The organism is Ruminococcus sp. AM26-12LB, assembly GCF_003480785.1.
Taxonomy (GTDB): domain Bacteria; phylum Bacillota; class Clostridia; order Lachnospirales; family Lachnospiraceae; genus Blautia_A; species Blautia_A fusiformis.
Map to the genome: position 1 here is coordinate 173,015 of NZ_QUJX01000005.1, position 45,013 is coordinate 218,027.

General features: G+C 41.2%; 44 protein-coding genes (1 of these 44 only partly in view). 40 read left to right on the forward strand and 4 right to left on the reverse strand.

The features are described 5' to 3' along the window. The 5 genes from DW694_RS05330 to tuf all read left to right on the forward strand — a co-directional run. A protein-coding gene (locus DW694_RS05330) for a YfhO family protein (RefSeq protein WP_118752650.1) crosses the window boundary here: on the forward strand, positions 1–2,003 show its 3' portion. The gene continues 520 nt to the left of window position 1, outside the view; the window shows 2,003 of its 2,523 coding nt (coding positions 521–2,523); its start codon lies off the left edge, out of view; it ends in the stop codon at positions 2,001–2,003. Positions 2,004–2,206: 203 nt separating this feature from the next. Further along, entirely contained in the window at positions 2,207–2,626 is a 420-nt protein-coding gene (gene rpsL, locus DW694_RS05335) for a 30S ribosomal protein S12 (RefSeq protein ID WP_015526360.1), read from the forward strand. Between the two features lie 229 nt (positions 2,627–2,855). Next, positions 2,856–3,326: a 30S ribosomal protein S7 gene (gene rpsG, locus DW694_RS05340; protein WP_059086633.1), complete on the forward strand. Its 471-nt coding sequence runs from the start codon at positions 2,856–2,858 to the stop codon at positions 3,324–3,326. Between the two features lie 18 nt (positions 3,327–3,344). Further along, complete coding sequence (gene fusA / locus DW694_RS05345) at positions 3,345–5,468, forward strand: elongation factor G (protein ID WP_286186863.1); 2,124 nt, start codon at positions 3,345–3,347, stop codon at positions 5,466–5,468. Positions 5,469–5,594: 126 nt separating this feature from the next. Beyond that, complete coding sequence (gene tuf, locus DW694_RS05350; RefSeq protein ID WP_015526359.1) at positions 5,595–6,788, forward strand: elongation factor Tu; 1,194 nt, start codon at positions 5,595–5,597, stop codon at positions 6,786–6,788. 258 nt (positions 6,789–7,046) lie between these two features. On the opposite strand, the gene DW694_RS05355 is transcribed toward tuf, so the two are convergent. Then, positions 7,047–7,529: a helix-turn-helix transcriptional regulator gene (locus tag DW694_RS05355; protein WP_015541737.1), complete on the reverse strand. Its 483-nt coding sequence runs from the start codon at positions 7,527–7,529 to the stop codon at positions 7,047–7,049. A gap of 232 nt (positions 7,530–7,761) precedes the next feature. Between DW694_RS05355 and DW694_RS05360 the strand changes: the two genes are divergently transcribed. The 10 genes from DW694_RS05360 (at position 7,762) to DW694_RS05405 (ending at position 15,357) form a co-directional block, all read left to right on the forward strand. After that, positions 7,762–7,956 carry a hypothetical protein gene (locus DW694_RS05360; protein ID WP_055258613.1) on the forward strand — a complete coding sequence of 65 codons (195 nt, stop codon included), beginning with the start codon at positions 7,762–7,764 and terminating at the stop codon, positions 7,954–7,956. 11 nt (positions 7,957–7,967) lie between these two features. After that, complete coding sequence (locus DW694_RS05365; RefSeq protein WP_118752651.1) at positions 7,968–9,053, forward strand: site-specific integrase; 1,086 nt, start codon at positions 7,968–7,970, stop codon at positions 9,051–9,053. 175 nt (positions 9,054–9,228) lie between these two features. Continuing rightward, complete coding sequence (locus DW694_RS05370) at positions 9,229–10,299, forward strand: AAA family ATPase (RefSeq protein WP_081020991.1); 1,071 nt, start codon at positions 9,229–9,231, stop codon at positions 10,297–10,299. 67 nt (positions 10,300–10,366) lie between these two features. Further along, complete coding sequence (locus DW694_RS05375) at positions 10,367–10,606, forward strand: hypothetical protein (protein WP_055258607.1); 240 nt, start codon at positions 10,367–10,369, stop codon at positions 10,604–10,606. 174 nt (positions 10,607–10,780) lie between these two features. Further along, positions 10,781–11,008, forward strand: a complete 228-nt coding sequence (locus DW694_RS05380; RefSeq protein ID WP_118752652.1) for a DUF5348 domain-containing protein — start codon at positions 10,781–10,783, stop codon at positions 11,006–11,008. A 235-nt stretch (positions 11,009–11,243) separates the two neighbouring features. Continuing rightward, positions 11,244–12,662: a plasmid recombination protein gene (locus tag DW694_RS05385; RefSeq protein ID WP_117854834.1), complete on the forward strand. Its 1,419-nt coding sequence runs from the start codon at positions 11,244–11,246 to the stop codon at positions 12,660–12,662. A 4-nt stretch (positions 12,663–12,666) separates the two neighbouring features. Continuing rightward, on the forward strand, positions 12,667–13,041 hold the full coding sequence (locus tag DW694_RS05390) for a TnpV protein (RefSeq protein WP_055258600.1): 375 nt from the start codon (positions 12,667–12,669) through the stop codon (positions 13,039–13,041). Positions 13,042–13,173: 132 nt separating this feature from the next. Next, complete coding sequence (locus tag DW694_RS05395; protein ID WP_055056227.1) at positions 13,174–13,497, forward strand: PadR family transcriptional regulator; 324 nt, start codon at positions 13,174–13,176, stop codon at positions 13,495–13,497. After that, positions 13,494–14,081 (forward strand): DUF2812 domain-containing protein, encoded by a 588-nt coding sequence (locus tag DW694_RS05400; RefSeq protein WP_055056226.1) that lies wholly within the window; start codon positions 13,494–13,496, stop codon positions 14,079–14,081. The genes DW694_RS05395 and DW694_RS05400 overlap by 4 nt, the downstream gene beginning before the upstream one ends. A 220-nt stretch (positions 14,082–14,301) precedes the next feature. Then, positions 14,302–15,357, forward strand: a complete 1,056-nt coding sequence (locus tag DW694_RS05405; RefSeq protein ID WP_118752653.1) for a helix-turn-helix transcriptional regulator — start codon at positions 14,302–14,304, stop codon at positions 15,355–15,357. 1,161 nt (positions 15,358–16,518) lie between these two features. Here the strand turns inward: DW694_RS05405 and DW694_RS05410 are convergent. Further along, positions 16,519–17,052, reverse strand: a complete 534-nt coding sequence (locus tag DW694_RS05410) for a helix-turn-helix transcriptional regulator (RefSeq protein ID WP_118752654.1) — start codon at positions 17,050–17,052, stop codon at positions 16,519–16,521. A 212-nt stretch (positions 17,053–17,264) separates the two neighbouring features. Here DW694_RS05410 and DW694_RS05415 point away from each other — a divergent pair, with 212 nt between their 5' ends. The 11 genes from DW694_RS05415 to DW694_RS05460 all read left to right on the forward strand — a co-directional run bounded on the left by DW694_RS05415 (position 17,265) and on the right by DW694_RS05460 (position 27,258). Continuing rightward, positions 17,265–17,456 (forward strand): hypothetical protein, encoded by a 192-nt coding sequence (locus DW694_RS05415; RefSeq protein ID WP_016441025.1) that lies wholly within the window; start codon positions 17,265–17,267, stop codon positions 17,454–17,456. Between the two features lie 13 nt (positions 17,457–17,469). Further along, a complete protein-coding gene (locus tag DW694_RS05420; protein WP_118752655.1) occupies positions 17,470–18,522 on the forward strand; it encodes a site-specific integrase in 1,053 nt (350 codons plus the stop codon). Positions 18,523–18,540: 18 nt separating this feature from the next. Further along, positions 18,541–18,711 (forward strand): hypothetical protein, encoded by a 171-nt coding sequence (locus DW694_RS16865; protein WP_165854697.1) that lies wholly within the window; start codon positions 18,541–18,543, stop codon positions 18,709–18,711. A 186-nt stretch (positions 18,712–18,897) separates the two neighbouring features. Further along, positions 18,898–19,572: a CHC2 zinc finger domain-containing protein gene (locus DW694_RS05425; protein ID WP_055056240.1), complete on the forward strand. Its 675-nt coding sequence runs from the start codon at positions 18,898–18,900 to the stop codon at positions 19,570–19,572. Beyond that, complete coding sequence (locus tag DW694_RS05430) at positions 19,547–20,854, forward strand: virulence-associated E family protein (protein ID WP_353615800.1); 1,308 nt, start codon at positions 19,547–19,549, stop codon at positions 20,852–20,854. Before DW694_RS05425 ends, DW694_RS05430 begins: the two co-directional genes overlap by 26 nt. 117 nt (positions 20,855–20,971) lie before the next feature. After that, positions 20,972–21,199, forward strand: a complete 228-nt coding sequence (locus tag DW694_RS05435) for a DUF5348 domain-containing protein (protein WP_118236026.1) — start codon at positions 20,972–20,974, stop codon at positions 21,197–21,199. Between the two features lie 243 nt (positions 21,200–21,442). Further along, the gene (locus DW694_RS05440; protein WP_278278424.1) at positions 21,443–22,858 is read left to right on the forward strand and encodes a plasmid recombination protein; all 1,416 of its coding nucleotides are present in this window, start codon (positions 21,443–21,445) and stop codon (positions 22,856–22,858) included. A gap of 4 nt (positions 22,859–22,862) precedes the next feature. Further along, on the forward strand, positions 22,863–23,234 hold the full coding sequence (locus DW694_RS05445) for a TnpV protein (RefSeq protein ID WP_118752658.1): 372 nt from the start codon (positions 22,863–22,865) through the stop codon (positions 23,232–23,234). Between the two features lie 79 nt (positions 23,235–23,313). Further along, positions 23,314–24,249 carry a hypothetical protein gene (locus DW694_RS05450; RefSeq protein WP_182440000.1) on the forward strand — a complete coding sequence of 312 codons (936 nt, stop codon included), beginning with the start codon at positions 23,314–23,316 and terminating at the stop codon, positions 24,247–24,249. Positions 24,250–24,344: 95 nt separating this feature from the next. Beyond that, on the forward strand, positions 24,345–25,691 hold the full coding sequence (locus DW694_RS05455; RefSeq protein ID WP_118236022.1) for a DNA cytosine methyltransferase: 1,347 nt from the start codon (positions 24,345–24,347) through the stop codon (positions 25,689–25,691). 103 nt (positions 25,692–25,794) lie between these two features. Next, positions 25,795–27,258: a HEPN domain-containing protein gene (locus DW694_RS05460; RefSeq protein WP_118752659.1), complete on the forward strand. Its 1,464-nt coding sequence runs from the start codon at positions 25,795–25,797 to the stop codon at positions 27,256–27,258. 310 nt (positions 27,259–27,568) lie between these two features. Here the strand turns inward: DW694_RS05460 and DW694_RS05465 are convergent, their stop codons facing one another. Beyond that, positions 27,569–28,111 carry an SMI1/KNR4 family protein gene (locus tag DW694_RS05465; RefSeq protein ID WP_015526348.1) on the reverse strand — a complete coding sequence of 181 codons (543 nt, stop codon included), beginning with the start codon at positions 28,109–28,111 and terminating at the stop codon, positions 27,569–27,571. A 225-nt stretch (positions 28,112–28,336) separates the two neighbouring features. Here DW694_RS05465 and DW694_RS05470 point away from each other — a divergent pair, with 225 nt between their 5' ends. The 12 genes from DW694_RS05470 to DW694_RS05525 all read left to right on the forward strand — a co-directional run bounded on the left by DW694_RS05470 (position 28,337) and on the right by DW694_RS05525 (position 42,204). Continuing rightward, entirely contained in the window at positions 28,337–29,125 is a 789-nt protein-coding gene (locus DW694_RS05470) for an electron transfer flavoprotein subunit beta/FixA family protein (protein ID WP_021976223.1), read from the forward strand. A gap of 13 nt (positions 29,126–29,138) precedes the next feature. Beyond that, positions 29,139–30,329 (forward strand): electron transfer flavoprotein subunit alpha, encoded by a 1,191-nt coding sequence (locus DW694_RS05475; protein WP_092072303.1) that lies wholly within the window; start codon positions 29,139–29,141, stop codon positions 30,327–30,329. Positions 30,330–30,332: 3 nt separating this feature from the next. Beyond that, on the forward strand, positions 30,333–31,751 hold the full coding sequence (locus DW694_RS05480) for an FAD-linked oxidase C-terminal domain-containing protein (RefSeq protein WP_021976221.1): 1,419 nt from the start codon (positions 30,333–30,335) through the stop codon (positions 31,749–31,751). Positions 31,752–31,769: 18 nt separating this feature from the next. After that, positions 31,770–32,939: a membrane protein gene (locus DW694_RS05485; protein ID WP_044960932.1), complete on the forward strand. Its 1,170-nt coding sequence runs from the start codon at positions 31,770–31,772 to the stop codon at positions 32,937–32,939. A 290-nt stretch (positions 32,940–33,229) separates the two neighbouring features. Then, positions 33,230–34,081: a BglG family transcription antiterminator LicT gene (gene licT, locus DW694_RS05490; protein ID WP_059086637.1), complete on the forward strand. Its 852-nt coding sequence runs from the start codon at positions 33,230–33,232 to the stop codon at positions 34,079–34,081. A 123-nt stretch (positions 34,082–34,204) separates the two neighbouring features. Next, the gene (locus tag DW694_RS05495; protein WP_118752660.1) at positions 34,205–36,091 is read left to right on the forward strand and encodes a beta-glucoside-specific PTS transporter subunit IIABC; all 1,887 of its coding nucleotides are present in this window, start codon (positions 34,205–34,207) and stop codon (positions 36,089–36,091) included. A 70-nt stretch (positions 36,092–36,161) separates the two neighbouring features. Continuing rightward, complete coding sequence (locus tag DW694_RS05500) at positions 36,162–37,589, forward strand: glycoside hydrolase family 1 protein (protein ID WP_059086639.1); 1,428 nt, start codon at positions 36,162–36,164, stop codon at positions 37,587–37,589. 181 nt (positions 37,590–37,770) lie between these two features. Beyond that, complete coding sequence (locus DW694_RS05505) at positions 37,771–39,441, forward strand: diguanylate cyclase (RefSeq protein WP_118752661.1); 1,671 nt, start codon at positions 37,771–37,773, stop codon at positions 39,439–39,441. Positions 39,442–39,638: 197 nt separating this feature from the next. Next, positions 39,639–40,124, forward strand: coding sequence for an RNA polymerase sigma factor (locus DW694_RS05510; RefSeq protein WP_118752662.1), 486 nt, complete (start codon positions 39,639–39,641; stop codon positions 40,122–40,124). After that, positions 40,121–40,891: a zf-HC2 domain-containing protein gene (locus DW694_RS05515; protein WP_118752663.1), complete on the forward strand. Its 771-nt coding sequence runs from the start codon at positions 40,121–40,123 to the stop codon at positions 40,889–40,891. The genes DW694_RS05510 and DW694_RS05515 overlap by 4 nt, the downstream gene beginning before the upstream one ends. A 108-nt stretch (positions 40,892–40,999) precedes the next feature. Continuing rightward, positions 41,000–41,353, forward strand: coding sequence for an arsenate reductase family protein (locus DW694_RS05520; RefSeq protein WP_015526336.1), 354 nt, complete (start codon positions 41,000–41,002; stop codon positions 41,351–41,353). Next, the gene (locus tag DW694_RS05525; RefSeq protein WP_015526335.1) at positions 41,350–42,204 is read left to right on the forward strand and encodes a YitT family protein; all 855 of its coding nucleotides are present in this window, start codon (positions 41,350–41,352) and stop codon (positions 42,202–42,204) included. The genes DW694_RS05520 and DW694_RS05525 overlap by 4 nt, the downstream gene beginning before the upstream one ends. A 63-nt stretch (positions 42,205–42,267) precedes the next feature. Here DW694_RS05525 and DW694_RS05530 read toward each other — a convergent pair whose 3' ends face one another. After that, positions 42,268–43,650, reverse strand: a complete 1,383-nt coding sequence (locus tag DW694_RS05530) for an NCS2 family permease (RefSeq protein ID WP_118752664.1) — start codon at positions 43,648–43,650, stop codon at positions 42,268–42,270. 213 nt (positions 43,651–43,863) lie between these two features. Between DW694_RS05530 and DW694_RS05535 the strand changes: the two genes are divergently transcribed. Beyond that, positions 43,864–44,352, forward strand: coding sequence for a DUF1648 domain-containing protein (locus DW694_RS05535; protein WP_173740140.1), 489 nt, complete (start codon positions 43,864–43,866; stop codon positions 44,350–44,352). A 142-nt stretch (positions 44,353–44,494) separates the two neighbouring features. Further along, positions 44,495–44,767: a hypothetical protein gene (locus DW694_RS05540; RefSeq protein WP_059086966.1), complete on the forward strand. Its 273-nt coding sequence runs from the start codon at positions 44,495–44,497 to the stop codon at positions 44,765–44,767. The last annotated feature ends 246 nt before the right edge of the window (positions 44,768–45,013 follow it).

The following is a 45,013-nucleotide window of genomic DNA, read 5'->3' on the forward strand; positions in this document are numbered from 1 at the left end:
TTCTTCCGGTGCTTGCATATCTTATTGAACAGCTGGTGCATACCGGAAAATGGCGAGGGTATTGTCTGGTGCTGGGGTACTGTATTTTAACCAGCTATTATATGGGATTTATGTTATGCACATTTGCTGCTTTTTATTATCTGGCAGAGCTGGCTGCGGCAGAATCCGGTCGGCGGCCGGAGAAAATCCGTTTTTCATTATTGAAATTTGCCGGGGCGTCTGTTGCCGGAGCCGGACTTGCAGGAATCACGCTGATCCCCGGAATTGCTGCGGTATCCAGAACAGCAGCGGCGGAAGAGGCAGGCACCGGACTTTCGGGAGTGTACGGAGATATCTGGAAACAGCTGGGCGCATTATTCGAGGATTCCCTGTCCTTTGTAAAATCCGGCGACCAGGGAGATGTGAACCTTTACTGTGGCTGTGCAGTGCTGCTTTTTGCCGGGATTTATTTTCTGAATAAAGAAATCCGCACAGCAGAAAAAATCGTAACAGGTATATTGATCGTTTTGTATTTTGCGGGGATCCATATCACAGCGCTGAATCTGCTTTTTCACGGATTGCATAAACCTGTGGGAATCCCCAATCGTTTTGTGTTCATCCTGATATTTCTGCTGTTGAAAATGTCCTGTGATGCATGGGGAAATGTGGAAAATGAAAGCACAGGAAGAATTTTTGCCGGACTGATCGCTGCAGAGGGCTTCTGTATCGTTGTGGGGATCAAAAGCGGAAATATCTGGGGACTTCTGCTTACAGCAGGGGTTCTTGCAGTATTCTTTCTGGTTATGTGGACGGAACGGTGTATCTGTGGAAAACTGTCCGGTCATGCCTTCTGCTGTGTGGAGATCCGAAAGCTGGGATGTCTGGTGCTGGCAGTGCTGATCCTTGCAGAGACAGGAATTCACGGAATCGTCAGTATTACAGATAATGGAACCGCAAACCGTGATATTTATGTGGAAAGTGAGCAGGAGGTTTGTGGATTACTGGAATCTGCCGGTGTGGATCAGGTGGATTACCGTGCCGCCATCGTAAATCCTCTTGTGAGGAATGAAGAGATGCTGTATCAGCTGAACGGGATATCTATGTATTCCTCTACTAATACAGAGGAAATGTGGGATTTTGTAAAAAACATGGGCTTTGAAAATCTGGAAAATCGTTTTCAGTATGCAGGATCCACGGAAGTGACGGATATGCTTCTGGGAATACGATATCTGTTTTGCAGGAATACAAGAAAGCTTCATATTGTTTATAAAAAAATCGGAGAAAGCCAGTCCTTTGATCTCTATGAGAATCCGAGAGCACTGAAAGCAGGATATATGGTCAGTGATTCTGTACTGGACTATGTAATGGAAGGAACAGATCCACTTGAAGTTCAGAACCGGCTGCTCAGCGGTATTGCGGGAAAAAGACTGTACAAAATGCAGACGGTGTCTTCAGAAGCAGTATGGGCCGGGACTGTGGATTTTGATATTTCGCTGAAAAAAGGGGAGCATGGGTATCTCTATATTCCGGGGACAGAGCCGGAAACTGTAACGATCAACGGCCAGGAGCAGAAATCCGATTACTGGAATAATAATTTCCTGGATCTTGGCACTTATGATACGGATACGGTTGTGCATGTAACTGCGGAAACCGGAATGCAGGAAGCGGTTCTGGGAACTTACCGGGAATCGGACCTGGATGAGATCTATGAAATGCTTTCTTCCCAGCAGATGGATCTGAAGAATGGAAAGGGTACCATAGCTGCAGCAAAGGATGGAATGCTCCTTCTCAGCATATTTTATGATCCTGATATGCAGATTTATGTAGATGGGAAAAAGGTCGATGGGAAAAGCATCCAGGGGCTTACCGGTGTAAAGCTTTCGGCCGGGACACATACGGTTACTATGAAATATCGGACTCCGGGGCTGCAGGCGGGAGCAGTTCTTTCTATATTAATAGCAGGAATACTGGGAATACTCTGGTATATCAGCAGAAGAAAAATGGGTATTTCCGGCAGGTTGTGACATCTATGGAGAAAACCGTGTAAAACCCCTGTAAAATCAGCAAAAATTCTTTATAAAACACCTTGACAAGCCCTGTATTTACGGTCTATAATGAGCAAGCGTGCGAATGAAACGTTATATTTTCGCATGCCGTAATTTGTAAATAGCAACCGCAAGGCCCCATGGGAAAGCCCATGGAGAAATAAATCGGGAGGTGAAATGGAATGCCAACATTCAACCAGTTAGTAAGAAAGGGCCGTCAGACAGCTGTTAAAAAATCTACAGCACCGGCTCTGCAGAAAACATACAACTCTTTAAGAAAGAAAGCAGTTGATCAGGCTGCTCCACAGAAACGTGGTGTTTGTACTGCTGTTAAAACAGCTACTCCTAAAAAGCCTAACTCAGCTCTTAGAAAGATCGCCAGAGTTCGTCTTTCCAACGGTATCGAGGTAACAAGTTATATTCCAGGAGAGGGTCACAACCTTCAGGAGCATAGCGTTGTTCTTATCCGTGGAGGAAGAGTTAAGGACTTACCTGGTACAAGATACCACATCATCAGAGGTACTCTTGATACCGCAGGTGTCGCTAACAGAAAACAGGCTCGTTCCAAATACGGAGCTAAGAGACCTAAAGTTAAAAAATAATTTTTGTAGATCAGAAATCTACGCCGCTTCCTGATTGCAGATAATCAGGAGGATTACAAAGATATTATTCATCTAATGTATTACAGCGGAAGACTATAAGGATTTGTACGGTATTCCATATACCCTGTCGGTTGCGGGTTAAATATAGGACCTTACCAGTGCGAACATGCAATAGTTTTACTGCGTGAGTACCGATGATATAATCAATATGATTAAGGAGGGAAGTAACGTGCCACGTAAAGGACATACTCAGAAAAGAGACGTTCTGGCTGACCCGATGTACAATAACAAAGTGGTTACCAAGCTTATCAATAACATCATGTTAGACGGTAAGAAAGGTGTTGCTCAGAAAATTGTATACGGTGCATTCACCAGAGTAGAGGAAAAAGCTGGTAAACCAGCAATTGAAGTATTTGAAGAGGCTATGAACAACATCATGCCAGTTCTCGAGGTAAAAGCAAGACGTATCGGTGGTGCTACTTATCAGGTTCCGATCGAGGTAAGAGCAGACAGACGTCAGGCACTTGCTCTTCGTTGGCTTACAATGTTCTCACGTAAGAGAGGCGAGAAGACAATGGAAGAAAGACTGGCTAATGAGCTTCTGGACGCAATGAACAACACAGGTGCATCCGTTAAGAGAAAAGAAGACATGCACAAGATGGCTGAGGCAAATAAAGCATTTGCTCACTATCGCTTCTAATTCGAGGAGGAAAATTCATTGGCTGGAAAAGAAGGAAGAGAATATCCATTAGAGAGAACCAGAAATATCGGTATCATGGCGCATATCGATGCTGGTAAAACAACTCTTACAGAGCGTATTCTTTATTACACAGGTGTTAACTACAAGATCGGTGATACTCATGAAGGTACAGCGACAATGGACTGGATGGAGCAGGAGCAGGAGCGTGGTATCACAATCACATCCGCTGCTACAACATGTCACTGGACTCTTGAGGAGAACTGCAAACCAAAGCCAGGTGCTCTTGAGCATCGTATCAACATCATTGATACACCAGGACACGTAGACTTCACTGTTGAGGTTGAGCGTTCCCTTCGTGTACTTGATGGTGCTGTCGGCGTTTTCTGTGCTAAGGGTGGTGTTGAGCCGCAGTCAGAGAACGTATGGCGTCAGGCTGATACCTACAATGTACCTCGTATGGCATTCATCAACAAGATGGATATCCTTGGTGCAAACTTCTACGGTGCAGTAGAGCAGATCAAGACTCGTCTTGGTAAAAACGCTATCTGCCTTCAGCTTCCGATCGGAAAAGAGGATGACTTCAAAGGAATCATCGATCTTTTCGAGATGAAAGCATACATCTACAATGATGAGAAGGGTGATGACATCTCTATTACTGATATCCCGGAGGATATGCAGGAAGATGCAGAACTTTATCATACAGAGCTGATCGAGAAGATCTGCGAGCTGGATGATGACCTCATGATGGAGTATCTTGAGGGAGATGAGCCTTCTGTAGACAGACTGAAAGCTGTCCTCAGAAAAGCTACATGTGAGTGTACAGCAGTACCGGTTTGCTGCGGTTCCGCTTACAGAAACAAAGGTGTTCAGAAACTTCTGGATGCAATCCTTGAGTATATGCCGGCTCCTACAGATATCCCGGCTATCAAGGGTGTTGACCTTGACGGCAACGAAGTTGAGAGACATTCATCTGATGATGAGCCGTTCTCCGCTCTTGCATTCAAGATCATGACTGACCCATTTGTAGGAAAACTTGCTTATTTCCGTGTTTATTCAGGAACAATGAACTCCGGTTCTTATGTACTGAATGCCACAAAAGATAAAAAAGAGCGTGTTGGACGTATCCTTCAGATGCACGCTAACAAACGTATGGAGCTGGATAAGGTTTACTCCGGTGATATCGCTGCAGCGATCGGATTCAAATTCACTACAACAGGTGATACAATCTGTGATGAGCAGCATCCGGTAATCCTTGAGTCCATGGAGTTCCCGGAGCCAGTTATCGAGCTTGCGATCGAGCCTAAGACAAAAGCTGGACAGGGCAAACTTGGCGAGGCACTTGCTAAGCTTGCTGAGGAGGACCCGACATTCCGTGCTCATACAGATCAGGAAACTGGACAGACCATTATCGCTGGTATGGGTGAGCTTCACCTGGATATCATCGTTGACCGTCTTCTTCGTGAGTTCAAGGTTGAGGCTAACGTTGGTGCACCTCAGGTTGCTTACAAAGAGACAATCACCAAGCCTGTTGATGTAGACAGCAAGTATGCTAAACAGTCTGGTGGTCGTGGACAGTATGGTCACTGTAAAGTTAAATTCGAGCCTATGGATGCCAACGGAGAAGAGCTGTACAAGTTCGAGTCCACAGTTGTTGGTGGTGCTATTCCGAAGGAATACATCCCGGCAGTTGGCGAAGGTATCGAGGAAGCTATGAAAGCTGGTATCCTCGGAGGATTCCCGGTAGTTGGTGTACATGCAAATGTATACGATGGTTCTTACCATGAAGTCGATTCTTCTGAGATGGCATTCCACATTGCAGGTTCTCTTGCATTCAAGGATGCTATGCAGAAAGCAGCTCCGATTCTTCTTGAGCCAATCATGAAGGTCGAAGTTACTACACCAGAGGATTACATGGGTGACGTTATCGGTGATATCAACTCCCGTCGTGGACGTATCGAGGGTATGGAAGATATCGGCGGCGGTAAGATGATCCGTGGATATGTTCCGCTTTCCGAGATGTTCGGATACGCTACAGACCTTCGTTCCAGAACACAGGGACGTGGTAACTACTCTATGTTCTTTGAGAAATATGAGCAGGTTCCGAAGTCTGTACAGGAGAAGATCCTTTCTAAGAAGGACTGATCCACTATAAATAAATAAAATGCTTGCAAATAACCTTGGTTTGCAATATAATCAAGGTTAGCAAGTTTAAATCTGAAAAAATGCTCTAATTTTGATAGAGCCAAGTTTTAAGGAGGACATTTTAAAATGGCAAAGGCTAAGTTTGAGAGAACAAAACCGCATTGTAACATTGGTACCATCGGACACGTTGACCATGGTAAAACAACATTAACAGCAGCTATCACTAAAGTTCTTGCAGAGAGAGTTCCAGGAAACGTAGTAGAGAACTTTGAGGATATCGATAAAGCTCCAGAGGAAAGAGAGCGTGGTATCACAATTTCTACAGCTCACGTTGAGTATCAGACAGAGCGTAGACATTACGCACACGTTGACTGCCCAGGACATGCTGACTACGTTAAGAACATGATCACAGGTGCAGCTCAGATGGATGGTGCTATCCTTGTTGTTGCTGCTACAGACGGTGTTATGGCTCAGACTAAAGAGCATATCCTTCTTTCCCGTCAGGTAGGTGTTCCTTACATCGTTGTATTCATGAACAAATGTGATATGGTAGACGATGAGGAGCTTCTTGAGCTCGTTGAGATGGAGATCCGTGATCTTCTTTCCGAGTATGACTTCCCAGGAGATGACATTCCGGTTATCCAGGGTTCTGCTCTTAAAGCTCTTGAGGATCCGGCTGGCCCATGGGGAGACAAGATCATGGAGCTTATGGATGCTGTTGATGAGTACATTCCGGACCCACAGCGTGACACAGATAAACCGTTCGTAATGCCTGTAGAGGACGTATTCTCCATCACAGGACGTGGTACAGTTGCAACTGGTAGAGTTGAGGCTGGTGTTCTTCACGTATCTGAGGAAGTTGAGATCGTTGGTATCAAAGAGGAGACTCGTAAAGTTGTTGTAACTGGTATCGAGATGTTCCGTAAACTTCTTGATGAGGCTCAGGCTGGTGATAACATCGGAGCACTTCTTCGTGGTGTTCAGAGAAACGAGATCGAGCGTGGACAGGTTCTTGCTAAACCAGGAACACTTACATGCCATACAAAATTCACAGCTCAGGTTTACGTTCTGACTAAAGACGAGGGTGGCCGTCATACACCATTCTTCAACAACTATCGTCCGCAGTTCTATTTCAGAACAACAGACGTAACAGGTGTTTGCAACCTTCCAGAGGGAACAGAGATGTGCATGCCTGGAGATAACATCGAGATGACAATCGAGCTGATTCATCCGATCGCTATGAGCCAGGGTCTTACATTCGCTATCCGTGAAGGTGGACGTACTGTTGGATCAGGACGTGTTGCTACAATCATCGAGTAATACAATCTGAAAATAGATTTGTTATCGCAAGATAACTTGTGTCCAAACGTAAGATACCCCAGAAACCTTGTGTTTCTGGGGTTTTTCTGTACTCTAAGAAAAGAATTGTTTGTAAAATTATCAGATTAGAAACAGTGAAACGTTTATCAGAAAGATGAAATACGGATAAATTTAAAATTGAAAAATCAGTCTAGCGGTGCCAAAACGGTGCCAAAAAGAAACTCCTGCGAATATTTGCTATTCACAGGAGTAATTTTTTTACCAGCCTTTGATCTGTTTGATCTGTTCAGCACGTTCCGGATCACGATGATATTGCAGTTTCAGACGGATCGTTTCCACAACTTCCTGTCTGGCTTCATCATCAAGCTGATAGAACGATGTGAGCAGATTATCTACATCAGGCATACTGTTCTTACCGAAAAGATACATCAACGGGTACATAGAATTTTTTAAATAAGTCTTTACACGGCTTGCGTCTAATGCTCCGTTCAAACCGTCTGGAAGTGTAGGATAAATCTCTTCTTCCTTAATTGTGCCAGAAAATGGACTGGCAGAACATATCTCATTCACATCAATTTGTAATTCATTTGCAAGTCTTAAAGCAAAATCAAATCGAATATTGGAATCTTTTTGAATAATTGAATATAAGGTTGTGGCACTGATTCCGGTTGCCTTTGCAATTTTACGGACATTTGTGCCTTTTTCATCAAGATATTTCTTTAAATTTTTACCGTCACCCATAGAATCCTCCTTTTTCATATATTGCAAAATTACGAAAAACATAAATCTATAGAATATCATAGCACAGACCTGGAATAAAATAAAGAGAAAATAATATACGAAGATCGTAAAAATATGTTTACGAAATATTGACAATGAAATAAATACATGATATTATCAATTTACGAAAATCGTACAGATATAGAAATACAGTAAACGTATTCTGTATCTGGAGAGGAAAGGAGGATGCAGTATGGCAAGCTACAATTATATGATGAGTGCTGATGAAGTGGCACAGGAATTAAACTGCTCAAAATCTTATGCTTATAAACTGGTGAAAGCTATGAATAAGGAACTGGCTGCACAGGGATATATTACGATGGCTGGAAGAATACCAAAGGCGTTTTGGGCAAAAAAGATGTATGGCTATGAAATAGCAGGAAATTAAGGAGGATTAATATGGCTTACAGAGAAAAAGACACAAAAAAATGGACAGCCCAGTGGTTTGAGACAAATGTTATGGGTGAGAAGAAAAAACGCAGAAAGCGTGGATTTGAAACAAAGCGAGAAGCATTGGAGTTTGAACGAAGTAAAAAGTTGAGCACTGAGCGAAGTATGGATATGAAACTGAGCGATTTTATTGAGATTTATTTTTCAGACAAACAGAATGACCTAAAAGATCGAACAATCAAAAATAAAAGATATATGATGCAACAGCATATCGTTCCATACTTTGGAAATCAGATGATGAGTGAGATCAAGGCTTCACAGATTATTCAGTGGCAGAATGAAATTCAGAAAAAAGGATATTCAGATTCTTATCTGAGAATGATTCAGAATCAGTTGACCAGTCTGTTTACACATGCAGCTAAAATATATGATTTGCCAGTTAATCCATGCAAGAAAGTGAAACGAATGGGAAATTCGGATTCGAGAAGTTTGAACTTCTGGACACTGGACGAGTACAAACAGTTTATACAGACAATGGAGCCGGGAACAAGATATTATCTTATATTTGAGATGCTGTTCTGGACTGGGTGCAGGATTGGGGAGCTGCTTGCGATTACAAAAGCTGATATCAATTTTGAAAAGAATCAGCTTAGTATCAATAAGACTTATTACCGAACAGGAATGCAGGATATTATCACAGAACCAAAAACAAAACAGTCCTTTCGAACAATCGAAATTCCAGAATTTTTGAAAGAGGAAATTAAGGAATTTGTAGATGGTCACTACGGAATGCCGGATACAGAAAGATTGTTTTCAGTTGTTCAGGAAGCGGTACAGCATAAGATGAAACGGCAGATTGAACTGGCAGGAGTAAAGAAAATCCGAGTGCATGATCTCAGACACAGTCATGTGGCTTATCTCATTGAGAAAGGTGTAGAACCGTTACTGATCCGGGACAGATTGGGTCATAAAGATATTCGTATCACATTGAATACTTATGGACATCTTTATCCAAATCAGCAGAGGAAGATTGCAAATCTGCTGGATAATGAAAATGCAGTTACCGGATTGGGAGAAGAAAGAGATGAATGTTGAAAAGGCAAAAGAAAAAGCCCAGATAAATAATCTGAGCAAGTTCTCTGATAATCAGATTAACTGATATACCATCTTGGCAGATTCAGTATATCACGAATCGAGAAATACGACAATTCCCGAATATCTGTTCATCAGAGACTTGCCCGGAAGGGCAGGAGGAGATGATGGAATGAATATGAATGAAAAAAACAAAATTAAGAATTGCAGAATAGAACCAAAACTGAAACTGATCAATATGGATTCAGTAGAGGTGGAACAGGTAGAATGGCTGCTTTATCCGTTTATTCCTTATGGAAAAGTGACCATTATACAGGGAGATCCGGGAGAAGGAAAGACAACAATGGTACTTCAGATTATTGCAAAACTGACCAGAGGAGAGCCGATTCTTCCTGTTACTGATACAACAAAAGAAAAACGAAGTGATGAAGTCGGTAGTGAGAATGAAGATCTAGATGCCAAAGATAATATTCAGGAACAGTCTTCTATGTCACCTGTAAATGTGATTTATCAGACAGCGGAAGATGGTCTAGGAGATACTATCAAACCCAGATTACTTGCTGCAGGTGCAGATTGTTCGAGGGTGCTGGTGATTGATGACAGTGACCAGCCACTGACAATGGCAGATGCCAGATTAGAAGAAGCAATCGTGCAGACAAAAGCCAAAATGGTTGTTCTTGATCCGATTCAGGGATTCCTGGGAGCAGAGGTAGACATGCACAGGGCAAATGAGATCAGGCCATTGATGAAGCGTGTCGCAGTGCTGGCAGAAAAATATCACTGTGCAGTCATTTTAATCGGTCATATGAACAAAAACAGTAACGGCAAATCTTCTTATCGAGGACTTGGCTCCATTGATTTTCAGGCTGCTGCAAGAAGTGTCCTGATTGTCGGGCGAGTGAAAGATGAACCAGAAGTAAGAGTGGTATGTCATACGAAGAGTTCTCTTGCACCGGAAGGAACGTCCATTGCATTCAGACTGGATAAGAATAATGGCTTTGAATGGATTGGAGAATATGATATCAGTGCCGATGAACTTCTTAATGGAGACGGCAGAGGGCAGAAAAGTCGGAAAGCAAAAGAATTTCTCCTTGAAATACTGGCAAATGGAGGAATGACTCAAAAGAAAATTGCAGAAGAAGCCGAAACCAGAGGAATAAAAAGTAAAACGTTATGGAATGCCAAACGGGAACTTGAAATTGATTCTGTAAAACGTGGAAAGCAATGGTATTGGATGCTGCCAGAATAAAAATGGAAGATGGCAAGATTACCATTTCTTAAGAAGAGGGAATCTTGCCACCTTGAAAGGAGAACAGATGCAAAATAAAAATGTACAGATTCCATACGAGTTATTTTTTCAACTCCTGCAATATTTTTTGATGGATAACTACGATGGCGAAGAAATAATCCGGTTGGGATTGGAGAAAAAACTGGATGCAATGGTGAATCGTGAAGTGTATAGCAAATCCAAAACAGCACCAACGGAAGAAGAAAGGGAAAAGTTCCGGCAGGAATATCTGGACAGACGGGGAATACCGGAGAACTTTCGATGGTAAAGGTTCTTTCTGACTACTTTATTACAGGAGCGTGTCACGCACCTGTAGATAGCAGACAAGTAGAAAGCTGGTAAGATGTAGCCGGGAGTTTGTTGGTGGAGAAGAGAATTTTCAAAAGGGAGCCCTGATTCAGGGCGTCCCTGCGGAAACGCTAAATGAAAGGAGAATGGCATAATGCGAGAAGGAAGATTAGGATATAACAGTTATAACAAAAGATATGGATTATTATCATCAGATCTATGGATTGATACAGGATTTCACTGTGGAGAATGCCTGGAAGTGTTGCTTGATGATGAATGGGTTCAGACTAGAATGGAAATGAATCCTGCAAGAGAATGGCATCTTGTAGGAACACCGTATTGTGGTGATCTGGAATATATCCGGGCAAGGATACCGGGATAATTCAGCCATACAAGTAACGCAGGAGTGAACCGACCAACGGGAGGAATAGCCCCCGGCAGGGCGCAAGGGTACTTTTGATGGACGGTACGGCTGTCGAAAGTGCTTTTGCGTTACTTTTGACAAAAGTAACAAAACCGCCGTATCCGGCGAAAGTTTCTTAATATCGCTATTACTGGCGTGAATAAAAATTATGTGCCATATCTAGCACTTGATTAGAAAAGAGGTGAGAAACATTATGATAAAACGAACAATTAGCGGTATGATTGGGAAAGGTTCTCTGGCTCATAACAGGAGAGAGTTTTTCGCAGAGAATGTAGACCCAGACAGAGTACAATTAAATATTTGTTACCAGAATGAAAATCTGAAAGAAGTTTACAAAGAGTTATTTGATGATGCTGTGGAGAGATACAATACCGGGAAAAGAAAAGACCGGAAGATTACAAATTACTATGAAAAAATCCGGCAGGGAAAACAGGAAAAGTTGTTCCATGAAGTGATTTTCCAGATTGGAAACCGAGAAGATATGGCTGTTGGAACAGAAGCAGGAAATCTGGCTGTAAACGTACTGGATGAGTATGTAAAAGATTTCCAGAAACGGAATCCGACACTTCGGGTATTTAGTTGCTATTTGCATCAGGATGAGGCTACTCCACATCTTCATATTGACTTTATTCCTTATGTGACGGGCTGGAAAGGAAAAGGAATGGATACCAGAGTTTCGCTGAAACAGGCATTAAAAGGTCTTGGATTTCAAGGTGGAAATAAGCATGATACGGAGCTGAATCAGTGGATAAATCATGAAAAAGAAGTACTGGCAGAGATTGCAAGGCAGTATGGAATTGAATGGGAACAGAAAGGTACTCATGAGGAACATCTGGATGTCTATAACTTCAAGAAAAAAGAACGGAAAAAGGAAGTACAGGAATTGGAGCAGGAAAAAGAGCATCTAACTGCTGAAAAAGAAGAATTAACAGCACAAATTGCAGAATCCAGAGCAGATATCCAGAATTTAAAAGACGATAAGGAACAGGCAATCAAGGCGAAGCAAGAAGCAGAACAAAAGGCAGGGAGCGCAGAAAAAGAACTAAAAAGCCTGGAAGATCGCAGAGAACAGCTACAACCGATTATGGATAGTGTGAGCAAAGAAATCAAAGAATATGGAACAGTTAAAATGTTACTGCCGGAGGCGGGCACGCTAGAACGGGCAGTAACCTATCGAGACAAAAAAATTAAACCACTGTTTCTTCAAATAAAGAATAAGGTTGCTGTAATGGCGGCTCAGGTTAAAGAACTCACGAAAGAGGTGGAAGGGTGGAAGAAAAAATATCAAAAGGTGAAACAGAAATATAATGCTATTCAGAGAGAACTGGATGATATACGTAAAGACAATCAGAAATTGTCAGAAGAAAAAGATATATTACAAGGTGTTTCTGATAGGTATGATCGTGTTGTGCGTGTTCTTGGAATAGAAACTGTAGATACAGCAGTACAGCAGGATATTCAAAACGAGAAAGTCCTGGAAGAAAAGCGACGGATGGAGCAAATGCCGAAGGGAAATATTCATGAAAGATTGGCATGGGGAATGAAAAAAAGCGAGATGGAGAATCAGCAGCGTAAGAAAACTAAATCAAAAAACAGAGAAATGGAGAGATAAGATTATGGAAACACACATTTATGATGAAAAGAACGGATTAAGCTATACTTTGCATGGAGATTATTATTTGCCGAATTTGGTATTGAATGAAGAAAAACCGATATATGGGAAATATGGAATGCTGCGAAAACAGTTTCTGAAGGAACACAGATTAGCAAAATATCAATATTTGTTGTTGACTGGAAAGCTGACGGAACACCTGAATCAGATTGATCAGGAGAGCAGAGAACAGGTGGAAATGCTTATGGAACAGATGGCAGAAAAACAGGGTGTAACTGAAGAATTAAAGGTACAGAACCAGACGAAGTGGGTTAGGCTGATGAATAATATAAAAGCCAGTGCAGAAGAAATGGTGTTGAGAGAAATACTTTATATATAAGTATTGGTTGTAAAGGACTGAACAGGAAAAGTATAATACTATCCGGCTTATTAAGATTTATTTCACATCTCTTGATTTTTATTACGGTTACTGATATAGTTATTACAGTAACCGTAATAAGGAGGGGATGCTATGAGGGATAATGTGAAAAGTGGTGCACTCACAGAAGTGACATTCTATATTTTGCTTTCACTCTATTCACCTAAACACGGATATGCTGTCATGCAGTTCATTGAAGAAAAAACAGGTGGGCGGCTTTCATTGGGAGCAGGCACTTTATATGGTGCATTAAATTCAATGCAGGAAAAGGGATGGATTGAGCTTTTCGGAGATAGTGAAGGTAGAAAAAAAGAGTATCTTATCACTGTAAAAGGAAAGGAGATAGCTGAAAAAGAACTTATCAGACTTCGTGAACTTGTAGGTATTGCAAGCGGAATTGTAGGAGGTACATTATGAGCAAAAAGTGTTATCGTTTTTTTGGCGGGCTATTGACGGTACAGAAAAACTGGCTGAATAAGATGGCTGAAAAAGGTTATCGCCTTATTCGAACGGGAAAATTACTCTATGAATTTGAAAAATGTAAGCCAGGTCAAGTTCAATATTGCGTGGAGTTTATAGGACAAAAATCAAAAGCTAATGCTGAAGATTACCATGATTTCTTGGAAGAAATGGGATATTCCGTATTCTATAAAAATATCAATCTTAATTATTCTGTTGGTAAAGTTCGCTGGCGTCCGTGGGCTGAAATTGGCGGTCGTATTGCAACAAACACTACAACATTTAACAGGGAATTGCTGATTGTAGAAAAAGAAAATGATGGAAAACCTTTTGAACTTCATACGTCCTATGAAGATAGGGCAAATTATTACAGTAATTTGCGAAATCCCTGGCTTTTATTAATGCTTATGCTCGTGGCATTTGCTACCGTAAATCGGTCTGTTATTTTAGGCATAGTTGCTGTGATTTTTCTAATCCCTGTCATTATATACCAGTTGCAAATTATGAAAAATAGGCATGAAGCGAAGATGAAGGAGTGGTGATTCAGGATAACAAGGTTGGTTTAGCTGATGCAATGTAATGCACTGTCGTTTGAGGGTTAGTAGCCCGTTCTTAAATTTGTGGGCAGTTTGTTGCTGATGATATAAATATTAGAGAAAATTAATTGAAAGTTAAAAAAAGAAAGTAATAAGTAAACAAAGGCTCAATTGTAAACATGTATTGGGAACGCTATAATGGAAATAAGGACAGGAGGTGCGAACAATGCGTATTGGTGAGCAGATAAAAAACTATCGAAAAACTGAGGGATTAACACAAGAACAGGTGGCAAATTATCTGGGTGTTTCTACTCCTGCGGTAAATAAATGGGAAAAGGGAAATACATATCCGGATATCTCATTACTTCCAGCTTTGGCACGATTATTGAAAATTGATATGAATGAATTGTTTTCGTTTCGTGAAGAATTGACCGAAAAAGAGATTGGACAATTTGTGAATGAACTTTCGGAAGTTTCATTGGACAGCTTTACAGAGGCTTTCGAGATGGCATCTCGTAAAATACAGGAGTATCCTCATTGCGACTTATTAATATATACGATCGCAACCGTTCTGAACGGATCTTTGACTTTGTCAGATCTTAATGGCGAAGAACGAATGGAATATAATAAAGCTATTATTGAGTGGCTGGAACGAACAGCAGACAGTCAGGATGAAAGAGTGAGAAATTCAAGCGTTTTTATACTTGCAACAAAATATGTCCAAATGGAGAAATATGAAGAAGCAAATGCCCTTTTGAAAAAAATTCCTGATACTGTAATTGATGCAACGATTATGAAAACAAGTGTATTAGCACATCAGGAAGGAACAGACACTGCTGCGTTATTCCTGGAAGGGAAACTGCTACAGGCAGTTGTCAATATTCAAAGCTACTTGTATAAGTTAATTGAAATGGAAGAAGAAACAGGAAATCATGATAAAGCAGAGAGAATTGCTGAGATTACAGATCACATGATATCGTTGTTTGGACTATGGAATTACGGCAACACAGTGCCATATCTGCTGATTGCTGGATATCGAAAAGATGTAGAAAAATGTGTTCAGTTAATTAAGCAATTATTAAGTGAATCACAGAAGCCTTGGAATATGACACAATCCCCTTTGTATTACAGGTATGAAGATACTGCACAGGGAAAAGCCTTTTCGGGAGTTGGAAAAAATTTTGTTCGTGAATTGTATTCGGAAATTGAAAATAAGAAAGAGTATGAATTCTTGAGAGGGAATAAGGAACTCGAATTAATTTTTGAGGAACACTTGAAATAGGTTGTAAAAATGTATGGAAATAGATATAGTTGAGAAAGAAGAAAATTTTTGACATTTCCACAGATGCGTGCTAATATGATTATAGAAAAAGAGTGCTACCGATAGACGGTTAGTCCGTTTTACTATTTAGAATATCATCAAAGATAACCGCTTAGTTTACCAGACCAGGGCGGTTATTTTTGTGGTTTATGATTATCTTTGCCTAATGTATATCCGATACTAAAGCAGGTTAAGCCGAAGCTCACTACTGCTATGAAGTCAATAATACTCATTGGCTTAGCCCTCCTTTCCAATGGATTCCTTTACAGGTTTCTATGTAATCAGAGGGTCACAGTCCCTCTGGAGAAGGACTAACCGCCTACCGTTATGGTAGCACCCATGTTTCGATTATAACAGTTAAAAATTACCGGTGCAATATAAAGTTGGTAGAGAAGTATCTAGTATCTACAGAAGAAAATCGGTTTGAGTATTCTCCGGTGCCAAAACGGTGCCAAGAAATCAGGCAAATCAAAATAGGTGGTGCAATTCAGCCGTTTTTCACTGTATTTTGGAGAGAAAACCATAAAAAATATGAGGTAAAACGGGATTAAAGTATCGTGAAGGTGGACGTACTGTAGGATCAGGACGTGTTGCTACAATCATCGAGTAATACAATCTGAAAATAGATTTGTTATCGTAAGATAACGTTGTGTCCAAACGTAAGATACCCGTAGAACTTCGGTTCTACGGGTTTTTCTGTTGCCTGGAAATATATAAAAGAGCGGAAAAGAATAACGAACAGTATAGAAAAACGGTTGCCGGGAGAGTGTCCTGACAACCGCTTGTGATAACAGAATGATAACAAAATTCTGAAAGTTGATTGACAAATTTGAAATCAATGCTATACTACCACTATAATTAAGTTAGCAATAGGTTCTGGTTCGATTCCAGATATCGCCACCATATTAGGAATTCTTTTGAGTTCTATGATTTCGGGAATAGTATATGACATCGAAAAGTGCATTTACAAGAAAGGAATTGATATTATGAAAAAAGAAATCTTATTAGTAGGTCTGGGTATTTGCGGCGATATGGTGTAATGGTAGCATGGAATAATAAGCAATTCCCCCAGACCACCAAAAATAAAGGGCTCTTCGTGAGCTCTTTTTCTTATGCACAAAATTAAGTCAGATCATATGTCTTGATGTCATTGCCTTCAGTGCCCTTCTTAACGATAGTATGGCAACCTATCGTAGTTCCCATAGCACGCAGTTTCCATTCTTCCTGGGTAGCGTTGAGCTTATCCAGTTCTTCTTGTCTTTTATCTTCATCTTCAATAGCTAATATTTCAGCTTTTTCCTTTTCATAGACACTTTTAAATTGACACCATTTCCTGAAAAAGTCCTGCATTGTAGGATTATCAAAAGTCAGTGAAATCTTCTGATCAGGTGTCTCGGCAAGTGAGAGGTTCACTGAATCATCAATGGAAAACAACAGAGAGAGTACATCTCCGACTGTTTCAATATTAAAATCCAGAAAAACACTTACATTTAATCCCAGTGCAGTTGCTATCTTTTCTAACTGATCCGGTTTTGGATTTCGGATTCCAAGTTCATATTTTCTGATCGTACCTACGTTAATGCCGGACAGCTCGGCTAACTGTATCTGACTGTATCCTCTGAATTCCCGGTATGACCGGATTTTTTTACCTACCATAACATGCTGCCTCCTTAATAATATTTGTGCTTCTATTCTAGCACAAAAGTGAATGATACAAAAGAGTGAGATTTAACAAATTGCTGATACGCAAGCAATATGCATGGAATTGAAAAAATAAATTCGCAAATGTTTATTGACAAATTCACAAAAGTGAATTATTATAAGAGAACAACAAAAGAGTCACAAAAGTGACTGGAAAGGAGGACGCTATGAGAACTAATTATATGATGAATGTTGATGATGTCATGGAAGAATTAGGTGTGAAACGCAGTAAAGCATATTCTATTCTGAAGCAGCTCAATGATGAACTGGCAAAGGAGGGATATGTAGCAGTTCGTGGAAAGATTCCACGTCCCTACTGGGAAACAAAATTTTATGGATGCTCTCAGAGAGCAGTATGAAGGAGGATTTAAGATGTCAGCTTACAAGGACAAAACACAGGGAACCTGGTATGTGAGTTTCCGTTATATTGACTGGACAGGAAAGAAAACGCAGAAGCTGAAAAGAGGGTTCAAGACAAAGAAAGAAGCATTGAATTATGAAAAGGAATTCATAAGAAAGACTGCGGCGGATATGAAAATGGAGATGAACAGTTTTATTTCAGTCTATTTTGAAGATAAAAAGAATGAACTGAAAGAAAATTCAATCCGTAATAAGCAGCACATGATGAACAAGCACATTGTTCCATATTTTGGAACAAGAAAAATGAATGAGATTACACCAGCAGAGATTATCCAGTGGCAGAATACCATTCAGGAAAAAGGATACAGCAAGACTTATGAGCGTATGATCCAAAATCAGTTAAATGCACTGTTTAATCATGCACAGAAAATTTACAATCTGAAGGAAAATCCATGTAAGAAAGTAAAAAAGATGGGGAAATCGGATGCAAATAAGCTGGAATTCTGGACGAAAGCAGAATATGACAGATTTATTGCCGGGATTGAGCCGGGGAGTGAAGATTATCTGATATTTGAAATTCTGTTCTGGACAGGAATCAGGGAAGGAGAACTTCTGGCATTGAGTCTTTCAGACTTTGATATGAGTGGTAATCTTTTGCATATCAATAAGACTTATAACCGGATCAGGAAAAGAGATGTGATTGATACTCCAAAAACAGAAAATTCAGTCCGTACCATTGATATTCCTAATTTTCTTAAAGAAGAGGTGCAGGAGTATGCGAAGAAGCATTATGGATTTCCGGAAAATCAGCGGTTATTTCCGATTGTGGCGAGAACACTGCAGAAACGGCTCAAGAAATATGAAGCATTGACCGGTGTAAAACCAATCAGAGTGCATGATATCCGTCACAGCCATGTAGCATATCTGATTTATCAGGGTGTAGAGCCACTGATCATCAAGGAAAGACTGGGGCACAAAGATATTCAGATGACATTAAACACTTATGGTCACCTGTATCCGTCACAGCAAAAAAAGGTAGCTGAGATGTTGGACAACAAACGTTAAATAAGGAGGAAAAGACACATGAAAACAAAGAAAGTAGTCAGAAAAATATTTGATACGCTCAATTATAGTAAGAAGCTGAAGATAAGTTCCATTTTACCGGATCGAGATTCGGATTATGCGATTCTTCTTGAATTAGAGGATGGAAGCAAATTTGAAATTATCATTATCCCAACAAGGAGATTTGTGTAAGGAGTGGAGCTATGACTACTGACAGACAAAAAGAAAAAGCCCAGACAAAATATCTGAGCAAGTTCTCTGATAATCAGATTCACTGATATACCATCTTGGCAGATTTAGTATATCACGAATTGAAAGATACAACAATTCCCGAATATCTGTTCATCAGAGACTTGCCCGGAGGGGCAGGAGGTAGAAGTGACATTATTTGAACAGGTAAAAGAATGTGTGACAGCCAGACAGGCTGCGGAGCATTACGGGATTAAAGTAAAAAGAAATGGAATGGCGTGTTGTCCGTTTCATAAAGACCGACACCCAAGTATGAAGGCAGATAAAATATATCACTGCTTTGCATGTGGAGTGGGCGGTGATGCGATAGATTTTACAGCAAGGTTATTTGGAATATCACAGTATGAAGCTGCGAAAAAGCTGATAGAAGATTTTGGACTGGATATAAAAGTCGAAGACAGAAACAAATACAAAAGGACGCACCAAAGCAGGAATACTTTGATATCAAAGAAACCTAAAGTTCTGATGATCAGAGAAAAACTGGAGCAGTGGTTGAAACATGCAACTGACGTGCTGATCAGATATCTGAAATGGATTCAGTTCTGGAAAGAGTTTTACAGACCAGAACCGGAAGAAGAATGGCACGAATTATTTACGGAGGCATTGGCAAATGAAAGAAAGATAAATGACTATCTGGACGTGCTGATGTTTGGAACAGGAGAAGAGATTGTAGAGTTTTTCAAGACGAAGAGAAGGGAGGTTGAAAAAATTGAAGAAAGAATTAACGAATATCAGCGAGGAGTCCTTGATGGAATTAGAAGATATTGTGAACGAGGAGATGCTTACAACAGAAGATGTCAATGATATGTTGGAGCATACGGATAAAGGAAGAACAAAGCAGACAATCAGAAATTGTGTAACCGTATTACAAAAAGATCCAGTGCTGAAAAAAGCGATTAAACGAAATGAGCTTTCTGGAAGAATGGACATTGTGAAAGAGGTGCCTTGGGAACGGAGAAATAACAGTTCTACGGTTACAGATACTGATGAAAATAATCTGAAAATGTATCTGGAAGAAAATTATGAACTGACAAGTGAGCGTGTGATCAAAGCAGGAGTAGATATTGTTTCCAATGAAAATAAATATCATCCAATTAGAGATTATCTGGAAAGTCTGGTCTGGGACGGGATTCCAAGAATAGAAAATATGCTTCCGCATTTCCTGGGAGCAGAAAAGAGTAAATACACAATCGGAGTAATGAAAATGCATATGCTGGCAGCGATTTCAAGAATTTATGAACCGGGAATAAAGTATGATATTATGCTGTGTCTGGTTGGAAGTCAGGGAGCCGGAAAGTCCACATTTTTCAAATATCTAGCGATAAAAGAAGAATGGTTCAGCGACAATCTGGATCATTTGGATGATGAAAATATTTACAGAAAACTGCAAAATCACTGGATTATCGAAATGGGAGAAATGAAGGCAACTATCACAGCAAAGAATATTGAACAGATAAAATCGTTTCTGAGCAGACAGAAAGAAACTTATAAAGTACCTTATGAAGTTCACCCAGAAGACAGACCGAGACAGTGTGTATTTTGCGGTACTTCAAATGATCTGAATTTCCTTCCGCTGGACAGAACCGGAAACAGAAGATTTGCTCCGGTGATGACAGATATGTCGAAAGCAGAAGTTCATATTCTGGACAATGAGGCAGAGAGCAAAGCCTATATCGAACAGGCCTGGGCGGAGGCAATGGTACTGTATCGACAGGGAAATGTGTTCTTAGGATTTACAAAGGAAATTGAGGAAGAGGCAAAGCGTCTGCAGAAAGAATTTATGCCGGAAGATACCAATGCCGGAATCATACAGGCATTTCTTGATGACTACGATGACGATTATGTATGTACAAGAATTCTGTTCGATGAAGCGCTACATCGAACCGGAGAAATGAAACAGTGGGAAGGTAAAGAAATTGCCAATATTATGAACAATGCGATTGTAGGCTGGAAACCACATGGTACACATCGATTCGGAAAGGAATATGGAATACAGCGGTCATGGAAACGGATGGAAGATTCGGTGAAGAAAGATAAAGACGGCTTTATGGAAGTACCGGAACAGTTGGAAATACCGTTTGAGTAAAGATTATTGTAAACGATGTAAACGGAACTTGAAGAAAAAACTTAAAACGTTAACTTTTAAAATCTTTTGAACTCCGTTTACAAATTCCGTTTACAGACTGGAAAGGAGCAGAAAATGATGAAACAGGGAAGATTAGGATATAACAGTAGCAATGGTAGATATGGATTATTAGCATCGGATTTATGGATTGATACAGGATTTCACTGTGGAGAAGGACTGGAAGTGCTGGTAGATGATGAATGGGTACAGACCAGAATAGAGATGAATCTGGCAAGAGAATGGTATCTGGTGGGAACGCCTTATTGTGGAGATTTGGAATATGTGCAGGCGAGGATACCAGAATAAACAGATCTATGATCCACTTCGGTCGGTGCAGAACAGACGTCCATAAGGAAGTTATGCCCCCGGCAGGGCGCAAGGGGACTTTTGATGGACGGTACGGCTGTCGAAAGTGCTTTTGCGTTACTTTTGACAAAAGTAACAAAACCGCCGTATCCGGCGAAAGTTTCTTAAATATCGCCATGTCTGGCGTAAATAAAAATTATGTGCCATATCTGGCACTCAAACAGAAAAGAGGTGAGAAAATTTATGATGAAACGAACAATCAGTGGCATGATCGGAGCCGGTTCACTGGCTCATAACAGACGGGATTTTGTAGCAGAAAATGTAGATCCGGACAGAGTACAACTGAACATTTGTTATAAGAATGAGAATCTGAAGGAAGTTTATAAAGAGCTGTTTGACGATGCGGTTGAGAGATATAATGTCGGGAAAAGAAAGGACCGGAAAATTGCAAATTATTATGAAAAAATCCGACAGGGCAAACAGGAGAAGTTATTTCATGAAGTGATATTCCAGATTGGTAATTGTGAGGATATGGCAGTGGGAACGTCAGAAGGAAATCTGGCTGTAAGGGTACTGGGCGAATATGTGAAAGACTTCCAGAAACGGAATCCGACACTTCGGGTATTTAGCTGCTATCTGCATCAGGACGAAGCTACTCCGCATCTGCATATTGACTTTGTTCCTTATGTGACCAACTGGAAGGGAAAAGGAATGGATACCAGAGTTTCACTGAAGCAGGCATTGAAAAGTCTTGGATTTCAAGGTGGAAATAAGCATGATACAGAACTGAATCAGTGGATAAATCATGAAAAGGAAGTGCTGGCTGAAATCGCAAAACAGCATGGAATTGAATGGGAACAGAAAGGCACACATGAAGAACATCTGGATGTTTACAATTTCAAGAAAAAAGAACGCAAAAAGGAAGTGCAGGAACTGGAGCAGAAAAAAGAAAATCTGACAGTGGAGAATGAAGGATTGACTTCTCAGATTGCAGAAGCAAGGGTAGATATTAAGCTACTGGAAGAAGAAAAAATTCAGTTTCAGAAAGATAAAGAGATAGCGGAAAAACGTGCGGAGAAAGCAGAAACGGAATTGAAAAAACTTGAAGACAGAAGAGAATTCCTGCAACCAGTGATGGATAATGTCAGTAAGGAAATAAAAGAATATGGAATGATCAAAACATTTCTGCCGGAAGCTACAGCATTGGAACGTGCGGTAACTTACCGGGATAAGAAAATAAAACCATTATTCATTGAAATGAAAAACAAAATCGGTGCGATGGCTGCACAGGTGAAAGAACTCACAAGAGAAAGAGATAGTTGGAAAAGTAAGTTTCAGAAGAAAAAGCAAGAGCATGAAAAAACAAAAAAGGAACTGGCAGAAGTTCAGAAAGATTATCAGAAATTGTCTGGTGAGAAAGAAATACTGCAGGGAATTGCAGACAGATATAACCGACTTTTACGCATGTTGGGGAAAGATATGGTAGAAAGACTGGTACAGGACGATATACGAATCCAGGAGGAACTTGAAGCGAGAAAACAGAAAGAGCAGATGCCGAAAAAAATAGGTGACCGCATACAATGGGCAAGAGAACGAAGTGAAGAATACAATGCACAGATAAAGAAGAACAAAACAAAATACAGAGGAATGGAGTTGTAAGGATATGAAGAAACAGATTTATGATGAAAAGAATGGACTGAGCTACACATTGTATGGAGATTATTATTTTCCAGACCTGGAAATCAATGAGGAAGAACCTACATATGGGAAATATGGAATAATGCGAAAACAGTTTTTGAAGGAACACCGGAGTGCCAGGTATCAGTATCTGGTACTGACCGGGAAATTGACGGAGCATCTGAATCAAGTCGATAAAGAAACAAGAGAAAAAGTTGAGATGCTGGTGGAACAGATGGCTGAACGGTGGGGCGTGACGGAAGAACTGAAGTTGCAGGATCAGATGGAATGGGTGAGGATGATGAATAATATTAAGAATGTGGCAGAAGAAATAAGTAAGCAAATAATATTCAAGTAAATATAATAAAATATTGAGTTATTTTTTCTCTTTTGGTATGATAAAGATGAATATCTATGCAGAAAAGAAGGGAAAGAAAATGTCATATGATTTTGAAAATAAAAAGATAAATGCAAATGTACGCACTGGTGAGTTATTTCAAATTCATGGAATGCAAGATTATTATTTAGGAGTAACATTTAGATACCATGCAAAAACTTGGAATGGATGCGTGCCTATAAAATCAAAATATCAGGGGACAGATATACCACGTACATATGAAGATGTAAAAGAGTGGGTATTACAATGTTACACGGAATTGGATCCAGGAAGAAATGATGTATGGCAAAATGAACAACGGCATTATTGGGAAAATAGACAGGCTTTTGATACGCAAGCTGTTTTTGATGCACTAAATGGGAATGATGTTATGACTAAATGGCAGTGTAGAAAATGTGGTCCGGTACCACAAGCAAATCCACAACCTGCAGCAAGAATAAAAAAACTGCGCGAAAGTGGGTACTATATTGCGACTATGAAAAAAGATTGTCCGACGTGTGGGAAAAAGGAATTTTATGATTTATTAATTAGACTTCCTCGAAAAGCAGCGGATAATGAAAAAAGATTTTCTATTTCTACAAGCCTTCAGAATAAAATAAAAAACGTTTTACCATTAAAAGATGCTTGTTTTGATTCACCACAGACTGCTTCAGAATTGGTTATAGATCATAAATTCCCTTCTTCACGTTGGGTAAATGGAGAAACCGTGAATGAAACAAATATGTCAGAAGAAGAAATAAAGAAAAAGTTTCAATTATTGACAAACCAGACAAATCTTCAAAAAGAAAGATATTGTAAAAAATGTGTATCGGAAGGAATAAGAGGAGACTTTTTTGGGATAAAATGGTTTTATGAAGGCGATGAACAGTGGAGAGGATCATCAAAAGCTGATGAGAATGGTTGTATCGGTTGCTGTTGGTATGATTTAATAGAATGGAAAAATCAATTTAACAAATATTTGAAAGAAAAAGAATAAAATATATTGAAAAACGAACGTATGTTTGGTATGATGAAAGCGTGCTAGCATATGTAGGTTTTTGTATATTCAAATTTAGGAAAGGAGAGGGCGCAATGATAAAAACAGTTGGAAGTATATGTTCAGGAATAGAAGCAGCTTCCGTTGCTTGGAAGCCACTAGGGTTAGATTTTAAATGGTTTTCAGAAATTGCACCATTCCCATCAAGAGTATTAAATGAAAAATTTCCACAGATAATAAATCTGGGGGATATGAATAACATTCCGGAAGAATTGATAAACGAAAATATATGTGCACCAGACCTTATATGTGGAGGAACACCTTGCCAAGCATTTTCATTGGCAGGTGGAAAAAGAGGGTTGAATGATGAAAGAGGAAATCTGACATTAAAGTTTGTTGATATAATAGAAGCAAATGATAAAGTTAGAAAAGAGAGAAAGCAAAATCCAAGTATCGTATTTTGGGAAAATGTTGAAGGAGTTCTTACGGATAAAACAAATGCATTTGGATGTTTGATTTCATCATTAGCCGGTTTAGATAAAGCAGTTGAAATGAAGAAATGGCCTAATGCAGGAATATTAGAAGGGGAAAAAAGAAATGTTGCTTGGAGAGTTTTAGATGCTAAGTATTTTGGCTTGCCACAGCAAAGACGAAGACTATATGTTTTGGCTGGAGGAAAAGACTTTCACCCAGAGGAGATTTTATTTGAACTGCATAAGGGTGAGTTTGTAGAGTATCCAACAGGAGATTTAACATTTGAAAAAGAAGGACATTCTTTTGAAGTGTTTCGAGAATATTCAGATTGCCTATATTCAGCTTATGGAACAAAGTGGAATGGTAATGCAGCAGCATATAATGGATCATTGTTTGTTGTTCAGGACGAAAAAATAAGAAGACTTTCGCCACTTGAATGTGAGAGGTTAATGGGCTTCCCGGATGAGTATACTAATATTAAAGGCGCAAAACGAACGAATAGATATCAAGCTATAGGTAATTCGTGGGCCGTTCCAGTGGTGCAATGGATCGGAAAAAGATTAGTTTCATATGAATTAACAGAGAGCATCTATAAAGAAAAGAAAAAATATATTGATGAATCGATGATTAATGAGTATCAAAATGCTATTTTATATGATTTCAGTAAAGGAATTATTGATGTTGGAGCGATGAAGCTTAATTGTACTGAACAGCCAGAAAAATGTGAATTTAGATCATTAAAAGACATTATTTCTGGGGATGCACCTAAAGAAATTTTTATTTCACCAGTTGGGTGTTATGGAATTATCCGTAGAAAACAGGAAAGAAATTTGAGCATTAATAGTAGGTTGGAAAAAGCATTACTTAAAGGTGCTAGTGGAATGACAAAAGAAGAGATAGAAAAACGATCTCGGATACAAAAAAGAGGAAAGCATAGTCAAGATAATAAAAAATTAGCCTATGCTTAAAATTAAAATAAGGCATATATTGAATTGACAAAAGATGTTGTAAATTTGATGTATGTCTTATTTATTTATAAAGAGATTTTGAAGAATAAGTAGGAGGAAAAACATGAGTATAGAAGCCGGTGGAGCATTTTCTGGAAAACTTGAAAGCATAGATGGATTAAAATTAAATAATAGAGCGGAAATACATATTAATAAATATTATCAAGGGATAATTACGCTTTATAGAGTTTCAAGAAAAATTGTGAATATGGCGCAAGAAAAGATTGAGTATTTGGTAATTAAACTAGAAAATGAAGAGAAGATAACTGCAATTGGGTTAAATTTTAAATCGGCTTCTGGAGGAGTTAACAATTGTTTTAAACTTGAATTGCAGGCGGATATATTGTTAAAAGGAAAAATGGCTTATGCTAATACTTCTAAATTTCAAGAGATATATTTTGAAATAACGGAAGGAAATGAATTGATAGGTTTATGTCCGTACGATGTAAATAAAAATTATGAAGATATTATATTTTGCCGTAAAATTGATATACCAATCAATGTGGAAAATAGAAGTGTCCAATTGGAAAATGGAGAATTGATATTTGGCGTTTATCCGAAATATCAATATAGTAAAGAAGCGTTGTCCATTGGATTTGCACATCGTATTACATGGAAATTTAATTCAGCCATAGACATAGAAAATATAAGGGAAAATTTGTATATAATAACAAACTTTTTTTCGGTATTGGCAGGAGAAAGTGTTACAATTAATGCTTTGAATTGTGTGGATTGTGATAAGTTGGTAGAAGTTATGGGAATCTGTAATTTTCCAAAAGAAAAATTAAATATATTGAAAAATGATACAATAGATTATACATCTTTTAAAAGAAGCTCCTTATATAAAATAACTGATTTTCAAAATTTAGAACAAGCATTAAGATATTGGTTTTCTAATTACGAAAAGATATATAATGCACAACAAGCATACGGAAGAATTTTGTTGGATGAGGAGGTGAAAATTGTTACAACAAATAAATATTTAGCTGCAATGCAATTGATTGAAGGATACACTCAAGCATACGCAGATGAAGAAAAAGAAATCAAAGAATTTGAGGAAAAAAAGAATGAATTGATTAGTAAACTTGAAAGTAAAGAAGAAAAAGAGTTAGTTGAAAAAGGCTTGGGATATTCAGGTATATCTTTTAGAAAAGCAGTGAAGGATTATTTGCACAAAGGTTATAATCTTTTTGAAGAAATATCTAAAAAGAAATTTGTAGAGAAAAAAGAAAAACTTATAGATGATATAGTGCATGATCGAAATTATTACACGCATTCTTCGAATAGAATATCTGCAATAATGAAATTTGATGATCTGTTAAATGTTTCTAATTTTTGCAAGGAATTATATAGAATTATAACTCTGCGAGATATGGGTCTTGCCATAGAGACTATTAAGCTTAGGTCGAGAAATAATCGAACCTTTTTTGCATTGATGAAAAAAATAATGGACATTGAGATTGAAACTGATGATCTCAAACTTACAGAGTTTGATAAGGCGATGCATTCTTTTTCGGATAGTAAATAGCGTGATAACATCATGATAACAAAATCGCCCAAAACTATACGGACACATCGGAAAATCCGGATTTTCCCACACAAATCACACGAAAAATCACCATTTGCACACCGCAATACATTGGTCTGATATCGCGAGGGTGGACGTATTGTAGGATCAGGACGTGTTGCTACAGTTATCGAGTAATCGTTAATTAGTATAATATCCTAATTTAATATATATTGAGTACCGCAAGGTACATTGTGTCCAAACGTAAGATACCCCGGAACCGTAAGGTTTCCGGGGTATTTTTACGAAAAATATTCATAAAATTTCTGTTTTATGGATTCAGGAAATACCAGAATTCATGCCCCTGGCATACGATATATCTTTCCAGCCATTCATTAAAAGGGATATTAAAACGATCAGTATCTGGAGCTGGATAGCATAGGTAATCGTCTCTGCCTTCTGATACAGCCTGAAGATCCATGGTTATATCGCCGATGTCCTGTAAGCAAAGAACAGGAAGATGATATGTAAACTCCGGATCAGATAAAATAGGCGTACTATTCCAAGATTCCTTTTCTTTGAGCGCTCTTTTTAAAGAATAAATGGTACAGCTGACTAAAGAACTGCCTTCCTCTCCGCAAAAAAGTTCCATGCCATTTGAGCAGGATAAAAAAGCTTTGTATGAGGCAGGAAGTTTCATATTGGGAAAATATTTTTCAAACAGCTGAAATTCTTCAGGTGTTACAGGAGGGTTAAATTTATGAGTTACTTTTATAGGTTCATCGCCTAAATGCCACTGATAGACCCATCCATTATTTTCCATTTCATATTTTAGATTGTTGAAAATTCTGTAGATTGCACGGATGTCTTCCATTACATATATGCTCCTTGATCGATGTGATATTGTAAAGATTCATATGTCTGCTTTATTTGATAACGGAGAGTAATTATAGCATGCTTAAAAGTTTTTTCAATGCTTTTTTGTGCAGAATTTACCAAAACCCTCTCGACTTTACATCACGTTAATGCTATACTTATACAGTTGTTTAACGTTTTAAAGCAAAAAATAAAAGCGAAAATACAGGAAAGAAGATAGAAAATGAAGATCGTTGTATGTATGAAGCAGGTACCGGCAACTTCCAAGGTTGATATCGATCCGGAAACCGGTGCCATGAAACGAATGTCCGGTGAGACAAGGACTAATCCATATGATCTGTTTGCACTGGAAACAGCCCTTGCGATCCGGGAAAAAACAGGCGGAACTGTAACCGTTCTTACTATGGGACCGCCTCAGGCGGAAGAGATGATCCGGGATGCTTATACCATGGGTGCTGATGAGGGCGTGATTCTTTCAGACCGAAAATTTGCGGGAGCGGATGTTCTGGCAACCTCTTATGCGTTAGCACAGGGAATCCAGGTGATCGGCGGTGCAGATCTGATCATCTGCGGAAGACAGACCACAGATGGTGACACAGCCCAGGTTGGTCCGGCCATTGCAGAGCATCTGACCATCCCACATGCTGCATGGGTAGCTGAGATCATGGACGTTAATGAAAAAAGCATTCAGGTCCGTCAGGATCTTGTCAGTGTTTCTCAGGTTTCTGAGATCCCGTATCCATGTCTTTTAACCATTGACAAGGATACCTGCGTGCCACGTCTGCCATCCTATTTATTAAAGAAGGCAACTGCAGACCGTCCGGTACGGATCTTAAGCTTTGAAGATATGCCGGATCAGGATCTGAGCCGTTACGGACTGATCGGTTCCCCCACCTCTGTGGAAAAAATGTTTGCGCCGGAGGAAAGCGAAAAACAGGTTTATCTGGAAGGAACTGCAAAGGAAAAAGCAGACAAGCTTGTTGCTCTCCTGACCGGAAAGAAGATCATATAGGGGGAAGCGGAACATGGAATTTTTAAAATTTGATATAAACAAATGCGTACTCTGCGGAGTATGCGTGGAGAAATGTCCTTTTGGGGCCCTCACCATAGAGGGAAATGGAATTGTTGTAGGCGATGCCTGTCGTATGTGTGGGCTTTGCGTTCGTAACTGCCCGGAGAAAGCCATCCGGTTTGAGCAGAAGGCGAAATCCTTTGACAAGGATAAATGGAAAAACTTTCTTATCTATGTGGAGCAGGAGAGAGGAGAGATCCATCCGGTTACCTTTGAGCTGATCGGAGAAGCAAGAAAGATGGCTGTCAAAGTCGGTTATCAGGTTAACTGTGTGATCGTCGGAGGAAAAGGAACAAAGGAAAATGCGGAAAAGCTTCTGCCGTATGGCGTAGACAATGTGTACGTATATGAGCATGAAGGCTTCGAAGGCTTCCGCGCAGACTGTTATACAGACGCAGTTGCAGACTGTATCGCAGCAAACAAACCAAGCTCTGTGCTGATCGGAGCTACTGCGCTGGGGCGTTCCCTTGCACCGAGGCTTTCCACCAGATTCCATACGGGACTGACTGCAGACTGCACAACTCTGGATATCCGTTCCAACACCGATATGATCCAGATCAGACCGGCTTTCGGCGGAAATATCATGGCTCAGATTGGAATCACCAAATCAAGGCCACAGTTTGCCACGGTCCGTTATAAGGTTATGGACAAGGCAGAAAAAGTAAAAAATCCTCACGGTCAGGTGGTCGTATGTCCGGTAAACGAAAAAATGGCAGATTCCAGGATCAAGATTCTGTCATCCAGGGTCATTGATAAGGTAAAGAGCCTTGAGGAAGAGGATGTTCTGGTAGTAGCAGGCCGTGGTGTCCGAAATGAAAAGGATGTGGAAATGTGCCGGGAACTGGCAGATGCCCTTGGCGGACAGCTTGCCTTCACCCGTCCTATGGTAGAAAACGGATTCGGAGATGTTGCACATCAGATCGGACTTTCCGGAAGAACTGTCCGTCCGAAGCTGATCATCACCTGCGGCGTATCCGGTGCTATCCAGTTTACCTCCTGCATGACAGGATCTGACTGTATCGTAGCGATCAACAATGATCCGGAGGCACAGATCTTTAATGTTGCAGATTACTGCATCGTGGATGATCTGTATCAGGTTGTACCGGAGCTGACAGAGCTGATAAAGAATCGGAAGGAGGATTAAGTCATGGCATATCCCTATAAAAAAATGACTTCAGAAGATTTTGACTACATCCGTTCTGTGACTGCTTCAGATCGTGTATGGGTCGGCGATGAGATTGCAAAAGAATATTATCGTGATGAGATGCCGGAGTACGGAGTTTTTCCTCCGGAGCTTTATGTGGAGGTTTTAAATAAAGAAGAGATCTCAGCCATCATGGCTTACGCATATAAAGAAAATATTCCGGTGGTATGCCGTGGCGCAGGAACCGGACTTGCAGGCGGAGCAACCTGTAAATATGGTGGGATCATGCTTTCTGTGATGCGCATGAACAAGATCTTTCCGATCGACAGAAAGAACCAGACCATCACAGCTGAGCCGGGAGCGCTTCTTATCGATATCCAGGCGGCAGCAGCGGCAGGCGGACTTTTTTATCCGCCGGACCCGGGCGAAAAAACAGCTTCCATCGGTGGAAACGTTATCACAAATGCCGGTGGTATGAAAGCAGTACGTTATGGACTGACCAGAGATTTTGTGCGCTGCATCGAAGCAGTTATGCCAGATGGATCCATCATGAATTTTTCATCCAATGTTGTAAAGAACACAACAGGATACGATGTGAAGGATCTGGTGATCGGCTCGGAGGGAACCTTATGTATTCTGACTCAGGTAACGCTGAAGCTTCTTCCCGCACCGACCTGCACCTGTACCCTTGTAATGCCGTTCAGGAGTCTTGAGGAATGTGCAGACATGGTCCCGAAGGTTCTGGAGCTGCCGTTTGTGCCAACAGCCATCGAGTTTCTGGAAAGAGAACTGATCGATATCGTAGAACGCAATCTAAACAAAATGTTCCCAGTAAAACAGGGAGAAGCAGTGCTGATCGTTATGTATGATGCTTCCAGTAAACAGGAACTTGACAGCGCAGTAGAGGCAGCAGCGGAAGCAGCCCTGGCAAACGGAGCCCTGGACTGTTGTATCGCAGGCACACCGGAGCGTGCTGGAGCTGTATGGAGTGTCCGGGGCGGGATCCTGGAAGGAATGAAAGCAGATTCTGTCGCACAGGAGGAGTGTGACGTGGTTGTTCCGCGTGCAAGGATCGCAGAGTATGTAAAAGCAGCCAAAAAGATCGCAAGTGCACATGGCATTCGTGTAGAGCCCTGCGGACATTGCGGAGACGGAAACATCCATACAGAGATGCTCCGTGGACCGGAAATGAGTGACCAGGAGTGGAAGGAAGCCACTCACGCAAGTCTGGTAGAGCTTTATGCACTGTCCAAGGAACTGGGCGGACAGCTTTCCGGTGAGCATGGCATCGGAAACGGACGTCTGGAATTCCTGGAAGAATTTGCGGGACCGAGAATGATCGCTCTTTATAAAGCCATCAAGCTGGCTTTCGATGATAAACTGATCCTGAATCCGGGAAAAGTCATCGAATATAATAAATAAAAAATGGGGGAAAGAGAGATGAGTCAGAATAAATCATTACAAAGTAAAATGCCTCTGGCTATGGGACTTGCGTTCGTCGCATTTACCACACAGTTCGGAGGCGGATTCGCATCAGGAGCGCAGATCTATCAGTACTTTATCAACTACGGTATCTGGTGTCTGATCCTGCCGGCAGTGACACAGGGATTGTATGCACTGTTTTTCTGGTATGGAATGCGCTATGCTTATAAACACAAAACCTACGATTACAGAAGCTTTTCCGACAGTCTTTACGGAAAAACGAAACCGGTTATGTCCAATCTCTATGAGATCTGTTACCTGATCATGATCGGAACTGCATCAGCAGCAGCCTTTGCAACCGGCGGTTCCACACTGCAGACACTGTTTGGGATCCCATACTGGCTCTGTACACTGATCATTGCAGCATTTATCTTTGTGATCGCGCTTTTCGGAACCAATGTCGTAAGAAAATGTGCTTCTACATTAAGTGTGCTGATCATCATCGGTCTTGTACTGGTACTTGTTCCGAATATCATTGCACAGTGGGGAGATATCACAGCTTCCATCCATACTATGTCCTCCGGAGAAATGACTGTACTTTCCTCCGAGAGCGGAGCCTTTGGACCGGCTCTCTATTCAGCAGTCCTTTATTTCTTCTTCCAGCTGGCATCTGTTTCTGTTATGTACCAGCATATGGAGGATGTAACGGACGAAAAACAGATCAACAAAGCAGCGATCTGGATGTTTGTATGTAACTTCTGTGCAATGGAGCTTTCCATCCTCGGACTTCTTGCCATTGCATATGTAAGTGAACTGGCATCTGCATCGGTACCGATGCTGGTACTGGTCCAGAACGGTGTAGGCGCCGGTATCCTGACACCGATCATTTCTCTGCTGATCATCCTTGGAGCTATCTCCACAGCAGTAAATATGATCTCCGGTATTGTGACCCGCTGTGTAAATGCAGTGGAGCGCCGTATGGACAGCTCGGCAAAAAAAGCGCAGGGACACCTTGGAAGAAATGCAGTTTTCACAGCGATCTTTACATTCCTGGCATTTGCCATCGCACAGTTCGGTCTGATGACAGTTGTTAAGAAGGGATATGCATACCTTGGATATGCGGCGTTTATTACATTGTTTGTACCGTTTGTTGTACATGCCGTTGCGACAAAGGGAAAAGAGATCTGAAGAATAAAAAGCTGAACAGAAAATCCCCCGTTGATCCGTATGGCAGGATCATCAGGGGATTTTGTCAAAGTTCACAAAAATATTATAAATATTTTATTAAATATTCCAGATAGACAACATATATTTTTTCTGATACTATTACGTACAGTTATTAAATAGTTACGAATCAGAAGGATTGTTACTGAAATATTTATTTATCGTCAGGCAAGACCTTATAGTAGTATAGGAATAGGTTTTCTATATACTGTAATGGTCTTTTTTTATTTGTCTGGCAGCGGGGGAACAGGAATATGGTTATCCATAAGATTTTGAATAATAATCTGATACTGTCCAGGGATGGACAGGGACATGAAGTTATTGTAAAGGGCTGCGGAATTGCCTTTCAGAAAAAGAAAGGACAGCAAGTGGAGGAGTCCAGGATCGAGAAGATCTTTACTGCGGAAAATGCCCAGATCAGCAAGGAGATACAGGGTTATCTGACTGCTATTCCGGAAAAATATCTGGATTTTGTGGAAGCTTTTGTAAATGAAGTGAAGGAAAAAGAGGGGATGAAATTAAATGACAGTATTTATTTTTCCCTTAGCGACCATATCATGGGTGCGATCTCCAGACTTGAAAACGGGATTCGCCTTCAGAATATGCTGCTTCTGGATATCAAGCAGCTTTATCATAAGGAATATGAGATCGGCTTGGAATTACTGAAAAAGGTAAATGAGATGTTCGAGGTAGATCTTTCTGCAGATGAAGCAGGATTTTTTGCATTGCATTTTGTGAATGCGGAAGATGGCGGCAAGACGGACAGCTATCAGATTTCCATTATCGTACATCAGATCCTGGACATCGTGGAGAAGTATTATGACAATATGGAATTTCAGGAGGATAATCTGTATTATCAGCGGTTTCTCACGCATCTGAAATATTTTGCCCAGAGATTCCTTCATAAAGAGCTTCACTATGATGAGAATCAGGAGCTTTTCAAGATCATCAAGGAGCAGTACAGAGAAGCTTATGGCTGTGTAAAAATGATCTATCTTATGATGGAAGAGGAATATAAATACGCTATGACTGAGGATGAAATGCTGTATCTGACGATTCATATCCAGAAGATCACAGAAGACCATAAACGTCTGAAAAATCTGTGAAAAGAGATTGTTTTATAAATTAGGTGTTAATGGATTGTTACTGAAATACGTGCCATGTGCGTATCTTTTCAGGCAAGACCTTTAATATAAATTTCAATATTTATTATTAAAGGAGGTCCCCAAATGAAAAAGGACTATGCAAAAACTGCAGACACACTGATTGCAGCGCTGGGCGGAAAAGATAATATCACCCGTCTGTTCCACTGCATGACAAGGCTTCGTTTCTATGTGAAAGACAGATCGAAGATCAACGAGAAAGAGATCTTAAAGCTTTCTGAGATCTCCGGCGTTAACTGGCATGAAGATCAGTTCCAGGTTATCGCAGGAAATGAAGTGAACGCTGTTTACAAGGCATTGGAGGACAAAGGTGTTCCTACCGATGATGCACCGGCAGCGAACTCTGACAGCTCAAAGAGTGTTGTTTCAAAAGTTATCGATGCCATCACCGGATGTATGACCCCGATGATCCCTGCCCTGACTGCAGCCGGTATGATCAAAGTTGTACTTACTCTGCTGACAACTTTTCATCTGGTATCAGAAACAAGCAGTACCTACCAGGTGATCAGTTTTATCGGAGATGTTACTTTCTACTTCATGCCGTTCCTGATCGCAGCAAATGCTGCCAAGGTTTTCCGCGTGAACCAGTCACTGGCGCTGTTTATTGCCGGTGTTTACTTAAGCCCTACCTTTGTAACTATGGTAGCCGGTGATGCGGCCATCACACTGTTTGGTCTGCCGATCACAAAAGCAACTTATTCTTATTCCGTTATTCCGGTTATCCTGATGGTATGGATCACACATTATATTGAGATTCTGGTTGATAAGATCACACCGAAAATGGTAAAACTGATCCTGAACCCGACACTGGTAATTCTGATCAGTGCACCGATCGCCCTGATCGTAGTTGGACCGCTCGGAACAATTATTGGTAACGGACTTGCGGTAGCCATCAACTTCCTGTCCGTAAAACTTGGTTTCATTATTGTAGGTATCCTTGCAGCAACCTTCCCGTTCATCGTTATGACTGGTATGCACCATGCGCTGACACCAATCGGACTGAATGCCATTGCAACCGGTGGTACCGATACACTGATCTTTGTATCTCAGGTATGCTCTAACCTTGCACAGTCCGGAGCTTCTCTTGCAGTAGCTGTAAGATCCAAGGACAGCAACATGAAACAGCTGGCAAGTGCAGCCGGTGTCTCCGCTCTTATGGGTATCACAGAGCCTGCTCTGTATGGTGTTACACTGAAACTGAAAAGACCGGTTGTAGCAGCTTCCATAGCAGCCGGAATCGGTGGTATCGTAGGAGGACTTCTTCAGGTTTCTCTTTACATTGCACAGAATTGTATCATGGCGATCCCGGCGTTTATCGGTGAGAAGGGATTAAGCAATCTGCTTTATGGAATCATTATGATCGTGGTATCTTTTGTAGCTGCTTTTGTTCTTACGCTTATCTTCGGATTTGAGGATGTAAAGGCTGAGACAGAGGATGAAGTACAGAACACAGATACAGAAAAACAGCCGGCACAGCAGAACGCTCCGCTTGTAGAGAAGATCGAGCTTTGTGCACCGGTAGCAGGAACTGTAAAAGCACTTTCCGATGTTCCGGATAAAACTTTTGCTGATAAGGTTTTAGGTGACGGAGCAGCGATCGTTCCATCAGAAGGTAAGGTTTATGCACCGGCAGATGGTACGGTGGCAAATATCATGGACAGCAAACATGGAATCATGTTTGTGACAGAAAGTGGAGCAGAAATTCTGATCCACATCGGACTTGATACTGTAAATTTAAATGGTAAATATTTTAAATCCCATGTTTCTGATGGAGATAAGGTAAAAAAAGGAAAGCTTCTTGTGGAATTCGATATGGATGCCATTAAGAAAGAAGGATATGATCTGATCACACCGGTTGTTGTGACCAATATTTCTGATTATATCAAAGCAGTATGCATGGAAAAAGAAGATGCAGCTGTAAATGCAGGAGATAAATTCCTGACTATTGTATAAGAATAACAACGAAACATCAGGCGGAGATAACAGATCCGCCTGATGTTTGTAAAAAGGAGAAAATTAAAATATGAAAAATTATAACCGTATGCCGGAAAACTTTCTCTGGGGCGGAGCAACCGCTGCAAACCAGTATGAAGGCGGTTGGGATGAGGATGGCAGAGGCCCGTCCATTGCAGATATCCTGACAGGAGGAAGTGTGGATAAGGAACGTCGTCTTACACCGCCGGCACCGTTACCGGAAGAATTTTATCCCAATCACCAGGCGACTGATTTTTATCATCACTGGAAAGAGGATATTGCTCTTTTTGCAGAGATGGGATTTAAGGTATATCGTTTTTCTATTTCTTGGTCCAGAGTGTTCCCAAATGGGGATGAGGAAACTCCAAATGAGGAAGGCCTTAAGTTCTACGACAATGTGATCGACGAACTGAGAAAATATAACATTGAGCCGCTGATAACGATCTCTCATTATGAGAATCCCCTTCATCTTTCTCTGGAGTATGGCGGATGGAAAAATCGTAAGATGATCGATTTCTATCTTCGATTTGCAAAGGTTTTATTTGAGAGATATAAAGGTAAGGTAAAATACTGGCTGACTTTTAATGAGATCAATATGCTGACGCAGGACTTTGGTGCGGTATTCTGTGCAGGAATGCTGGACCCGAAGGATGTATGTGAGCAGAGCCGTTATCAGGCAATGCATCACCAGCTGGTAGCAAGTGCACTTGCAGTTTCCATGGCTCATGAGATCGATCCGGAGTTTATGCTTGGCTGTATGCTTGCTTATCACAATGGTTATCCATATACCTGCCATCCGGATGATATCTTATATGCACAGCAGTTTGGGCAGATCCACAATTCCATTGCCGGTGATGTTCATGTAAGAGGATATTATCCGGGATTTGCAGCGAGATACTTTGAGGAGCACGGAATCCAGCTGGAGGTTCTTCAGGAGGATAAAGAAATCCTCAAGAAGGGTACGGTGGACTTTTTCACCATCAGCTATTATTCCAGTAGCTGTGTCAGCGTGACAAAGGACGGAGAGAAAACGGCCGGAAATGGAAGTGACAATCTGAAAAATCCATATCTGAAAGCTTCCGACTGGGGCTGGCAGATCGATGCAACTGGTCTTCGCTATGTTCTGAACCAGATCTATGACCGCTATCAGATTCCGATCATGATCGTGGAAAATGGTCTTGGGGCCGTGGATCAGCTGACAGAGGATGGAAAGATTCACGATGATTACCGTATTGAATATATGCGCCGCCATATAGAGCAGATGAAGGAAGCAATCCATGACGGAGTAGATCTGATCGGCTACACCTGCTGGGGCTGTACAGATCTTGTCAGTGCCTCCACCGGAGAATTCAAGAAGCGTTATGGTCTTATCTATGTAAATAAAAATGATGACGGGACCGGAGACTTTTCCAGAATCCGCAAAGATTCTTTTTACTGGTACAAAAAAGTGATTGAATCCTGCGGGGAAGAGCTTTAACTGAATCAACTGCGAAGCAGTTATCTGGTGTAGAATTATGTAGCGAATGCGGTTGCTTTTATCCGGCTGACGACAAAATCCTGGAGTATGACAATGTACTCCGGGATTTTTTTGGAAGGTTGACTTTTACACGGTAAAGTGTAATACTTATTGTAAGTGACGAATGTGAGGAGTGTTTTTTATGCTGGATGAAAAAGTACTGCAGGTAGCGATACTTATATGGGGATGTGTATTTTGTGCCATAGCTGCAATATGTATATTTCTGAGCAGTAATTATGACAGGGAAAAGCGTCGGTATCTTATCCTGATGGAGAGTTTTGCTTCCATGTTATTGCTGATGGATGCCATGGCGCATATTTTCAGCGGATATCCCGGAGTTCCGGGCAGTGTGATGGTCCGTATTTCGAGTTTTCTCGTATTCCTTTTAAGTGACGTAGTCCTGCTGTGTTTTCACATTTATGTGTGTGTTTATCTGTTTTCGAAGAGGGAGCGGAGAACATTAAAAAGAGTAAAAGCCGGATATGTTATTGCTGCCGCAGGGGCTGTTTTTGTGGTGATCTCGCAGTTTACTCACTGGTATTATTACATAGATGTGGATAATTATTACCATCGGGCACCGTTATATATTATGTCAATTCTTCTTCCGGCAGCAGGCTTGCTCATTGATCTTACGCTTCTGCTCCAGTACAAAAAGAGAGTCAGCAGGAAGCTCCTGTTCTCTATGCTGTCATGCATTGTACTTCCGGCAGTGGCGGCAGCTGTGCAGGCATTCAGGTATGGAATGTCGCTGATCGATTTTTCTGTTGGTATTTCCATGATCATTATGTTTATCGTGACGATGACGGAGCTGAATCAGGAAATGTATGAGCTGATAAGCAGAGAGGGCAAGATAAAGGAAAGACTTGAGATCGCAACGATACTGAATAAATGCATTGCTGAGTTGATATCAGGAGAAGATGAAGATGCGGCGATCTCCAATCTGCTGCGTATTATCAGTGGGTATTTTGACGGAGATCGCAGTTATATTGTTCAGATCGATGAAAAGAGGAATGTCTGTACAAATACCTATGAGTATGCCATGAACGGAGTGACTGCTGAGAAGGATAATCTTCAGAAGGTTCCCATGGAAATGCTGGATATCTGGATGGACAGCTTCCGGAAAAATGGCCTGTATTATATTCCGGATATTGAGGAGGAGCAGGGTCAGCCGTATTATGAGACTCTGAAGATGCAGGACATTACCAGGCTGCTGACCGTTCCTTTAAACAGTGACGGAAAGATCATAGGATTTCTCGGGGTAGATAATCCGAGACTGCATTATGAGGATCATACGCTGCTGTCATCTATACAGTACTTTTTAACGGACAGCCTGAAAGCCAAGGAGCGTAAGGCGTGTCTGCAGTACATGAGCTACCGTGATATGCTGACGACCTTGTATAACAGGAACAGGTATATTCAGGTTCTGGAAGGCATGCAGGCAAAAACAGTGATAAAAACAGGCGTAGCATATATTGATATCAATGGTCTGAAACGGGTGAATGATCTTTACGGACATGAGGCCGGAGACAGGCTGATCATAAACACAGCGCGTTCCATGCTTGCGATTCTGCCGGAAAATGCTTACCGGGTAGGTGGCGATGAATTTGTACTCATCTGTTTTGATATGGATGAGAAGATTTTTCGGAGTAAGGTTCGGGATATCTGTGACAGCATTGTTGCTAAAAGGATCAGTGTTTCTGTTGGCGTTGTCTGGGAGGAAAGCTCTTCGGAGCTTGATACAATGCTGAGAAGAGCAGATGATCTTATGTATGCGGAAAAAAAGAAATATTATGAAAAGCATGGAACGATGTGAAGGTATGTAGCAGAGTGTAAGAGGAGGTCAGAAGAAAATTCTAATAATGCTGTGCCCGGTATTTTTATACCGGGCATTTCGTTTGTGCTAAAAGAAACGCCGGAATAAAAATATCGGACGAAATTTTGAAAGATTTTCTGTAACGTTTTTGAGATCAGTGCGTCTTATAAGTGAGAAGGGAGGAAAGAGAAAAACCGATGAACATAGAGGAACTTTACCGGACATATTTTGACATTGTATATCGGTATATCCGTTCTATCTCACAGGATGGATCGCTGGCTGAGGAAGTGACACAGGAGACATTTTTTAAAGCTCTGGAAAAGATAGATCAGTTCCGGGGTGACTGTGATGTGCGGGTGTGGCTCTGCCAGATCGCAAAGAATACGTTGTACAATCATCTGAAAAAACAGAAGAAGCAACTTCTCGGGGATGAGAAGCTGGAAAAAACAGAAAGCGCTGGCGGAGAGCTTCTGGAGGAAAAGCTGGCGCAGCGGAGCCAGGCTATGGAAATCCACAAGGTTCTGCATAGACTTTCGGAACCGTACAAAGAAGTTTTTTCCCTGCGGACCTTCGGAGAGCTGACCTTCCGTGAGATTGGAATGCTTTTTGGAAAAAGTGAAAACTGGGCGAGGGTGACTTATTACCGTGCAAGAGTAAAGATCAGAGAGGAGCTGGAGCAATGAGGATCACATGTGATGTAATACAGGATCTGATGCCATCTTATGTGGACGGCATTTTAAGTGAAGACAGTCAGGCGTTGGTAAAAGAGCATATGGAAGCTTGTAAGGAATGCAGAAAAATGTTGGAGATTATGAAAGAGGAGCAGGGAAAAGAGCAGGCTCAAATGATATTATCTGCAGCCTCCGGAGCACGACACAGAGTTGGTGAAACGGAAAATATCAGAAGCGCAGCCGCACTGAAAAAAATCCGGAAAAAATTAATAATACGCAGAGTGCTGACAGCAGCAGTGGCAGTTATCCTGACACTCATCGCTGCGGCAGCAGGCTACAACCACTGGTATTTCAACGAAAAATACATGACCCTGGAAAATAGCGGAATGTACGTAAAAAATAATAGATTGTATTCTTCCAATAATCTCATCAACCGAATGAAAGTACAGTACACGGAAGATGGAAAAACAGAGTTCGTCTACGCCATTGACGCGCCATATGCAGGAACTCTGGAACTGAAAGGCGATGACATGCTGCTTCAGGATTTTTCCAAAAAGACAGAGGAAGTATCACCGGAAGATGACAGCACCCCGGAAACGGTAACAGAGGTTTATTATATGAGTGAGGAGGCCAGAAAGAAGAGCCTGGAATTAACAGAGCTGGAAGCAAAGGGAGATCTGGATGCAGCGGAGAAAATTGTGGATGAGATGAAACAGGAATCGAAGCTGATATGGTCGGAACAAGAGGATAGAAATACCGCATCGTCTATGTTAAAATAAAACCTGGACAGTACAGTGAAAAAGTTCTATAAAAATTCTGTGCTGTAGGCAAAAAAACAGACAGCAGTGAATTTACGTATTTACTGCCGAAGAACAGGGGGACATAAGATGTTATTTGTATGCTATCCAAAATGCAGTACCTGCAAAAAGGCTCAGAAATGGCTGGATGAGAGTGGCGCAGAATATACGTTGCGTGATATTAAGACGGACAATCCAACTGCAGAGGAACTGAAAGCCTGGTGGGAAAAAAGCGGTCTTCCGCTGAAGCGTTTTTTCAATACCAGTGGAAATATTTATAAAGAGATGAAACTGAAAGATAAACTTCCGGAGATGAGCGAGGAAGAGCAGCTTGCGCTTCTTGCAACAGACGGGATGCTTGTGAAACGACCAATCCTTGTTGGGAAAGACAAGGTGCTGGTGGGCGCTAAAGAAAAAGAATGGGAAGAGTATCTGAAATCATGAAAAAGAAACTGAATTATGCGGATATCGTTAAGGAAACCGTGATCCTCACCGTGGCAGTGGCGATCATTGCAGCGGCGGTATATTTTTTCCTAGTGCCAAGCCATACGTCGGTCAGCAGTATTTCCGGTCTTGGAATCGTGCTTTCCAACTTTGTGCCGCTGCAGCTGTCGGCGATTACCATGATCCTGAATGTGGTATTGCTGATCATTGGATTTTTTACCTGTGGAAGAGAGTTTGGAGTTAAGACGGTTTATACCAGTGTGATGCTGCCGTTGTTTCTGGGATTGTTTGAGATCATTTTTCCGAATTTCGGTTCTATGACAGACAGCCAGGAACTGGATGTTCTGTGTTATATTCTGGTAGTGAGTGTGGGACTTAGCATTCTTTTTAACCGGAATGCATCCTCAGGCGGACTGGATATCGTGGCGAAGATCATGAATAAGTATCTCCACATGGAACTTGGAAAAGCCATGTCTCTTTCCGGTATGTGCGTGGCACTTTCCGCGGCGCTTGTGTATGATAAAAAGACGGTGGTCTTAAGTATTCTGGGAACGTATTTTAACGGAATCGTTCTGGATCATTTTATTTTTGACAATAATATCAAGCGGCGTGTCTGTATCATCACGAAAAAGGAAGAGGAGCTGAGGCAGTTTATCATCCATGACCTGCACAGCGGAGCCACGATCTATGAGGCCATCGGAGCCTATAACATGGAAAAACGCCGTGAGATCATCACCATCGTAGATAAAGGTGAATATCAGAAGCTGATGAAGTTTATAAACCAGGAGGACCCGAAAGCGTTTATCACGGTTTATAATGTATCGAATATGCGGTATCAGCCGAAGAAATAAGAATATTTTGCTGGAATAAAAAAAATCCCGGGACAAAACTCCCGGGATTTTTTTTGCCATATTTTACAGGAAAATATATTTCAGGATAAACAGCACTGCCAGTACATACATCAGAACGCTGATCTTCTTTTCTTTTGCCTTACCTGTGATCAGGTTGATGGCTACGTATGTGATAATTCCCATGGAGATACCTTCGGAAATGCTGTAGAAGAACGGCATTGCGATGATACATACATAACATGGGATCGCCTCGGACATATCGCTGAAATCAATGCTGATAACATTGCTGAGCATGTACAATCCAACGATCACCAGAGCCGGAGCTGTGGCAAAGGACGGGATCGCCAGGAAGATCGGAGACAGGAACAGGGACAGGCCAAATAAGATGGCGGTTGTCACTGCGGTAAGTCCGGTTCTTCCGCCTTCGGATACACCGGAAGCACTTTCTACGAAGGTAGTGGTTGTGGATGTACCAAGAACTGCACCGGCAGTTGTTGCAACTGCATCTGCAAGAAGTGCGCCCTTGATGTTAGGAAGCTTGCCATTTTCATCCAGCATGCCTGCTTTAGAAGAGACACCAACGAGAGTTCCAAGAGTATCAAAAAGATCTACAAATAAAAATGCAAACAGGATAACAAGGAAATCCAGTGAGAAAACTCCGTCAAACTGCAGCTTCGCAAAGATCGGAGCAAGGCTCGGGATAGAGAGTCCGTTGCTGAAATCCGGGAGCAGGCTGTAGAAGCCGATCTCCGGGTTCGGAACATAAAGTCCGGCGAACTGACAGATGATTCCAAGTCCCCATGTGATCAGGATACCCCAGAGGATGTTTCCCTTTACATTTTTAACAACCAGGATTCCGGTTACGATGATACCGATCAGAGCCAGGATAACGGTGATCCCAACGTTGTTGAAGGAAGCCTCTACACCCTTGGCTGCGTTGTAGCCATCTACAGAGAAAAGCTGCAGCAGAGTGGAGCCGCCGATCACGATATTGGCATTCTGTAATCCTACAAATGCAATAAAAAGACCGATACCAACACTGACTGCGGATTTCAGGTTCAGAGGGATCGCATTGAAGATCGCTTCACGTACATTGGTAAGTGAAAGAACGATAAATACGATACCTTCTGCAAAAACTGCAGTCAGTGCATACTGCCAGCTGTATCCCATACCGATGACAACTGTATAGGCAAAGTATGCGTTCAGACCCATTCCGGGTGCCAGTGCGAACGGGTAGTTGGCGAAGATTGCCATCAGCAACGTTCCCAGGAAGGCTGCCAGTGCGGTAGCTGTGAATACAGCTCCGGAATCCATGCCGGTTGCGGACAGGATGTTCGGGTTAACTGCCAGGATATAGGCCATTGTCATGAAGGTGGTGATACCTGCCAGAACCTCTGTTTTGGCGTCCGTTTTATTTGCGGACAGCTTGAAGATTTTTTCTAACATATTTCTTTCCCTTTCTTAAATATGTTTTTGGACAACATGTCTATTTTATCATATAAAAATTTCGTATGCAATCGTTAGTGCTTAACAGATATTGTTATGTAAGGTAATTTTTTGCAAAATACTTTTACAAGCAGGTAATTTGTGTGTAAAATACAGAAAAGAGAGTATTCGATTTACAGACGGGTTTATTTTGCAATGAAAGGGGGATGGATAATGTCTGAGAAAAAACTGCGGAATATTACAGATGTGCTCTGCTTTCTGATGATCCTTGGGTACGTGATGTATCTTGTGGCCACCTGGGGAAATCTGCCGGAGAGGGTGCCGATCCATTTTAATGCGCATGGGATCCCGGACCGGTATGGAAAGAAGGGCAGCCTTCTTCTGGAGCCGATTTTGGGGCTGCTGATCCTGGCACTTCTGATGTTCTGTCAGAGATTTCCACAGTGGTGGAACTATCCAGTTGAGGTGACAGAGGAAAACAGAGAGCATATCTTTGAGATTGCGTCAAAAATGATGTCTGTGATCAAGCTGTTATCCATTGGAGTATGTCTTTATGCCGGGATCAGCGGGAATCTGGGAACGGCACCTATGTGGCCGGTGTGGATACTGATCACAGGGATTTTCGTGACATTGATCCTGGGGATCCGGGGGATATATAAGGCTGGTAAAGAAACTGGCATGGATGAGGATGATAAATCGTGAAGCGGTCGTGTTTGTGATCATATAGCAGAGTGGAAGGGAAATGTTCGATTTATTGTACTGAATATGGGAACCAGCGAAAGCGGATCGCGAATATCCGCTTGGTGAAATTATAATAAAAACAGGAAAGGAATCTCAGGAGGATATGGCAGATACAAGAACAGATGAGCTTTACAGAGCGCTTCAGGATAAGGGCTATCCCGATGAGCTGTGCCGGGAAATCGCCTATAAACATATGAATACCGATTACACAGCTACACGGATGCTGGGATATTTATACAGGGTGACAAGTCCCAGAGTGGAGGATGTGATCGATGAGATGCTGGCGATCTTAAGTGATAGGGAAGCCATCGTCCGGAAGAAAGAGCTGGAGCACGCCCAGGCTACGATCAACAGCGTGTATCGGGAGGGTTTGTAACGGAAATCCCGGAGCTTTGCCAGTGCTGGCGGATCAGAAGCTTCATCCTTTAAGGAAAATCAGGAGATCATGGCTCTGGAGCATCATCTCCTTCCGCAGAAATTCATCATTGATAACTACATCAATATGAACGCACACTTTAATTTTATCCGTTTCTTTTAAACAGTATTGTTATTACGGTAGTGATTACTCTGATCGTAATTTATGCAAGTAATTGAAGATGGACAAAATAGTAATTGTATTAAC

Excerpts from the sequence above, each read along its gene's own strand:
- rpsL (WP_015526360.1), top strand. The coding sequence starts at position 2,207 with ATGCCAACATTCAACCAGTTAGTAAGAAAGGGCCGTCAGACAGCTGTT.
- tuf (WP_015526359.1), top strand. The coding sequence starts at position 5,595 with ATGGCAAAGGCTAAGTTTGAGAGAACAAAACCGCATTGTAACATTGGT.
- DW694_RS05355 (WP_015541737.1), bottom strand. The coding sequence starts at position 7,529 with ATGGGTGACGGTAAAAATTTAAAGAAATATCTTGATGAAAAAGGCACA.
- DW694_RS05360 (WP_055258613.1), top strand. The coding sequence starts at position 7,762 with ATGGCAAGCTACAATTATATGATGAGTGCTGATGAAGTGGCACAGGAA.
- DW694_RS05365 (WP_118752651.1), top strand. The coding sequence starts at position 7,968 with ATGGCTTACAGAGAAAAAGACACAAAAAAATGGACAGCCCAGTGGTTT.
- DW694_RS05370 (WP_081020991.1), top strand. The coding sequence starts at position 9,229 with ATGAATGAAAAAAACAAAATTAAGAATTGCAGAATAGAACCAAAACTG.
- DW694_RS05375 (WP_055258607.1), top strand. The coding sequence starts at position 10,367 with ATGCAAAATAAAAATGTACAGATTCCATACGAGTTATTTTTTCAACTC.
- DW694_RS05380 (WP_118752652.1), top strand. The coding sequence starts at position 10,781 with ATGCGAGAAGGAAGATTAGGATATAACAGTTATAACAAAAGATATGGA.
- DW694_RS05385 (WP_117854834.1), top strand. The coding sequence starts at position 11,244 with ATGATAAAACGAACAATTAGCGGTATGATTGGGAAAGGTTCTCTGGCT.
- DW694_RS05390 (WP_055258600.1), top strand. The coding sequence starts at position 12,667 with ATGGAAACACACATTTATGATGAAAAGAACGGATTAAGCTATACTTTG.
- DW694_RS05395 (WP_055056227.1), top strand. The coding sequence starts at position 13,174 with ATGAGGGATAATGTGAAAAGTGGTGCACTCACAGAAGTGACATTCTAT.
- DW694_RS05400 (WP_055056226.1), top strand. The coding sequence starts at position 13,494 with ATGAGCAAAAAGTGTTATCGTTTTTTTGGCGGGCTATTGACGGTACAG.
- DW694_RS05405 (WP_118752653.1), top strand. The coding sequence starts at position 14,302 with ATGCGTATTGGTGAGCAGATAAAAAACTATCGAAAAACTGAGGGATTA.
- DW694_RS05410 (WP_118752654.1), bottom strand. The coding sequence starts at position 17,052 with ATGGTAGGTAAAAAAATCCGGTCATACCGGGAATTCAGAGGATACAGT.
- DW694_RS05415 (WP_016441025.1), top strand. The coding sequence starts at position 17,265 with ATGAGAACTAATTATATGATGAATGTTGATGATGTCATGGAAGAATTA.
- DW694_RS05420 (WP_118752655.1), top strand. The coding sequence starts at position 17,470 with ATGTCAGCTTACAAGGACAAAACACAGGGAACCTGGTATGTGAGTTTC.
- DW694_RS16865 (WP_165854697.1), top strand. The coding sequence starts at position 18,541 with ATGAAAACAAAGAAAGTAGTCAGAAAAATATTTGATACGCTCAATTAT.
- DW694_RS05430 (WP_353615800.1), top strand. The coding sequence starts at position 19,547 with ATGCTTACAACAGAAGATGTCAATGATATGTTGGAGCATACGGATAAA.
- DW694_RS05435 (WP_118236026.1), top strand. The coding sequence starts at position 20,972 with ATGAAACAGGGAAGATTAGGATATAACAGTAGCAATGGTAGATATGGA.
- DW694_RS05440 (WP_278278424.1), top strand. The coding sequence starts at position 21,443 with ATGATGAAACGAACAATCAGTGGCATGATCGGAGCCGGTTCACTGGCT.
- DW694_RS05445 (WP_118752658.1), top strand. The coding sequence starts at position 22,863 with ATGAAGAAACAGATTTATGATGAAAAGAATGGACTGAGCTACACATTG.
- DW694_RS05450 (WP_182440000.1), top strand. The coding sequence starts at position 23,314 with ATGTCATATGATTTTGAAAATAAAAAGATAAATGCAAATGTACGCACT.
- DW694_RS05455 (WP_118236022.1), top strand. The coding sequence starts at position 24,345 with ATGATAAAAACAGTTGGAAGTATATGTTCAGGAATAGAAGCAGCTTCC.
- DW694_RS05460 (WP_118752659.1), top strand. The coding sequence starts at position 25,795 with ATGAGTATAGAAGCCGGTGGAGCATTTTCTGGAAAACTTGAAAGCATA.
- DW694_RS05465 (WP_015526348.1), bottom strand. The coding sequence starts at position 28,111 with ATGGAAGACATCCGTGCAATCTACAGAATTTTCAACAATCTAAAATAT.
- DW694_RS05470 (WP_021976223.1), top strand. The coding sequence starts at position 28,337 with ATGAAGATCGTTGTATGTATGAAGCAGGTACCGGCAACTTCCAAGGTT.
- DW694_RS05475 (WP_092072303.1), top strand. The coding sequence starts at position 29,139 with ATGGAATTTTTAAAATTTGATATAAACAAATGCGTACTCTGCGGAGTA.
- DW694_RS05480 (WP_021976221.1), top strand. The coding sequence starts at position 30,333 with ATGGCATATCCCTATAAAAAAATGACTTCAGAAGATTTTGACTACATC.
- DW694_RS05485 (WP_044960932.1), top strand. The coding sequence starts at position 31,770 with ATGAGTCAGAATAAATCATTACAAAGTAAAATGCCTCTGGCTATGGGA.
- licT (WP_059086637.1), top strand. The coding sequence starts at position 33,230 with ATGGTTATCCATAAGATTTTGAATAATAATCTGATACTGTCCAGGGAT.
- DW694_RS05495 (WP_118752660.1), top strand. The coding sequence starts at position 34,205 with ATGAAAAAGGACTATGCAAAAACTGCAGACACACTGATTGCAGCGCTG.
- DW694_RS05500 (WP_059086639.1), top strand. The coding sequence starts at position 36,162 with ATGAAAAATTATAACCGTATGCCGGAAAACTTTCTCTGGGGCGGAGCA.
- DW694_RS05505 (WP_118752661.1), top strand. The coding sequence starts at position 37,771 with ATGCTGGATGAAAAAGTACTGCAGGTAGCGATACTTATATGGGGATGT.
- DW694_RS05510 (WP_118752662.1), top strand. The coding sequence starts at position 39,639 with ATGAACATAGAGGAACTTTACCGGACATATTTTGACATTGTATATCGG.
- DW694_RS05515 (WP_118752663.1), top strand. The coding sequence starts at position 40,121 with ATGAGGATCACATGTGATGTAATACAGGATCTGATGCCATCTTATGTG.
- DW694_RS05520 (WP_015526336.1), top strand. The coding sequence starts at position 41,000 with ATGTTATTTGTATGCTATCCAAAATGCAGTACCTGCAAAAAGGCTCAG.
- DW694_RS05525 (WP_015526335.1), top strand. The coding sequence starts at position 41,350 with ATGAAAAAGAAACTGAATTATGCGGATATCGTTAAGGAAACCGTGATC.
- DW694_RS05530 (WP_118752664.1), bottom strand. The coding sequence starts at position 43,650 with ATGTTAGAAAAAATCTTCAAGCTGTCCGCAAATAAAACGGACGCCAAA.
- DW694_RS05535 (WP_173740140.1), top strand. The coding sequence starts at position 43,864 with ATGTCTGAGAAAAAACTGCGGAATATTACAGATGTGCTCTGCTTTCTG.
- DW694_RS05540 (WP_059086966.1), top strand. The coding sequence starts at position 44,495 with ATGGCAGATACAAGAACAGATGAGCTTTACAGAGCGCTTCAGGATAAG.